This window comes from Actinoplanes sp. NPDC049681, from assembly GCF_044465265.1.
Classification (GTDB): Bacteria; Actinomycetota; Actinomycetes; order Mycobacteriales; family Micromonosporaceae; genus Actinoplanes.
Genome location: NZ_JBITLP010000003.1, coordinates 885,001 through 927,581 on the forward strand (window position 1 = coordinate 885,001; position 42,581 = coordinate 927,581).

Here is a 42,581-nt window from a genome sequence, read left to right on the forward strand (position 1 = left end):
CGATGATTGCCGACGCCGCCGGGATTGTTGCCGGATACGCGCTGGATGCCGTTCTCGGTGATCCGCGCCGCTTCCACCCGGTCGCCGGTTTCGGCCGGGCTGCCGGTGTGCTCGAGCAACGCCTCTACGCGCCGAACCGGGCGGCCGGCACGGCGTTTGCGGCCGCGGCGGCCGGCATACCGGTGGTCGCCGGTGCACTCCTGGCCCGCGCCACGCGTCGTCGGCCGGCTGCCCGGGCAGCCCTCGTGGCCGCCGCGACATGGACGGTGTTGGGCGGCCGGACCCTGCGGCGGGAGGCGGACATCATGGCCGGCCACCTCGAGCGCGAGGATCTCGCCGCCGCGCGGGGACGGCTCAACCACCTCTGCGGCCGTGACCCTTCCACGCTCGACGCGCCGGAGCTGGCCCGGGCCACCGTCGAGTCCGTCGCCGAGAACACCTCCGACGCCGTGGTCGCCCCGCTGTTCTGGGGCGGCGTCGCCGGGCTGCCGGGTCTGCTGGGATACCGGGCCGTCAACACGCTGGACGCGATGGTGGGGCACCGGTCCTCGCGATACGCGCGGTTCGGAACGGCGTCCGCTCGGCTCGACGACGCGCTCAACCTCCTTCCCGCGCGCATGACCGGTCTGTTGACGGTGGCCGCTGCGCCGCTCGTCCAGGGACGTTCCGGGGAGGCGTTGCGGGTGTGGCGGCGGGACAGGCTGGACCATCCGAGTCCCAATGCGGGGCAGTGCGAGTCCGCGATGGCCGGGGCGCTCGGGGTACGGCTGGGGGGACGGAACGTTTACTTCGGGCGTACGGAAACCCGGCCCTTCCTGGGTGACGGACCGCGACCGTCGGCCGCCCACCTGCGCCGCGCCGCACGCCTGTCCGGGGCTGTTGGCCTGGCGGCGGTCACGGTCGCTGCGGGGGCGGCCCTCGCGCGCGGGCTGACCGGGAGCCGTCGATGAGCGGCGGGCTGCTGGTCGCCGGGACCACCTCCGACGCCGGCAAGAGTGTGCTCACCGCGGGCATCTGCCGATGGCTGCATCGCCGGGGCGTGCGGGTGGCGCCGTTCAAGGCGCAGAACATGTCCAACAACTCGGTCGTCGTGGTCGGCGCGGACGGGCGTGGCGGTGAGATCGGGCGCGCGCAGGCCATGCAGGCCGCCGCGTGCGGGGTCGCGCCGGACATCCGGTTCAACCCCGTGCTCCTGAAGCCCGGTAGCGACCTCTCGAGCCAGGTCGTGCTGCTCGGCGAGGCCATCGACACGGTGACCGCCGGCAATTACCGGGCGCTGCGGCCCAAGCTGGCTGAGACCGCGCACGCCACCCTCGCCGCCTTGCGCGCCGAATACGACGCCGTCATCTGCGAGGGTGCCGGCAGCCCGGCCGAGATCAACCTGCGGGACGGTGACTTCGTCAACATGGGGCTGGCCCGGCATGCCGGTCTGCCCGCGGTGGTCGTCGGCGACATCGACCGCGGTGGTGTCTTCGCCGCGCTCTTCGGGACCCTGGCGCTGCTCAGCCCCGAGGATCAGGCGCTGATCAGCGGGTTCGTCATCAACAAGTTCCGCGGCGATCTCGGGCTCCTGCAACCCGGGCTCGACATGATCACCGCTGCCACGGGGCGGCCGGTGCACGGCGTGCTGCCCTTCAACCTCGACGTGTGGCTCGACGCGGAGGATTCCCTCGCGTACGGGCGGACGCTCGGACGGCCCGGACCGCCACGCGGCACCGAGTGGTTGCGGGTCGCCGTGGTGCGGCTGCCGCGCATCTCGAACGCGACCGATGCCGAGGCGCTGGCGACCGAGCCGGGCGTGCGCGTGATGCTCACCATCGAACCGGCTGACATCGCCGACGCCGACCTCGTCGTGCTGCCCGGCTCGAAGGCGACGGTCAGCGACCTGGCTTGGCTGCGCGAGACCGGGCTGGCCGACGCCGTACTCGCGCACGCGGCCGCCGGAAAGCCGTTGGTCGGCATCTGCGGCGGCTTCCAGATGCTCTCCGAGGCCATCCACGACGAGGTGGAGAGCCGCCGGGGCACCGTGCCCGGGCTGGGACTGCTGCCCGTCGAGATCACGTTCGGCGCGCGCAAGACCCTGGCCCGGTCGCGCGGCGCGGCGTGGGATCAGGTCGAGGTCGGCGGCTACGAGATCCATCACGGGTACGTCTCCAGCGGCGCACCGGAGCCACTCCTGCGGTACGCGGACGGCACGCCGGAGGGTGCCGTGGTCGGCACGGTGTGCGGCACGCACTGGCACGGCGCCTTCGAATCCGACGAGTTTCGGCGCCGGTTCCTGACCGGGGCGGCCCGTCAGGCGGGGCGGCACGGTTTCGTGGTCGCGCCGGACACCCGCTTCGCCGACGTGCGCGAGAAGGCGCTGGACACCCTGGGCGACCTCGTCGAGGAGCACCTGGATACCGACGCGCTGTGGCGGCTGATCGAGTCGGGGCCACCCGCGGGTCTGCCCTTCATCCCGCCGGGAGCGCCGGTTGCCTGAGTTCAGCGACCTCGCGGCACGGATCCTGGCCACGGAGCCCCGGCTGGGGCCCGTACGCCTCGTCGCCGTCGACGGGCCGAGCGGCGCGGGGAAGAGCTGGTTCGCCGGCAAGCTGGCCAAGGCCGCCGACGTACCGGTCGTGCACACCGACGACCTGCTCGACGGGTGGGACGACCAGTTCACCTTCTGGGCGCGCCTCGAGGAGCAGGTGCTGGAGCCGCTGCGGCACGGTCGTACCGCCACGTATCGGCGCTACCTGTGGCATCGGCGGGCGTTCGGCGGGCCTCCTGTGTCGGTCGAGCCTGCTGCGGCCGTACTTTTGGAAGGGGTGACGTCGGCGCGCCGGGCGATTGGACCGGAGCTGTCCTTCTCGGTTTTCGTGACGGCGCCGCCCGATCTGCGGTGGCGGAGGGCTCTTGCACGCGACGGGGGCAACGATGTTGCGTTTCGGGCGTACCTTGAGCGCTGGCGCGCCGCCGAGGATGAGCACTTCGCCGCGGAGGCCACCGCCGCGCATGCCGACCTGCTGGTCGACGGCGCGGCCGAAGGATCCGGCGACCGCTACGAGGCGTTGCGGCAGCCGCCTCATTGGCCACGATCTGCTGTGTGAGCAGCGGGGACGGGGACGAGATGACGACCGACGACGACAACCGGCCGACGCGGCGACGGGTCACCCTGACCGGCATCAGTTCCCGGGCGTGGGAGCACCCCGCCGACCGCGGCGCGCTCACCGCCCTGCGCGAGCTCCGCGGCTTCGACGATGTGGTCAAGGCGTTCTTCGGCATGTGGAACGAGCGCGGCTTCCGCCTCCAGTTCCTGGCCAGCGCCATCCGCGTCGATCACCGGCAGTACCCGCGCGTGTACCAGCGCTTCACCGAGGCCGCCACGGCCCTCGACGTGGCCGAGCTGCCCGAGCTGTACGTGAGCCAGGCGCCCGTCATCAACGGCCAGGCGATCGGCATGGACAAGCCGTTCATCGTCATCACCACGGCCGCCGTGGAGAAGCTCGACGACGACGAGCTGCGGGCGCTGCTCGGCCACGAGATCGGCCACGTCCGCAGCGGCCACGCCGTCTACAAGACGATCATGATGATCCTCACCCGCTGGGCCGCCAACCTCAGCTGGCTGCCGGTCGGCGCGATCGCGCTCCGGGCGATCCTCGCCGCCATGTTCGAGTGGTGGCGCAAGGCGGAACTCTCCGCCGACCGCGCGGGCCTCCTCGCGGGTCAGGACCCGGCCGCCTCCACGCGGCTGCTCATGAAGCTGGCCGGCGGCGGCGACCTCTCGCAGATCGACACCGCCGCCTTCCTCGAGCAGGCCGCCGAGTACGAGAGCGGCGGCGACCTGCGCGACAGCATCCACAAACTGGGCATGACGGCGTGGAGCACCCACCCGGTGCCGGTGGCCCGCGCTTCCGAGCTGCGCAAGTGGATCGACGCGGGCGAGTACGGCCGCATTCTCGGCGGCGACTACCCGCGCCGTGACTCCGACGGCAACGCCTCGGTCACCGAGGACATCAAGGCCGCGGCCGACTCCTACCGGCAGAGCTTCAACTCCTCGCAGGACCCGCTGGTCGGGCTGCTGCGCAAGCTCGGTGACGGCGCCGCCGACCTGGCCGGGTCAGCCGCGCGTGGGGCACGGGACTGGGCTTCGGGCGCGGGCCGCCGCCGTGGCGACGACGCGCCCCCGCCTCCTCCGCCGCCGGCCTGAGCCACACGCCGGGTCGACGCGGGTCGCTTCGGGCGCCGGCCGTGGCCGTCTCGCCTGGATGGTCAGGCGCGGTCGGCACCGGCTCGGGTCTCCGCGCGGTCGGCGCCGGCTCGGCCATCCGCGTGGTCGGCACCGGCTCGGCGCTCCGTGTGCCCGGCCGGGTCGGCTTCCGGCGCCGCGCGGTCGCGCCATGCCCGTTTTCTCGGTCGGCCTGAGCGTTCGGGCCCGTTGTCCACGGCCGCCGAAGCGGGCCCGTACCCGACCCGGCCCGGCCCTGATGGCCGGTTGTCCACAGCCACCGAAGCCGGCCCGCACCGACTCCGCCTGAGCCTTCGGGCCCGTTGTCCACAGCCACCGAAGCGGACCCGCACCCGGCCCGCCCGCGGGCCTAGGATCGGGGCATGAGCCTCACTGAAGACGACCTGCGCGCCGCGATCGCGCGGGAGCTGCCCGGTGTCCGCGCCGACCTCGAACGGCTGGTCCGCATCCCGGGGATCGCGTTCGACGGCTTCGACCACTCGCAGGTCGAGCGGTCCGCCGAGGCCGTCGCCGAGCTGCTCCGCGGCTGCGGGCTCGACGTGCAGATCGTCCGGGCCGGCGGCCAGCCCGCGGTGATCGGCCACAAGCCCGCGCCCCCCGGTGCGCCGACGGTTCTCCTCTACGCGCACCACGACGTCCAGCCGGCCGGTGACCCCGCGCTGTGGACGAGCGACCCGTTCGAGCCGGTCGAGCGCGACGGGCGGCTCTACGGCCGCGGCGCCGCCGACGACAAGGCCGGCGTGATGGCGCACGTGGCCGCGCTGCGCGCGTTCGGTGACCAGCTGCCGGTCGGCGTAGTCCTGTTCATCGAGGGCGAGGAGGAATACGGCTCCGACTCCCTCGACGAGCTCATCGAGACCCACAAGGAGCTGCTGCGCTCCGACGTGATCGTGATCGCCGACTCCGGCAACTGGGACATCGGCGTTCCCGCGCTGACCACCTCCCTGCGGGGACTGGTCAACTGCTTCGTCGAGGTCAGCACGCTGCAGAACGCCGTGCACAGCGGCATGTTCGGCGGTCCCGTGCCGGACGCGCTGACGGTGCTGGCCCGCCTGATCAGCACCCTGCACGACGAGCACGGCGAGGTGGCCGTCGACGGTCTCGTCGGCCGCGAGGGCGCATCGGTCGACTACCCGGAGGAGCGCCTGCGGCACGAGGCCGGCGTCCTCGACGGGGTCAGGATGGTCGGCAACGGCAGGCTCACCGACCGCATCTGGACGAAGCCGGCCATCTCGGTGCTCGGCATCGACGCCCCGAAGACCCAGGAGGCGGCCAACGCCCTGGTTCCGCGAGCCAAGGCCAAGCTCAGCGTACGGCTGGCGCCCGGCGACGACCCGGCCTCGGCGTATGCGGCGGTCCGCGCCCACCTCGAGAAGTTCGTGCCCTGGGGCGCGCACGTCGAGGTGACCCTCGAGAGCGGCGGCGCCCCGTGCGTCATCGATGCCACCGGTCCGGCGTACGACGCGGCGCGCGCCGCCTTCACGACGGCGTGGGACGGGGTGGCGCCCGTCGACATGGGCGTCGGCGGCTCGATCCCGTTCATCGCCACGTTCCAGGAGCTCTTCCCGCAGGCGGCGATCTTGGTCACCGGCGTGGAGGATCCGTTCTCCGGCGCACATGGGCCGGACGAGAGCTTGCACCTCGGGGAGTTCGCGCGGGTCTGCCTCGCCGAGGCGCTCCTGCTGCGCAACGTGGCCGGGCTGGGGGAGTGACATGACGGCCCCGGCCCCGGGTGCATCCCAGGCGAGCTGCGACGTACTGGTGGTCGGCGCCGGCCCCACCGGACTGATGCTGGCGAACTGGCTGGCAAAACTCGGGGTCAGGGCCGTCGTCGCCGACGGCAAGGCGGGGCCGACCCGCGAGTCGCGCGCGCTGGTCGTGCAGGCCCGCAGCCTCGAGGTGTACGACCAGCTCGGCATCGGCGACAAGGTCATCGCGGCGGCACAGACGGCCCGCGCCCTGGCCCCGGGCTTCGGCGATCGCGTGTTCGGGCGGATCCCGCTCGGACCGCTCGGGGAGGGGCGCACGCAGTACCCGTGGATCGAGATTCTCGAGCAGAGCCGCAACGAGAAAATCCTCTACGAGAATCTGCGGTCCCTCGGCGGCGCGGTTCGCTGGGGTGCCACGGTCACCTCGCTGCAGCCCGTGCCCGGCGGCGTCGAGGCGGTGATCGACGGCGAGAAGGTCACCGCCCGCTTCTGCGTCGGCGCGGACGGCGCCAACTCGGTCGTCCGCAAGGCACGCGGCATCGGCTTCGACGGCGTCACCAACCCGCACCTCTTCTATGTCATCGACGCCACGGCCGTCGGCGGGCTGGTCGAGGGGTCGATCAACGTACGCCCCGGCCGTGACGATTTCCTTCTGGGCTTCCCGATGTACGGCCGTGGCAACTGGCGCCTGATCGGCCTGGTCCGCGACGACGACGGCGACGGGAAGGTCGGCGAGGACGACGCCCGTGCCCGGATCCGCCGGGACTTCGCCGTCACATATGCCGATTCCCGCTGGTTCGCGACGTACAGGGTGCATCACCGGGTGGCCGCCGCCTTCCGTGACGGTCCGTTCTTCCTCGCCGGCGACGCGGCCCACGTGCACTCCCCGGTCGGCGGCCAAGGCATGAACACCGGCCTGCAGGACGCGCACAACCTGGCGTTCAAACTGGCCGACGTCATCCACGGCCGTGCCGCTGAGCCGTGGCTCGACCGGTACGAGGCGGAGCGCCGTCCCGTCGCGCACACCCTCGTGGCCACCACCGACCGGATCTTCGGCTTCATCACCTCCCAGCGCACGTCGCTACGCCTGCTGCGGCGAGCGATCGTCCCGCTGCTGGCCCCCGTCGGCGTCCGGGCGCTCCCTGGCACATCGGGCGGATCGCGCCTGTTCGAGTACGTGTCCCAGATCCGCATCCGCTACCCGATGTTGCCGGACGAGCCACGCGACCCGGTGGTGGGCCGCCGCCTGCCCTGGACCGGCGACAACTACGCGCCGCTGCGGTCTCTCGAGTGGCAGGTGCACGCGTACGGCGAACTGACCTCCGCCCCTGATCTCGGGCTGCCGGTGCACGTGTTCGACGCGGCTCCGGAGACGGCGTTGCGGCCGGGGACGCTCTACCTCGTACGGCCGGACGGCTTCGTGGCGGCCGCCGCGTCCCCTGCCGAGGCGGCCGAGGTCTTCCGCCGGGCGATGCCGCCGCCGGTGCCCGCCGCGTAGCGGTTGTCCGGCCTGGAAATGCTGCTCGAGTGGTGGATCGGCCCCGGAGACACGGCTCGCTGGATCGGGTGATTGCGGTGCGCACGAGAGATCACTCCTGATAGGATTCGAACATGAGTTCGAATGACGCCATCGAGGCGCTCCGCGCCGCCGGCCGTGCTCTGGGGGACGTCGACGTCTCCGGATGGGACGACACCATCCTCACCGACCAGCTCGCGGAGCTCTCCGCGGTCCTGTGTCATCTCGATGCTCAGCTGAGCCGCGTCGCGGACGCCGTGCGAGCCCGCGGTTACCGCATCGCGGAGCCCGTCGCGGCCTGACCTCGTGCAAACGTGCCGCCTGCTGCCCCGAGGTTGCGGCCGATCGTGGGCGAAACCGCGCCGGCTTCGCCACCGGTGCGTCGGCAGGCGGCGAAACCGCCGCCGCGTTCGCCGGCCCTGTCGCCACGGGGTCGGCGGAACGGCGGGTGGGCCGCCGGATCCGCCCCGATCCGGTCGGTGGTCCGGGCCGGCCCGCATGTCCCAGTAGGCCGGCCCGGCAAGCTTCCGCACGGCTGTACAGCGCTCCGGCCCGCAGCATTCCATCCTTCTGCTGCGGGCCGGAGCACCGCCGGCCGGCGGTCGCCGCCGTCTTGACTGCTTCACGGGGGAGCGCGTCACGACGGCCGGAAATTGTCGTAGGTGGCTGCCAGGATGGGTCCGTGCAGTTCCTGGACCTGGCAGCCACCTCGGCAGCCGTCACCGCCGTCCCCGGCCGGAAGGCGAAGATCGACCTGCTGGCCGACGCCCTCCGGCGCCTCGATCCGGACGAGGTCGCTCCCGGGTCCGCCTATCTCGCCGGGGAGCTCCGGCAGCGGCAGACCGGCGTCGGCTATGCCGCCCTGCGCGACCTGCCCCCGCCCGCAGTCGAGCCGAGCCTGACCGTCGCCGAGGTCGACGAGCGGATCGCGGCCATCTCCGTCGTCGCCGGCGCCGGTTCCCAGGCCCGCCGCCGCGAGTTGCTCGCCGAGCTCTTCGGCCGGGCGACCGCCGACGAGCAGCGGCTGCTCGTCGGGCTGTTCGGCGGCGAGCTGCGCCAGGGCGCCCAGGCCGGGCTGCTGGCCGATGCGATCGGCCGAGCCGCCGACGTTCCCGTCACCGCCGTCCGGCGGGCGCTGTTGCTCTCCGGCGACCTCAAGCAGGTGGCGGTCGCTGCGCTGGGCGGCGGCGCCTCCGCGCTGGCCGGGATCAGCCTGCGGGTCGGCACCCCGCTCACCCCGATGCTCGCCAGCAGCGCCCCCGACGTCGACGCCGCCCTGCTGGCCACCGGGTCACCCGCCACCGTGGACGTCAAGCTCGACGGCATCCGCATCCAGGTGCACCGCTCCGGCGACGAGGTCGCCGTCTTCACCCGCAGCCTGGACGACATCACGCCCCGCCTGCCCGAGGTCGTCGCCGCCGCGCGTGCGCTGCCCGTGACCGACATCGTGCTCGACGGCGAAGCCATGGCCCTCGACACCGACGGCCGTCCGCGGCCCTTCCAGGAGACCTCCAGCCGCGCCGCCACCCGAGGCGCCCGCCGCGGTGCCGCGACCGGTCCCGTCGAACGCCCCGCGCTCGTCCCGTTCTTCTTCGACCTGCTGCACCTCGACGGCAACGACCTGCTCGACGAGCCCGGGCGCGTCCGCTGGGCCGCGCTGGCCGACACCCTCCCGCCGGCACTCGTCGTCGGCCGCCGTACGGTCGAGAGCGCCGAACAGGCCAAGGAAGCCTTCGCCGCCGCCCTCGCCGCCGGTCAGGAGGGCGTCGTCATCAAAGCGCAGGAAGCGCCGTACGACGTGGGTCGCCGCGGCGCCGCCTGGGTGAAGGTCAAGCCCCGCCACACCCTCGACCTCGTGGTCCTGGCGGTGGAATGGGGCCACGGCCGGCGCAAGGGCTGGCTGTCCAACCTGCACCTGGGCGCGCGTGACCCGCGTAGCGGTGGCTTCGTGATGCTGGGCAAGACCTTCAAGGGCCTGACGGACGAGTTGCTGCGCTGGCAGACCGAGCGCTTCAAGGAACTGGCCGTCGACGATTCCGGCTGGGTCGTCACGGTACGCCCCGAGCAGGTGGTCGAGATCGCCTTCGACGGCGTCCAGTCCTCACCGCGCTACCCGGGCGGCGTGGCGTTGAGGTTCGCTCGGGTGCTGCGCTACCGCGACGACAAGCGTGCGGAGGAGGCGGACACGATCGACATGGTGAGAGCCATCGGCGGCCACCCGTCCCCCGAAGGCTGACCAGCCGAAAGCGTGTCGTCCGCGACGGTTCCGGGCCGCGCTGCGCGGATGCTGGCCTGCGCTGCGACGGCGCCGGGTCGTGCTGCGAGGGCGCCGGGCCGCGTCTCAGGGGGTCAGAGGGCGGCGAGCGACCGCACATAGTTGACCTGCTGGTGGACGTACGTGACCTGCGTCTGATCCGTCACCGGGATCCGAGCGACATATTGCCTCGTCCCGTTCGTCACCGTGACCTGCACCGTTCCCTGCGAGACCGTCACCTTGACCAGCAGGAACAACAGGCTGAACACCGTCAGCACGCAGAACCCCGCGATCGCCGCGACGATCGCCCACTTCGGGATCTTCGTCTCGTTGTGCCAATAGTCGTGGACAGTCCACGTGGAACCCGCCAGCGGAATGTCTCCGGCGGGCGTGTGCACGACGGTCGACGTAACCCCCATATCCCCGATCTGCACGATCACCGGACCGGGCACGGCCGGCAGGTCCGCGACGGGCGGGGGAGGGGCCGGCACGCTCCACGGGTCGCTCGCGGCCGGATCCTGGGGAAACGTCACCCCAAGAACCCTAGCGGGGCTCACTGGCACACGAAACGCCCACGCGAGCGGAGAAGCCGTGCCGGCGGAAAACGACGCCTCAGTCCGGCGCCTGGCTCGTCGGCACAGGCTTCCCCCGCCGATCCGCTTCCTCCACCCGATCCACCCGCTTCTTCGGCCCGTCCCCGCGAGCCTCTCGCCGCGCCTGCCACCCGTACGCCAGAAGCGCCATCACCGAGAACATCCACCACTGCACCGCGTACCCGCCGTTCTGCCACGAGTCCTCGTGATCGATCGGGATGCGCGAGAACCCCTGCGCCGGGTCGCTCTGCAGCACGTAGGCCCCGTACACGGGATAGGGCATTTCCTTGGCCAGATGCGGCAGTGAGATCCTCCGGGTGTCCAGCCGCCCGTCCCGGCGCGTGATGGACGAGGGCCGGCTCTCCGAGAGGTGGACCTGCCCGACCACCGTCACCTCGCCGGCCGGGGGCGGGGACGCGACCGGCGGCGAGATGGCGTCGCCGTTCTGGGACGGGACCCAGCCGCGGTCGATCAGGACCGCTGTCCCATCCGGCAGGACCAGGGGGGTGACGATCTCGAATCCGACTTTGCTCTCGACCGTACGCCCGCGGGCCTGGATCTCGTGCGTGGCGTCGTACCGTCCGGTGACAGTGACCTTCGTCCATGCCCGGTCCTCGCCGGGCCGGGGTCCCAGCGTGCCCGCCGCAGTGGGCTTGACCAGCACGGACGTCAGCGGGACCGCCGGTGCTGAGTCGGCCGCGTCGATGCGATCGTTGATCGCGCTGCGCTCGTGGTACCGGTGCAGCTGCCAGTTGCCGAGGAACACCATGACCACCGAGGCGGCCACGGTCAGCACCGCCGCGGCGAGCCAGCGGGGGGTCAGCAGGAACCGGTACACGACCCGAGGCTACCCGGGCGGCGACGGCGGCTCGCGGCTGGCAGGTAGGGTGCGACTTCCGGCGGGCATATCACGTCGGCGGCGTTTTCCACATCCCCGAGGGAGCCATGATGACCACCCCTTCACGTCTGGTGGTGAGCGCCCCCTCGTCCGGGCACGGCAAGACAGCGGTTGCCGTCGGGTTGCTGGCGGCCTGTGCGGCGCGGGGTGTTCCCGCGGCCGGGTTCAAGGTCGGGCCGGACCACACCGATGCGGCGTACCTGGGGCTTGCGGCCGGCCGTCCCGGTCGCAACCTCGACCCACGCCTGGTCGGCGCCCAGCGCATCGCGCCACTGTTCGCCCACGGTGCGGCCGGCGCGGACATCTCGATCATCGAGGGCGCGATGGGGCTCTTCGACAGCCTCACCGGCCAGCCCGAGATCGACGGCACCGCTGCGGTCGCGGCGGCACTGCGCGCGCCCGTACTCCTGATCGTCGATGTCGCCGCCATGGGCCATTCGCTCGCAGCGCTCGTGCACGGCTTCCGGATGTTCGACGAGATGGTGCACCTCGGCGGCGTCGTGCTCAACCGGGTCGCGTCGCCGCGGCACGAGGAGATGCTGCGCACCGCGTTGGACGACATCGGTATGCCCGTACTCGGCGCGCTGCGTCGCGGTGACCTTCCCGCGGTTCTGCCGGCGCGCGCTCAGGGTCCGGTGCCGGTCGCCCACCGTACGGTCGAAGCGGTCCGCGCGGTCCGCCGCCTGGGCGAAGCCGTCGCCAACGCGCTCGACCTGGACCGCATCATGGCCCTGGCGGACACCGCGCCGGCGCTGCCCGGCACGCCCTGGTCGCCGGTCGACGCCCTGGCGGAGGCGACCGGCGAGCCCCCGGTCCCGCTCGAGACCCGCCCGGTGATCGCGCTGGCCGGCGGACCGGGCGCGCCGTACACGTACGTCGAGACGGCCGAGCTGCTGGCAGCCGCCGGAGCGGACGTCGCGGTGGTCGACCCGCTGCGCGACGAAACCCTCCCACCCGGCACGAGGGCCATGATGATCGGCGCCGGCCTCCCCGAGGGCTACGCGGAGGAACTCTCGGCGAACCGCCGCCTCTGCGCCGCCGTCGCCAAGCTCGCCCACGAGGGCGGCCCGATCGTGGCGGAAGGCATCGGCCTGCCCTGGCTCGGCCGAGACTTCGACGGCCGGCCGATGTGCGGCGTCCTGGACGCGTCCGCGACGACGGGCGCCCAAACGGTGGCGGGATATCGCGAGGCGACAGCGCCGGCGACCTCCCCGCTCGCCCCGGCCGGAGCGCGCATCACCGGCTACAAGCAACACCGTGCGATCGTCGCCCCGCGCGCGGGTCAGGTCCCGGCCTGGACGTGGTCGGGCGGCAACCCGGAAGGCTTCGTCTGGCGCCAGGTGCACGCGTCGCAGCTCGGCCTGCACTGGGCCGGAGCGCCGGAGATCGCGCGGCGCCTGGTGGTGGCGACCGCGCTGCCGGTCCCCGCGACGCCCATCCCGGCGCAGGTGGGGATGCCGGGAAGCCCGTCGGCTCCGGCTCCGCCGTCACCACGGGAAGACGATCCGGGCGAGGCCACGTTGTCGCTCACGGCCGTGACACCCCCAAAATCTTGATGGGTACGCGCACACGAGCCCAGTGACACCAAAGCTCGCGACCGCCCTTGCGTGCACAGGGTCACTGTCCGGCCCGCGTCGTCGGCGCTCGGTGTCATCGCCCTCACCGGCCGACGGCCGCGTGGTGTCCTCGCGGCCCGCACCCGTGCCTCGGCGTTCTGCACTCGTGGTCCGCACCCGTGCCTCGGCGGCCCGCTCCAGCCGGCCAGTTACCGCCCCTGCCGCCCGCAGGCGGCCCCGCTATCGCCCTCACGTGCCCGCGGCCAAAGGTCCTGCGCCGCGCTCAGCGGATGGCGTTTCGCGCCCGGCGGATCACGTTCGGCGTCGTGTCGCGCCCTGCGTGTCGGCGCGCGACACGCCGGGCGGCAATAGTCGCACCCTGGCCTTACGGTGAGAGGGTCCGCGAGAAGGGAGAACGACCGTGGCAGATCGTGTGCCGCTCGATTTCGACCCGCCGGTGCGTCAGATCCGGTCCCTGCTGTTCGGCATCACCGACGACCACCTCACCGCGCCGACGCCGTGTCCCGACTGGACCGTCGGCGACCTGCTCGATCACCTGATGGGCCTCTCCTGGGCCTTCACCCAGGCAGCCCAGAAGAGGACCGACGCCCCCGGCACCGATTCCGCCCCGCCCCAGCCCTCTGCGGCCAACCTCAACCGCCACTGGCGCAGCCGCCTCCCGGTCGTCCTCGAAGACCTCGCGACAGCCTGGAGACAACCCACGGCCTGGGAAGGCACAGCCCGAGCGGGCGGCGTCACCATGCCGGCCGCCGCCATGGGCACCGTGGCGATCAACGAGCTCATCATGCACGGCTGGGACCTGGCCCGAGCCACCGGCCAGGAATACGCGGCCGACCCCCGCACCCTCGAGCACCTCATCGAGTTCCTGTCCCAAGGCCCGGCGCAGGGCACCCCCGGCCTGTTCGGCCCGGTCGTCCCGGTGGACGACGAAGCGACCCTGCTGGAGCAGGCAGTCGGCCTGGCCGGCCGCGACCCGCACTGGCGTCCCGTCACAGCACCCCACTGATCGGAGAAAGGCCCCCCACAAGCCCTCATCGCGCGGTCGAGCCTCCGGCCGTCCCCCACCCGGCCGGCGGCGAACCCACGCGCCGCAGCTCAGCCCCCGTGCACCATCTCATCCGGCGGCGGAGTGAACTTCTCCTTCGGAAGCCCCTTCAGCGCGTCCTTCAACGTCTCCGCCACGGTGAACTTCGAGATCGTCCCCCGGCTCGTCCCCACTGTGTTGTCCGGGTTATCCGGATCGGCCACGAATGCCGCCGCCGCCAGCTGAGGTGTGAACCCGCAGAACCAGGCGCTGCGGTTGCTGTCCGTCGTACCGCTCTTGCCTGCCACGGGCCGGTGCAGCGTCGCGTACACCATCGGCGAGGTCTCCCACCCGCCGCACGAGCCCTTCGCCGCGCCGTAGCCCGTCACGCAGCGGGCCGCGTCCGTTGCCGCTTGGGCCACTTCCGGGCGGAGGGCCTGGTGGCAGCGGGGGCCGGCGACCTTCTTCCCCTTGTACTCCAGGCTCGCGCCGTCGCGGGTGTTGATCAGGCGGACCGGGATCGGCTCGCAGTACTTGCCCTCGGCGGCGAGGGTGGCGAAGACGTTGGCCATCTCGATCGGGGTCGCGTCGCTCACGCCCAGGGTGAAGGCGCCCCAGCCGTCCGCGTGCTCCGGCGTGGCGAGCATCTTGTCGATTTCGGTACGCCATTTCAGGCCGAGCCGCTCCGCCATCCGGACCGCCTTCTCGGCACCGACCTTCTGCTCGAGCTGGACGAAGTACGTGTTGACCGACTTGCCGAAGCCGCTCCACATGGTCTGGCGGCCGCTCATCGAGGCGCTCGAGTTCTTCGGGCACCAGTGGATGCCGCAGGTGGCCGGGCCCGGGGCGGTGATGTATTTGCTGACGTACCGCTGGGGGGCGTTGAAGGCGGTGTCCAGGGGCATGCCCTCGTCGAGGGCGGCCAGCATGGTGAAGATCTTGAAGGTCGAGCCGGCCTGGTAGCCCGCCATGTCCCCGCCGCCGAGGAGCGGGTTGACCGTGTTGGGGTAGTTGCCGCGGACCTTGCCGCGCAGGTGGCGGTCGCTGTGTTCGCCGTTGTTCCGCTGGTCGAGGGAGTAGCGACGGTTGACGGCCATGGCCTTGATGCGGCCCGTGCCCGGTTCGATGACCACCTCGCCGTGGGCGTAGACGCTCTTCCTCTTCTCCTTGTCGAGGATGTGCTTCATCGCCGATGCCTGGATCTCCGGGTCGATGGTGGTCACGACCTTGTAGCCGCCGCGGCGGAGGTTCTCGAGGCGTTCCTGGGCGTTGGCGCCGAAGGCCGGCTGTTCCATCCACCAGTTGCGCAGGTAGTCGCAGAAGAAGCCCCAGTCGCTGTGCTTCTTCGGTACCGAGACGCAGTCGTTCGGCGGGCTGGTGAGCTTGAGCCTGATCTTGGTCTTCTTGGCGGCCCGCCCTTTGTCCTCGCTGATCGTGCCCATCTTGACCATCTGGTCGATGACGTAGTTGCGCCGCTCGGTCGCCGCCGTCTGGTCGTTCACGGCCGGGTCGTACGCCGACGGCGCCTTGACCAGCCCGGCGAGGGTGGCCGCCTCGGTCAGGGACAGGGTCTTGGGCGTCTTGGAGAAGAAGACCTCCGAGGCCGCGAAGATCCCGTACGCCCGGTGCCCGAAGTAGGCCGAGTTCAGGTACCGCTGCAGGATCTCCTGCTTCGACACGCGCTGCTCGAGCTCGATGGCGAGGCGCATCTCCCGGAGCTTGCGCGCGGTGGTCTGCTCGGTGGCCTCGAGGGCCTCCTTGGGCGTCTTGGCCCCGTCGCGCAGCGCCATGCGGACGTACTGCATGGTCAGCGTCGACGCGCCCTGCGAGACGCCGCCGGCCTGCTGGTTGGCGACGAAGGCGCGGGCCACGCCCTTGGGGTCGACGCCGTTGTGCTCGTAGAACCGGGTGTCCTCCGAGGCCACGATCGCCTTGAGGATGTACGGCGACATGTCCTCGATCTTCGTGGGCTTGCGGTGCTCCTCGTAGAACATCGTGAGCAGCGTCTTGCCGTCGTTCGCGTACACGTAGGTGGTCTGCGCGGACGGGACGACCGAGAGCTGCTCGGGCATGCTTTGCAGCGCGTCGGCCCCGTTCTTCGCCTGGACGCCGGCGAGGGCGACCAGGGGGAAGAGGAGGCCGGCGATGGCGAGCCCGGCGATGAGTCCGGCCCGGATGAGCGGGGCGAGCCGTCCAGCTTTGGCGAGTCCGGTCTTCGTCACCCTTCGAAGGTATGACAAAACCGCTCATGTCCCGACGGAACGGCCGAAGTGGCCGCCGGTTTCCGATCCGGCATGCTGGCGGGGTGGAGACGGAGATCCGGCATTCTGGCGGGGTGGAGATGGATCTGCACCACCACGGTGATGCCGAGGTGGCGCCGGGGCTCGTGGACCTGGCGGTCAACGTACGGCGGCAGCCGATGCCGGCCTGGCTCGCCGGCCCGATCGCCGCCACGCTCACGGATCTCGCCGCGTACCCCGACGCGACGCGCGCCACCGAGGCCGTCGCCCGCCGCCACGGCCGGGAGCCGGGGGAGGTGCTGCTGACGGCCGGCGCCGCCCAGGCCTTCGTGTTGATCGCCCGGGCGATCGCCGCGAAGCGCCCGGTGGTGGTGCACCCGCAGTTCACCGAGCCCGAGGCGGCGCTGCGCAACGCGGGCCACGAGGTCGGCCGGGTCCTCCTGCGCGAGCAGGACGGGTTCCGCCTGGACCCGGCGGTGGTGCCCGACGACGCCGACCTGGTCTTCGTGGGCAATCCGACGAATCCCACCTCCGTGCTGCACCCCGCCGGCGACATCGCCGAGCTCGCGCGGCCCGGCCGGGTCCTGGTCGTCGACGAGGCCTTCGCCGACACCACCTGGCGCGCCGGCGTCGACGGCGAGCCCGAGTCGCTGGCCGGCCGCTCGGACCTGCCCGGCGTGATCGTGATCCGCAGCCTCACCAAGACCTGGGGGCTGGCCGGCCTGCGGATCGGTTATGCCCTGGCGGGGCCGGATCTGATCACCCGGCTCGCCGCCGCCCAGCCGCTCTGGGCGGTCTCGACCCCGGCCCTGGCCGCGGCCGAGGCCTGCGCGTCGCCGGTGGCCGTCGCGGCCGAGCGGGAGATCGCCGCCGCCCTCGCGGCGGAGCGGGACCATCTGGTTGCCGGGTTGCGGGGCGTGCCGGATGTCACTGTCGCGGGCGATCCGGCCGCCGCTTTTGTCGCGCTGCGCCTTGCCGGCGCCGACCAGGTGCGCCTTGAGCTGCGCAAACGCGGGTACGCGGTCAGGCGCGGCGACACCTTTCCGGGGCTGGGTGCCGACTGGCTCCGAGTAGCCGTGCGCGACACTGCCACCAGCGACGCGTTCCTCGCGACGCTGACCGACGTGCTGAAGGAGCGCCAGTGACCCTGGAGACGACCCTCGCCGCCATCGGACCCGCCGATGAGCCGGCCATGGCCGCCGCCCGTGACCTGCAGTCCCGGCTCACCAAGCCGGCCGGCTCGCTGGGCGCCCTCGAGGAGCTGTCCGTACGCCTGTCCGGCCTGGCCGGGACCTGCCCGCCGCCGATGCCGGAGCCGGCCGCCATCGCGGTCTTCGCCGGGGACCACGGGGTGCACGCCCAGGGCGTCACGCCGTGGCCGCAGGAGGTCACCGCACAAATGGTGGCCAACTTCCTGGCCGGCGGGGCCGTGATCAACGCGTTCGCCCGGCAGGTCGGCGCCTCGCTCATGGTGGTCGACGTCGGCGTTGCCGTACCGCTGCACGGCGGCGACAACCTGCTGGATGCCAACGTGCGCCGGGGGACCCGGGACCTGGCCGTCACGGCCGCCATGACGCAGGAGGAGGCGCGCGCCGCCCTCGAGACCGGCATCTCGGTGGCCGGCGCGCTCGTGGACGGCGGGGCCAAGTGCCTGCTCACCGGCGACATGGGCATCGCCAACACCACCCCGGCCGCGGCGCTGATCGCGGCCTTCACCGGCGCGGCCCCGGCCGACGTCACCGGTCGTGGCACGGGCGTCGACGACGAGACGTACGCGCGGAAGGTCGACGTGGTCACCCGCGCGCTCGCGCTGCACCGCCCGGACCCGGCCGAGCCGCTCGCGACCCTGGCCGCTGTCGGCGGCCTGGAGCACGCGGCGCTGGCCGGCTTCATCCTGGGCGCCGCGGCCCGCCGCGTACCCGTGATCGTCGACGGCGTGATCGCCGCCTCCGCCGCGGTGACCGCCGCGGCGTTCGCGCCCGACGCCGTCGCCGCGATGGTCGCGGGGCACCGCTCGGTCGAGCCGGGCGCCTCCGCGGCTCTCGCCCACCTGGGCCTGACCCCGCTGCTCGACCTCGGCATGCGGCTCGGTGAGGGTACGGGCGCCGCCCTGTCCCTCCCGGTCGTCGCCGGCGCGGTCCGCGTCCTGCGCGAGGTGGCCACGTTCGACTCGGCGGGGGTCTCGGAAAAGTGAACCTCTACCCGTTGGCACTGCGGCTCGAGGGCCGCCGGGTGCTCGTCGTGGGCGGCGGGGCGGTGGCGACCCGCCGCATGCCGGCCCTGCTCGCCGCCGGGGCGCGCGTCCAGGTGGTCTCGCCGGTGCTCACCCCGGCGCTGCGGGCGCACGCGGACGCGGGCCGGTTGTCGTGGCGCGAGGGCCGGTTCGAGCCGTCCGATCTGGACGGTGCCTGGCTGGTGCAGGTCGCCGTGGACGACCCGGGGGCGGCGGCCGAGGTGAGTGCGGCGGCCGAGGAGCGCCGCGTCTTCTGCGTACGCGCGGACGACCGCGACGCCGCGACGGCCTGGACCCCGGCGGTGACCCGGCAGGGGCAGATCACCGTCGCGGTGACCGACGGCGGTGACCGCCGCAACGCGATGGCGTTGCGGGATCTGATCGGCGCCGCGCTGGAGAACAACGAGCTGCTCACCCACCGCGCGGAGCAGGGGCAGGTGTTCCTGGTCGGCAGCGGCCCGGGCGACCCCGAGCTGATCACGGTCAAGGGCCGCCGGCTGCTGAACCGGGCCGAGGTCGTCGTGACGGACCGGCTGGTGCCCGGCATGCTGCTGGACGAGCTGCGCCCGGACGTCGAGCTCGTCGACGCCGCCAAGATCCCGTACGGGCCGTCCGCGGCCCAGGAGGAGATCAACCGGATCCTGGTCGAACGGGCGCAGGCCGGCAAGTTCGTGGTGCGGCTCAAGGGCGGTGACCCGTTCGTCTTCGGTCGCGGCGGCGAGGAGGTGCTGGCCTGCGCCAAGGCCGGCGTACCCGTGACGGTCGTGCCCGGGGTGACCAGCTCGATCGCCGCGGCCGCGCTGGCCGGCATCCCGGTCACCCACCGCGGGGTCGCGCACGAGTTCGCGGTGGTCTCCGGGCACGTGCCGCCGGAGAGCGATCAGTCCCTCGTGGACTGGGCGGCCCTGGCCCGGCTGCGCGGCACCCTGGTGATCATGATGGGCCTCAAGAACCTGCCGAAGATCGCCGAACGGCTGCTGGCCGAGGGGCGCGCCGCCGACACTCCGGCCGCGGTGGTTCAGGAGGGGTCGACGAGTTCGCAGCGGGTCCTTCGGAGCACGCTCGGCGAGGTCGCGGCGGCTACGGCCGCTGCGGGGCTGCGTCCGCCCGCCGTCGTGGTGATCGGGGATGTCGTTCCCGTGCTGGGATAGTCACCGTACGGGTGGGTAACTCGCATCTATGAGTGAGCGACCGCAGATGACATTGGCGGGGGTCACGCTGGACGCCCCGGACGCGCAGGACCTCGCGGCGTTCTACCAGCGGCTGCTGGGCTGGAACGTCGTGCAGGACGAACCGGGCTGGGTGACGCTGGGCGCGCCCGCGGGCCCGACCGCCCTGTCGTTCCAGACCGAGAAGGACTACGTCCGCCCGGTCTGGCCGGCCGGCCCGGACGACCCCCAGATGAGCGTGCACCTCGATATCCGCGTCGACGATCTCGACGCGGCCTGCGCGCACGCGGAGAAGGCGGGGGCCACCCGGGCCGACTTCCAGCCGCAGGAGGACGTCCGGGTCTATCTCGACCCGGCCGGCCATCCGTTCTGCCTATTCCTCTGAGGCCGGCTCGCCGCCGGCACCGAGCTCCTCGAGGAACGAGCGGGCCCACTCGGCGACGTCGTGGGTCCGCAGGTGCCGCTGCATGACCCGCATCCGCCGCTTGAGCTCGGCCGGCTCGGCGCCGACGGCCCGCAGCAGCGCGTCCTTGACCCCGTCCGGGTCGTGCGGGTTGCACAGGAAGGCCTGCCGCAGCTCGGTCGCGGCGCCGGCGAACTCGCTCAGCACCAGTGCACCGCCGCGATCGGACCGGCAGGCCACGTACTCCTTGGCGACGAGGTTCATGCCGTCGCGCAGCGGGGTGACCATCATGACGTCGGCCGCGACGTACATCGCCGCCAGCTCCTGCTTGCTGTAGGACTGGTGCAGGTAGTGCACGGCGGGCATGCCGACCTTGCCGAACTCGCCGTTGATCCGGCCCACCTCGCGCTCGACCTTCACGCGCAGCGTCTGGTAGTGCTCGACGCGTTCCCGGCTCGGGGTCGCGACCTGCACCATCACCGCGTCGGGCACGTTGAGCTTGCCGTCGGCCAGCAGCTCCCGGAACGCCTTGAGGCGCAGCTCGATGCCCTTGGTGTAGTCCAGCCGGTCGACGCCCAGGATGATCGTCTCGGGGTCGCCCAGCTCCGCGCGGATCTCCTTGGCCCGGGCCTGCACCTTCGGGTCCGCGGCCATCCGTTCCATGTCCGCGGTGTCGATGCTGATCGGGAAGGCACCCGCCTTCACCTTGCGGCCGTCGACCTGGATCGACTGGCCCTCGTAGCGCAGCCCGAGCAGGTGCCGGGCGAGCCGGACGAAGTTCTGCGCCGCCAGGCGCTGCTGGAAGCCCACGAGGTCGGCGCCGAGCAGGCCGCGCAGGATCTCGGCGCGGAACGGCATCTGCATGAACAGCTCGATCGGCGGGAACGGGATGTGCAGGAAGAAGCCGATCCGCAGGTCGGGCCGCATCTCCCGGAGCATCGCCGGCACCAGCTGCAGCTGGTAGTCCTGCACCCAGACGGTCGCGCCCTCGTCGGCGACGTCCGCCGCGGCCTGCGCGAAGCGCTGGTTGACCACCCTGTACGCCTCGCGCCAGCGCCGCTTGTACACCGGCGTCTCGACGGCATCGTGATAAAGCGGCCAGATCGTCGCGTTCGACTGGCCTTCGTAGTAGCGCTCGAGCTCCTCCGCGCTGAGCGGCACGGGATGGATGTGGATCCCTTCCAGCTCGAACGGCTCCGGTGCTTCGCCGTCCCCGCCGGCCCACCCGATCCACGTGCCCCGCTGCTGGGTCAGCACGGGGTGCAGGGCGGTCACGAGACCCCCTGGACTCGGGCGCCACTGCCGCTCGCCGTCGACGATGACCTCGTCCACGGGCAGGCGGTTGGCGACTACGACGAAGGAACTTCGTTCGGCCACGCTGAGAGCACCTCCGGGTCGTTCTGGTTCCCCGCCGTTGAGCCTACTGTGCGTAGCCAGCCGGGGCCTGTCGAGGCACGTTCCGGCTGCGCCGCACCACTTCTGGCGAACAGGTGCCATCCTTGGCCGGTGAGCCTGCCCGTTGATCTTCCCCCGCCGCGGCGACCACTGTTCTTCCCTGTGGTCATCGCCACCGTCTTCCTGAGCATCATCGGGATGTCGGCCGGGTTCGCCCTGGGCACCCGCCACGAGGATGCCCGTGCCACGTCCTCCCCGAACGCGACGGACACGCCGGTGCAGGACACGTCGATCGAGTGCCCGCCGGAGATGCACCAGACAGCCCTCCGGCTGGGCATCACGGGCCGGCTGATCCAGGTCCTGCGGGTGCGCGCGGACGCCACCGGCACCACCGTATGGATCTGCCAGGATCCCGACGGCAAGCTCTACTATCAGGCCAATCGGGGCGGTGAGGAGGCCAAATGGGTCGAGGGCGAGACCGCGCTCTTCCTCTCCGACGTGACCGAGGACGGCAACACCTACACCGCCAAGGCCGCGGACGGGAACACGTTCGTCGTCAACCGTAGCGAGCTGCGGGTCACCAGGAACGGCAAGGAGACGACGTACGAGGTGCGGCCGGAGGAGTGACCGCGCGGGGAATCCTTGTGCGACGGGCGGGGTTGTTGTAAGCGGCCGGGGAGCGACCTGGAAAGATTGTGCTCCCATTCCGGCACCGGAATTCAACTCACGGAGGTAGGCCGCACCGTGGCCCAGTTCATCTACACCTTGGAGAAGGCGCGCAAGGCGCACGGCGACAAGGTCGTGCTCGACAACGTGACGCTGAACTTCCTGCCCGGGGTCAAGATCGGTGTCGTCGGTCCGAACGGCGCCGGCAAGTCCAGCCTGCTCAAGATCATGGCTGGCGCGGACCAGGTCAGCAACGGTGAGGCCCGGCTGATGCCCGGCTACACCGTCGGCATGCTGGCCCAGGAACCCCCACTCAACGACGCCAAGACGGTCCTCGGCAACATCGAGGAGGCCGTCGCGGAGACCAAGGCCAAGCTCGAGCGGTTCAACAAGATCGCCGAGCAGATGGCCACCGACTACACCGACGAGCTGATGGAGGAGATGGGCAAGCTCCAGGAGGAGCTCGACCACTCCAACGCATGGGACGTCGACTCGCAGCTCGAGCTGGCGATGGACGCCCTGCGCTGCCCGCCGCCGGACGCGGACGTCACCCAGCTCTCCGGTGGTGAGCGCCGCCGCGTCGCGCTGTGCAAGCTGCTGCTCGAGGCGCCCGACCTGCTGCTGCTCGACGAGCCCACCAACCACCTGGACGCCGAGAGCGTGCAGTGGCTGGAGCAGCACCTCGCCAAGTACGCAGGCACGGTGATCGCCATCACCCACGACCGGTACTTCCTGGACAACGTGGCCACCTGGATCCTCGAGCTGGACCGCGGCCGGGCGTACCCGTACGAGGGCAACTACTCCACCTACCTGGACAAGAAGGCGGCCCGCCTCGCGGTGCAGGGCCGCAAGGACCAGAAGCTGCAGAAGCGCCTCACCGAGGAACTCGAGTGGGTCCGCTCGAACGCCAAGGCCCGCCAGACCAAGTCCAAGGCCCGCCTCGAGCGCTACGAGGAGATGGCCACCGAGGCCGAGAAGACCCGCAAGCTCGACTTCGAGGAGATCCAGATCCCGCCGGGCCCGCGCCTGGGCAACACGGTGATCGAGGTCAACGACCTGGTCAAGGGCTTCGACGACCGGGTGCTCATCGACCACCTGTCGTTCTCGCTGCCGCGCAACGGCATCGTCGGCATCATCGGGCCGAACGGCGTCGGTAAGACCACCCTGTTCAAGACCATCGTCGGGCTGGAGAAGCCGGACGAGGGCTCGGTGCGCATCGGCGAGACGGTGAAGCTGTCGTACGTCGACCAGAACCGGGCCGGGCTCGACGGCAGCAAGACCGTCTGGGAGGTCGTCTCCGACGGCCTCGACCACATGATGGTCGGCAAGGTGGAGATGCCGAGCCGCGCCTACGTGGCCGCGTTCGGCTTCAAGGGCCCGGACCAGCAGAAGCCGGTCAAGGTGCTCTCCGGCGGTGAGCGCAACCGGCTCAACCTCGCGATGACGCTCAAGATCGGCGGCAACGTGATCCTGCTGGACGAGCCGACCAACGACCTCGACGTGGAGACGCTGTCCAGCCTGGAGAACGCGCTCCTGGAGTTCCCGGGCTGCGCCGTGGTCATCTCCCATGACCGGATGTTCCTCGACCGGGTGGCCACGCACATGCTCGCCTGGGAGGGCACCGAGGAGGACCCGGACAACTGGTTCTGGTTCGAGGGCAACTACGAGGCGTACGAGAAGAACAAGATCGACCGTCTCGGCGCCGACGCGGCCCGCCCGCACCGGGTGACCTACCGCAAGTTGACGCGTGACTGAGTCTTCCCGCGGCGGAAAACCCAAGGGAAGACCTTGATGGAGAGATTCACCTACGAGGTGGCCGTGCGCTGGTCCGACATGGACGCGTACGGCCACGTCAACAACGCGCGCTTCCTCACCCTGTACGAGGAGGCGCGCGTCGCCATGTTCTTCGTCGGCGCCCGGGCCCAGGGGCTCACGTCGTTCGAGGAGGGCATCGTGATCTCGCGCCACGAGATCGACTATCTGCGCCCGGTGGACTACGGCGACCCGGTACGGATCGAGCTGTGGATCTCCGAGCTGCGGGCCGCGTCGTTCACGGTGGCGTACGAGCTGTTCGACGGCGACGTGCTCGCGAGCCGGGCCCGGTCCGTGTGCGTGCCGTACAACCTCGCCCAGGAGTATCCGCGCCGGCTGACCGAGGCCGAACGGGCCTTCCTGAAGCCGTACCTGGACGCGTGAACCATGGTTGACCACGGCATCCGCGGGGTCGCCGACGCCGGGGCCTTCCTCGCCCGGCTCGTCCGCCTCGACCGTTCGCTCCCGGTCCGGCTGCGGTCCGCCCGGTCCGGACGCACCGCCCTGTGGGCCCGGCTGCCCTGGGGCGTGCTGGTCACCCGCGAGGTCGAGGGCCCTGGACCGGGCGACGCCACCGTCTCCGCCGGCGATCTGCTGACCGTGCTCGCGGCCGGCGGCATCGAGCTGCCCGGCCGGCGGGACGCCGATTGGCGCTGGCCGCTGCCCCCCGCGGGCGGTGAGGCCGTCGAGTCGGTGGCCGCCGCGGAGCTGAGCCGTCTGGCCGCCGCCGCGGCGAGCACCCTGCGCGAGGTGAACGCGGGCGCTCTCGGTGAGCGCTCGGTGGGGCAGCGGGCGGTCCGTGACGCCCTCCTGGATCACGTCGCGCTGACCGTGACACCGGCGCAGGGCGACCCTGTGGCGGTCCCGCAGCGGCTCGTTCAGGCCGTCTCCCGGATGGGTTTTCTCGGTACGGCCGATGTGGACGGTCCGGCAGCACGCGTGTGCGTAGCGGGACGATGGGTGGGACTTTCGGCACCATATGGAGTCGCGTGGCTACAGCCGGTCCCGGAATTGACCGTTATGCCTATAGGGGGTCACCCGAAAGGGTGATGCTGCATCGGTAGTCCGGTCGCGCCCTCCCTTTGAGGGGATGACCTCCGCGACCTGTACGGGTACCGTCGCCCCCGGGTCACCGCTACGTCCGGCGGCTGACCTGCTGGGGAGTGAGGTGCACAACGATGCCGTGGTGGTCATGGCGTCCCGGGTCGTCCGGAGACAACGAACCCGAGAGCGGTGGCGAGGTCGCGCTGCAGCGCGGCGTCCGCGTCGGCGTGCCGGCGCAGCGGGAGCCCGAACGCTCGGCGATGTCCTCCGCCGATCTGTCCACGATCGATGAGCCCGAACAGGTCGCCCCGGTCGACCTGACTCGGATCGGCAAGGCCCTCGATCTGCTAGACATCCGGTTCCTCGCCGACGGCGGCGGCAGCCTGCTGGCGATGTGGGAACGGCACGCGGTGCTGTTCACGCTCGAGGGCCCGGACGACGAGATCCTGGTGATGCGGGCCCGGCCGCACGCGACCGTCCCGCCCGACTGGGCCGACCGCGCCTACCGCGTGGTCAACGAGTGGAATCACACCCGCCGCTTCTGCAAGGCGTACGTCGGCGATCCCACCGAACGGGGACAGCTGCCGATCTACGCGGAGCTGCAGGTGCCGCTGGCCTCGGGAGCCCACGAGGCACTGCTCGTGGAGATGCTCGACTGCGGGGCCGCGGTGGCGACCTCGTTCGTCGACTGGCTCCACGACGAGGGAGCCTTGTTGTAAGGCAGGCACATGGAAAAGGCCGGGCCCGACGGGCCCGGCCTTCCGTTTTTGCAGGTCAGGCCGGCGGGAACATGCCTACCCGGCCGTGGTACTCCTTGCCGAGCTGGTCGGTGTCCCAGCCGACGATCAGGCCCTGCGGCACGGCCCGGAAGGCCCGCACGCCCACGTTGCGCTTGAGGGTCGGGTTCCACGACAGCGCCCGGCCCGTCGTCGGGTTCAGCGCACCGATGCCCACCCGGGACACCGCACCCGGGCCCGGTCCCTTCGCGTCGCTGCCGAACGGATTGTCCAGGTAGCGCTGGTGGCCGCCGACGTACACGGCGCTGCCGGTCACCGCGACGGCGTAGAGGGAATCGCCGCCCGTGCGCTGCACCCAGGTCGGGTTGTGCTTGCCGCCGCCGGCCGTCTCGAACCGTGCCGCCGAGTCGCAGAGCTTCGTCGGGGAGGAGGCGCGTCCGGTCGACACCACCACGAAGTAGCGGCCGTCCGGGGAGAACTTCACCTGCCGCAGATACGTGTCGAAGCCCTTCATGCACTCAGCCTGGTACGCGTCCGTGTACCAGCTCAGGACCGTCGCCGCGGTGCCCGAGGTGTCGAAGAGGGCTATCTGCGTACGGCTGACCGAACCGACCTTCAGCACCGCCCCGATGATCACCAGCCGCTTGCCGTCGGGGGAGAGGTCGAAGTGCTCCACCCGGGTACGGCTCAGCCCCGGCGCGGAGAGCTTGGCGTCGAAGCCGGTGTCGACGGCGCCCGAGCTGGTGTGCACCCGGGCCAGCCCGACCCGGGCGACGCCGTTGACCGCGCTGAAGGTGCCGCCGAGGTAGAGGCGGCTGCCCTGGGCGACGAGGGCGCGTACGTCACCCCAGTTGATCTTCGCGGTGAAGCCGGGCACGCGGGCGCCGTCACCGACCGACACGCGGGCCACGCCGCGCTGGGCGGCCTGGTTGACCGTCTTGAAGGCGCCGCCCAGGTAGACGGTGTTGTCCGCGCCGGCCGCGAGCGCGTAGACCGCCGCGTCGACCTGGGGGGCGAACGGGCGCACGATGCCGTCGTTCAGCCCGTACGCGAAGACGTTCTTCCGGTCGTAGGTCAGCTTGCGGGTGCTGTCCTGGACCTTGGTGAAGCTGCCGCCGACCACCACCGTGTCGCCGACGACGGTGATGGCCCACACCGTGCCGTCCAGGACGTGGGGCGTGTTGTCGACCGGGTTGGCCGACACCACGGCGGGTTGGGCGAGGTCGGCCGCCGCGGGCATCGCGCCCAGCAGGGTGGCGCAGGACAGCGCGGCAGCGGCGAACAAGCGGCGTCGCATCGGTGGCAGCTCCTGGAAGATCGGGGCGCGAGTCAACCGATCAACGAGCGGCGCGGCCTCAGGGATTCGCGTCCATGGTGTTGACCATGAAGTACGCCGCCCGCTCCATGTACTCCCAGAGGGCGGTGTGGTGCGGCTCCGGCAGGTCGAGCGAGTCCACGGCCTCGCGCATGTGCAGCAACCAGGCGTCGCGTTCCTCGGGGCCGACCCGGAACGGCGCGTGCCGCATGCGCAGGCGGGGATGCCCCCGGCTGGCCGAATACGTGTTCGGCCCGCCCCAGTACTGCATCAGGAAGAGCGTCAGCCGCTCGGCGGCCGGTCCGAGGTCCTCCTCCGGATACATCGGGCGCAGCAGCGGATCCTTGGCGACACCCTCGTAGAACCGGTCGACGAGCCGGCGGAAGGTGGGTTCGCCACCGACTGCCTCGAAGAAGCTGACCTCGCTCACCCGTCCAGTCTGCCAGCAGCGGTCGGGCGCACCGGGCCGGGTGTGACGCGCATGGCGGACCCTTCGGCCCTGCCGTCCTTGGGTGGGCCGGGCTCCCGCCCCGCGGTGGCGGTGCCGGCGGCCGCGGCCCGGCCGGGCCAGCGGGCGACCAGCGCGGCCATCAGGACCAGACCGCCGAAGCTCCAGAGCCCCATCACGAGCGGGATCGACGTGTGCTGGGCGATGCCGCCGCTGACGATGGCGGCGAGACCCTGGGTCAGCTGCATCCCGCCCTGCATGACGCCGTACGCGCGGGCCCGGTAGCCGTGCGGCAGGGTGAGCACGAAGACGCCGTTGAGCGTCGGCATGAGCACGCCCTGGGCGACCCCTGAGATCGTCACGAGGACGGCGACCACGGTGGCGTTCGGTGCCCAGGCGGTCAGCGCGAGGGCGAGGGGCATCAGCACGGCGAACGGCCTGACCAGATGCGTCTTGCGGGACGGCGGCACCAGCCGGCCCACCACGAGACCGCCGACCACGAATCCGACCGGCCCGGCGGCCATGATCAGACCCTGGTCGAAGCCGCGCGCCGCCGGGTCGTCGTGGAACAGCGCCGCCCAGCCCGCCGCGAGGCCCTCCGGCAGGATCGTGAACGTCGTGAGGGCGAAGACCATCAGGGCGATGGACCGCAGCAGCGGCGTACCGAAGACGAGCCGGTATCCCTCGCTCGTCTCGCGCAGCAGATGGCGCCGCCCGGCCGGGCTGGCCGCGGGCGGCCGGGGCCGCACCCCGCCCGCGATGATGGCGGCCGAGACGAGGAAGGAGATCGCGTCGAGGGCGATGCCGAGCCGGGCGTTGATGCCGACGGCCAGGGTGGCGCCGGCCAGGTATCCGAAGACCTGTGCCGCCTGCGCCGTAGAGGAGTTCACGGCCAGCGCGGTGACGACGTGCTCGCGCCGGACGATGAGCGGGATGAGCGCGGACCGCGCGGCCTGCGTCGGCGGGGCCCCGAGCATCGCCAGGAAGAGCAGCACGAAGATGGCCGGCAGCGGCATGCCCGGCAGGGCGAGGAGCGCGATCGGGACGGCGCGCGCGAGGTCCGAGACGATCAGGACGCGACGGTACGGATAGCGCTCGGCGACCGCCGCCAGCACCGGCCCGCCGATGATCCAGGGCAGGTAGCTCACCGCGAACGAGGCGGCCGACAGGAGCACCGACTCGCTCTGCTGGTAGACGAGCGTGATGATGGCCGCACGGGCCAGGTAGTCGCCGACCCAGTTGACGATCAGGGAGACGTACAGCGCGCGATATTCGCGGTTCGCGAAGACGTCCCGGAAGGCCACCGGGCGGTCCGGCTCCGCCGCGCCGCCGGCTCTGTCGCCGGGCCGCGCAGCGGGTCGGTCGTCGGACACCCGGGCCCTCCATCGATGGCGACGGCCGGCGGGATCGCCGACGGCGGTCGGTCGGACGCCGGTCACCGGGCGGTTCCGGCTGTGCTCTTCCGGCTGGCGTACGTGACGCTGCATGTGCATATGCGTCTTGCACGATTCTGCCCGATCGGCCGAGCCCTGGCTAGGGCGTACGGGCGGATTGTCGGCCATTCGGTCGAGGGCGGACATCCCCCATCATGCCGTATCAGCAGGTCAGGTAGCTCCTCCCGGGGTGCTCGGCGAATCGTGCGAGGAGCTGGGGAAGACCGGGGGCACGGCCGAGCGGGGCAGCATCCGCGAGATCGCGATGCGTTCGGAGATGCCGGAGCTCTCCAGCGCCTCGGTGAGCCGGCGGCGGAGTTCACGTTGGACGACGGGTTGACCGTCCGCCGTGGTCTTCGCGATCGTCCGGATGACCGCCCCGTCCACCGTCATCTGTTCCACGCCGACGACGTCGGGCGGCTCGAGGAACTCGGTCGCGTGCTCCGGCTCGTCCGCCAGCGCCAGCGCCGCCGCGCGCAGTACGGCGGTCGCCTCCTCGGAGTTCACGAAGCCGATCGGGATGTCGATGACGACCATCGCCCACCCCTGGCTCTTGTTGCCGACCCGGACGATCTCACCGTTGCGGATGTACCAGAGCACGCCGCGCATGTCCCGTACGGTCGTCACCCGTAGCCCGACTGTCTCCACCACACCGACGGCGTCGCCGAGGTCCACCGAGTCGCCGACCCCGTACTGGTCCTCCAGCAGCATGAACAGACCGGCGATGAGGTCCTTGACCAGGCTCTGCGCACCGAAGCCGAGCGCCACGCCGACGATGCCCGCGCTCGCCAGCAGCGGGGCCAGGTTGAAGCCGAGCTCGCCCATCACCAGCAGGGCCGCCATCGTGGCGATCACCGCGGTCACGAAGCTGCGCAGCACCGATCCGATCGCCTCGGCCCGCTGGCGGCGGCGTTCCGGGATGAACTGGTTCTCCGCCGCTTCCGGCTGCTTGGCCTTGGCCTCCCGCAACGGCTTCAGCAGCGCCGGCATCTCGGCGCGGGACGTGGACGTGGTCAGGCGGCGGATCGCCCGGTGCAGCAGCCAGCGGACCAGCAGCGCGACGAGGATGATCGCCAGGATCCGCAGCGGCTTCACGATGAACACGTAGCTGCTGTTGGCCAGCCACTCGTTGTGGGTGTTGTCGGAGATCCACTTACACAGGACGTCCGATTTGCAGCGTTCGGACAGCGGTGTCGTGTCGACGATCACGCCGGTGGACGGAGTCGGGTTGGTAGGTCCTTGCCAGATCACGGGTCCTCACCGTACCTGCCGCTCGGACCCGGCCGGGAACCGGACATCTTCGCACGAGACCTCAGACGTTTACGTCGTGGCCACAGATTGTGCTCGCCAATTCGTCATTCATCAGGGACTATTGGCGCACGAGGGATCGGCGGTCACGGGCCTCGGCAGACCTCGCCTGCGACGACAAGCACAACGGGAGCGGTTACAAGCACCTACACCGAAGGGTGATCGCGATGCCTGACATACGACCCACAGTGGGCTCCTCCGCGTTGGTTCTGAACGCCACCTACGAGCCGCTGTGCGTCGTATCGGTGCGTCGAGCGACCATCCTCGTGCTGACCGCCAAGGCGGAATGCATCTCCGACGGGGACGGGATTCTGCACAGCGCACACCACGCTCTTCCGGTGCCCTCCGTCGTCCGGCTGACCCGGTACGTGAAGGTGCCGTACCGCACCCACGTGGGACTCTCGCGCCGGGCCATCTTCGCCCGGGACGGCGGGCGGTGCGCCTACTGCCGCGGCTCCGCCGAGACGATCGACCACGTCTTCCCCCGCAGCCGCGGAGGTTTGCACGCCTGGGAGAACGTTGTCGCGGCGTGCGCGAAGTGCAATCACAGCAAGGGTGACAAGACCCCCGCCGAGCTTGGCTGGCGGCTGCACGCGGCACCTCAGGCGCCGCGCGGCGTGGCCTGGCGGGTGCTCGGCCACCGCACCCCCGACCCGCGGTGGGCGGACTGGCTCGATCTGCCGACGCCGGTCGAGGCCGAGGCGGCCTGAGCCCTACCGCTTCCTCGTGCCGATCAGCGAGGCGAAGACGATGACGTTGTCGGCGTAGCCGCGGTCGCCGCCGAGCCACGTGCCTCCGCAGGTCACCAGGCGCAACGACGGTCTGCTGTAGTCGCCGTAGACGCGCTGGACGGGCAGCTTCTCCTTGCGGTAGCGCTCCACCGAGTTCACCTGGAAGACGGCGGTCTCGTCGTCCTCCCGGAGGACCTCGATCCGCTGCCCCGGCTTCAGCTCCCGGAGCCGATAGAAGACCGAGGGACCGGTACGGGTGTCCGCATGCCCCACGATCAGCGCCGGCCCGTACTGCCCGGGCGTCGGTCCCGCGCCGAACCAGCCCGCCTCGTTGTGCCGGTTCAGCGGCGGTACGGCCACCGAGCCGTCGTCCGCCAGCCCGACCGTGAGAATCGGCGCGGCGACCTCGATGGCGGGGATCCTCAGGCGCTTGGGGCGGCTGGGCTCCAGCACCGGGAAGTCGCGCGGCGGCGGCTTGTCCGGCCCGCGGAAGATCTCGCGCAGGTCGAAGCCGGTGGCCGCCCCCACGCCGACGCCCACGGTGAACAGTCCGACGAAGACCAGCAGCACGGCGATGAGCCCCAGCGGTACGGCACGACGGCCGCGTACGGGCGGCGGAGGCGGAAGTCGTTTCGGGCGCGGCGTCGGCGGTGTGGGCGGTGGGGCCTGCATCGCGACCCTTCCTCCCACGATCTGCGCGGGGCGGCGGCGGAGCACCGACTCGGGCATGCGGGGACCGGCGACGGCCGGGCTCGGCCGTACCGGGCGGGACACGGCCGGGCCTCAGCTCGGACGACGGCGACGCAGCGCCGCCACGCCCAGGACGATGCCGGCCGCTACCGCCGCGGAGCCACCGCCGATCAGCATCGGCGCGGAGCCGCCCGGTGCGGTGCCGCCGCCCCCGGTGGCCGGGCCGCGTTGCGGCTCCACCCGGACGACGACGTGCAGGGTGCTGGTGGCCACCTTGCCGTCCGGGCAGCGCAGGCCGACCGGATAGTCGCCCGCGTCGGTCTTGGCGGGGACGCGGGCGGTGGCGGTCAGGAAGCCGTACCGGGGGGAGACCGTCACCGTGCCCAGCGGCTCGGCCGTCACCTTGGCGGCGGTCAGGTTGTCGTCGCAGCTAGCACGGATTCCGACCTCGTCCCCGGCCCGTACGGTGCTGGGGTTGGTCTCGACGAAGACGGCGGCCGCCCGCGCGGGCGAGTCGGGCAGCAGGACGACGGGCAGGGCCAGGGCGAGGGCCGCGCAGGCGGCCGGGACGGATGGGCGCATGACCTCCCCCTCCTGCCGTCCGGGGCGGAAACGTCGCGGACGGCGCGTGAAGGTGATTTTCGCACCTCCGGGCCAATTTCGCGTGGTCAGGGACATCCCACGTAGTGGGTCTTGACACCCCGCGCTCCGTGACCGCGCCCACTCCGCTACCGTGATTGACGTTCGGATCACTGGGAACACAGTGACTTGGCCCGGTTCCTTTTGACGCCTGGGGGCGTTGAGGTTGTCGATATTCAGAACGGTTCTTTTCTTCGCGGTGATCCCGCTGACGGTGATCGTCGTGGTGGCGTCCCTGGTCTTCGCCGGTGCGCGTGACAGCCGGCCTGACCGCCGCTACCGGCCCGGCCGGCCGTACGACTTCCGCCCGATGTGGTTCCTCGCATCACCCGCGCAGGTGAGCCCGGCCTTCGGCGGCAAGACGTCCGACGGCCCCACTCAGGCGCCGGCGCTGGAGTCCGGGATCGTCGAGGGTCCCGCGGGCCGGCAGGTGCGGCCCGGACCGGTAGGAGGCGCAAGTGACCGTTGGTGAGCACCAGGCGATCGTGAGCGGTGGCGAACAGCCCCTCACCGCACTCCACCACGCCGGCGGCCCGACGCTGACCGAGCGGCCGGACCTGACCATGTCCGAGGCGGGCGCCGCGGCGCTCGACGGGCCGTTCACCACCCGGCAGCTGCTGCGCCTCGACGAGGCCCTGCGCGTCGCCGACCAGCAGACGGGCCTGACCTTCAGCGTCTACATCGGCCCGCTCGACGAGCCCACCCGGGAGAGCGCCGAGGCGCTGCACCGGCAGCTCCAGGGAGCGGCCACGGCGGTGCTGCTCGCGGTCTCACCCGGCCAGCGGCTCCTGGAGATCGTCACCGGCGCGGACGCCCGCAAGCGCATCTCGGACCGGGACGCCAAGCTTGCCGCGCTGTCCATGGCGGCGGCGTTCGCCGGCGGAGACCTGGCAGGCGGCGTCCTCGCGGGCCTCGACCAGCTGGCCTCCCACGCCGGGCGGCACTGAGCAGCGCGAACTGCAGTCCACCGCGATCAGAGCCAGGCGTCCGGGGAGACCCGGAAGGGGAACGGGGCGTCGACCTTCACCGGTCCGGCGCCCCGAATCGTCTGTGCCGGCCGATAGCCGTCCGGGCCCAGCTCGTAGACGTGCAGCACCGGCTCCGGCAGCGGTTCGACGCGCCAGTAGCCGTCGATGCCGGCGTCGGCGTACAGGTCGGGCTTGAGCAGGCGGTCGTAACGCCGGCTGGTGTCGGTCTCGACCTCGATCACCAGCGCCACGTCCGCCGGGTCGGCCCAGCTGCCACCGGAGGAACGCGGGCGCAGCACGGTCACGTCGGGGATCAGGTTGCTCGTGCCCAGCTCGATGCCGAGCCGGTCGCACACCCACCAGCCCTCCGGTGCCGCCGCACGCAGCGTGGCGATGAGCGCCCGGACGACGGTCTCGTGCTCCTCCGTCAGCGGCGGGGTGACGTGCAGACTGCCGTCGACGATCTCGTAGCGGTGGCCGTCCTGCGGGAACAGGTGCAGGTCGGGCTCGGTCCACGGCCCCTCAGGGGCGGCCCATCGCGCCGGGGAACTGTGCCCGATCACCACCGCCGCACCACCTCCATCACCGCGGAGTGCCAGCGTACTCACGCAGTGTGGTTTTCGGCGCGTTTCCCGGTCCGGAGTTTTCGCGGGTCGCGAGGAAGGGGACGTCCTCACGACCCGCGGGAAACGTCAGGCGGAGGCGTCCTTGCGGCGCGCCTTCAACGCCCGCAGCACGCCGTCGCGGCCCTCGGCCACCAGCCGGCGAAGCGAGGGCGAGTGGTCCTCGGCGGCCAGCCACGCGTCGGTCAGCGCGACGGTCTCCTCGCTTACCTGATAGGCCGGGTACGCCAGCATCACGAACTCCTGGGCCGGCTCGCTGTCCGACCGGGCCCACACCTGGTCGACGACCTCGAAGAACTTCGGCGCGTACGGGGCGGTCAGCTCGATCTGGGTGGACGACTGGAAGCCCTGCAGCAGCGACCGGTTGAGCCAGTTCGGCAGCTTCTCGCCGCCGGTCAGCTTCGCCCAGACCGCGGCCTTGTTCTCCGCCGTCGGCAGGAACGCCCGCGCCAGGGCCGCCTCCCGCTCACCGCTGGCGGTGCGGTCCGACTCGAGCTCGGCGCCGATCTCCTCGTCGGTCGCCGCGCCCCGGGCGGCCAGCGCCTCCAGCAGCGACCAGCGCAGCTCGGTGTCCACGGTGAGACCCGCCGGGACGTCCCGGCCCTCCAGCCAGCCGCGCAGCACCGCGAGCTCCTCGGGGCTGCGGGCGGCACCGAGGAACGCCCGCGCCCAGGCGAGCTGGAAACCGCTGCCCGGCTCGGCCGCCGCCAGCGCGGCGCGGGCCGTCGAAGCGAGCTGCGCCCAGCCGGTGGGGGCCCACTTCGGGTCGGCGTACATGGTCAGCGTGGTCGCCGCCTGCCGCAGCGTGGCGGTGGTGAGGTTGATGTCGCGCTCCTTGGGCAGGCCCGTGCTGACCAGCGCGATGTAGTCCCGGGCGGCCAGCTCGGCGTCGCGGACCATGTCCCAGGCGGCGGCCCAGCACAGCGCGCGCGGCAGCGACGACTCGAAGCCGTCGATGTGGCGCACCACCGTGGCCATCGAGCGCTCGTCGAGGCGCAGCTTCGCGTACGTGAGGTCGTCGTCGTTGACCAGGAGCACGTCCGCCGCCCGCTGCCCGGCCAGCGCCGGGATCGGCGTCTCCTCGCCGCTCACGTCGATCTCGAGGCGGTCGCGGCGCACCAGCCGGTCGCCGTCCACGTCGTAGAGGCCCACACCGATGCGGTGGGTACGCAGCGTCGGGTAGGTGGTGGGCGCCTCCTGCTTGACCACCACGCTCTCGTACGTACCGTCGGCGCCGATGGTCACCACCGGCCGCAGCATGTTGACCTGCGCGGTCTCGAGCCACTGCGCGGCGAACTTGCGCAGCTCCCGGCCGGACGCCGTCTCCAACTCGGTGAGCAGATCGTCGAAGGTGGCGTTGCCCCACGCGTGGCGCTGGAAGTACGCCCGCAGCCCGGCCAGGAACGAGTCCAGCCCGACGTACGCGACGAGCTGCTTGATGACGCTGGCGCCCTTCGCGTACGTGATGCCGTCGAAGTTGACCTCGACCGCCTCGAGGTCCGGCATCTCGCAGTAGACCGGGTGGGTCGACGAGAGCTGGTCCTGGCGGTAGCCCCAGGCCTTGCGCACGGACAGGAACGTCGACCACGCGTCGGTGAAGCGGGTGGCGCTGGTGTTGCACCAGTGGCTCGCCCACTCGGCGAACGACTCGTTCAGCCAGAGGTCGTTCCACCAGCGCATCGTCACCAGGTCGCCGAACCACATGTGGGCCAGCTCGTGCAGGATCGTGTTGGCGCGCTGCTCGTACTCGTAGTCGGTGACCTGCGAGCGGAAGATGTAGTGCGCCTCGGCGTGGGTGACGCAGCCGAAGTTCTCCATCGCGCCGGCGTTGAAGTCGGGCACCCACAGCTGGTCGTACTTCGGCAGCGGGTAGCGGATCCCGAACTGCTCGTGGAAGAAGTCGAAGCCCTGCTTGGTAACGAGGAACAGGTCGTCGGCGTCGAGGTAGCGGGCCATCGACGCGCGGCAGAAGACGCCCAGCTCGATGCCGTCGTGGCTGTCGCGCACCTCGTGGTACGGCCCCGCGCAGATCGCGGTGATGTACGTGCTCATCCGCGGCGACTGCCCGAAGTGCACCGTCTTCGCGCCGGCCTCGGCCGGGACGGTGCTCTCCACCGGCATGTTCGAGACGACCTTCCAGTGCCCCGGCACGGTGGCGTGCCACGTGAAAACGCTCTTCAGGTCGGGCTGGTCGAAGGCCGCGTAGACCCGCTGGGCGTCCGCCGTCTCGAACTGGCTGTAGAGGTAGACCTCCTTGTCGACCGGGTCCTCGCTGCGCTGCAGGCCCTGGCCGCTCGCGGAGAAGAAGTAGTCGGCGTCCACCACGAGGGTGTTCTCGGCGGCCAGCCCGGTCAGCGTCAGGCCCGCCTCCGCGGACCAGCCGGAGGTGTCGACCGGCTTGCCGTTGAGCACGGCCGAGCGCACGGATGCGGCCGCGACCTCGATGAAGGTCTGCGCGCCCGGCTCGGTGCAGCGGAACGTGACCTCGGTGACCGTCCGGAAGGTGCCCTCGCCCGGGTTTCCGGCCCCGTCGGTCAGATCCAGGGCGATGTCGTACCCCGTCACCTCGAGCAGGCGGGCCCGCTCGGCGGCCTCCACCTGGGTCAGGTTACGAACTCCGGCCACGATCACTCTCCTCCACGCTGGCGGGGGGCTGCGTCGCCCCCCGCCTCGAGCTTTGCACGCCCACCCTATGCGGTGCCTGCGGGCTCTCGCGGGGCGGGAAGATCCGGGGTATTTGCGGGAAGTCATCACGTACGGACGTCTTCTGTCGTTGTAAAGGTGAGAACCGTCACTTCTACCGGAGGCTCCGATGGCCGAGTCCGACACCGTCGCCACGAGCACCATCGCCGTGCACCGGAGCGCCTGGGAGAGCATCTGCCCCAAGCTGCCCGCCGACGTCGCCGCGATGGTGGCGCCGCCCGTCACCGTCTCGAGCTTCCCGGTGACCGGGCTCGCCGGCACCGCGCTGGACCGCCGCCGGGCCCGCGAGGCGCGCTTCCGGGGGAACATGCCGTCGGTTCCCGCGTACGGGCGGCACCGGCGCAGCAGCTGAAGCGTGAGACGGGCCCGGGGTCCTCACCGGCGTCCCGGAGCCGCTCGGTAGGTTCGCGGGCATGACGGTCGTGCACCCGATCAGCCGGGCCTGGATCACCACTGGCGGCACCGGCGCGCAGAACTACGACGAGTTCGCGGACGACGCGGAGATCACCGAGATCATCTCCGCCAATCCGCACAGCGCGCTGGCCATCGAGATGCCCCACCGGGCGCCGGGGTCGGTGGGCCGGGCGTTCCTCGACTGCCTGCCCGACGCGGCGGAACGCCTCGCCGAGGAGAAGGCGGACGGCAGCTACACGCCCGCCGAACAGGTGGTCGTGCTCTACCGGATCAGCGCACCGGGCGAGCCGGCCGCGTACGGCCTCTGGGCCATGGTCGACACCGACCAGATCTCCACCAGCGCCGACGAGCCGGGCCTGGTCATCCGCAACGAGGACGTGTTCATCGCCAAGGTGCGCGAGCGGGTCGCGCTGGCGGAGGCGCTGCAGACCCTGCTCTCGCCCGTGTTGCTGCTGCAGACCGGCAAGGGCGAGGAGCTGCACGCCGCGCTCGCCGCCGCCACCGAGGCCGCCGGGGTTCCCGCCGCCACCGACGTCGACCAGAGCGGGCGTACGCACGCGATCTGGATCGTGCCCGCCGGGCCGCGGCAGGACGAACTGACCGCCCTGGCCGGCGGGGGCGAACTGGTGGTGGCCGACGGTAACCACCGCAGCCTGGCCGCGCAGACCGGCGGTCTCTCGCGCTTCCTGGCCGTCGTGACCACGCCCGCGTCGGTCGCCATCCAGCCGTACAACCGGCTCGTCGCCGAACTGCCGGTCGAGGACCTGGTCGGGCAGCTCACCGCGGCCGGCGCGCGGGTCGAGGAGCTGCCGCGCGCCGCGGCGATCCCGGCCAAGGGCACCGTCGAGCTGTACGCGCACGGCAAGTCGTACGCGGTGGTCCTCCCGCCCGCCGAGGACGGCTCGGTGGTGGACAACCTCGATCACGCGCTCGTGGAGCGGGTGCTCCTGCGCGACGCCCTCGGCCTCGACCCGGGCGACAAGCGGATCTCGTACGTGGGCGGCGACTACCCGGCCGAGTGGCTGCGCGGCGAGGTCGATGCCGGACGCGCCGAGCTGGCGGTGCTCATCGCCCCGGTCACCGTGGACGACTTCGTCGCGGTGAACCTGGCCCGACAGAAGCTGCCCCGCAAGAGCACCTGGTTCACGCCCAAGGCCCGGGGCGGCCTCGTCCTGGCGCAACTCGACTGATCCATCCGACCGCCCCACCCCACCACCCAAAGAAGGACGATGGCCCTACATCCGCAGGTCGAGGCGTCGCTGGCCATCCGCCGGCGCCCACCGGCCGAGGTGCTCGCGGCGGATCCGTACGAGCGGCTCCAATTCGCCCGCCAGGCGATGGAGGACTCGAACGAGGCCGAATGCGGCCCGGCCATTCCGCTGCCGGTGGTGGTCGACGTGGACGCCGATGGTGTGCCCTGCCGCCTGTACGCGGCCCGTACCGGCGCACCGGTCTTCGTCTACGTGCACGGCGGCGGCTGGTGCTACGGCAGCGTGGAGACCGTCGACCGGCTCTGCCGCCGGATCGCCGACCGCTCGGGCTGCGCGGTGCTCTCCGTCGACTACCGGCTCGCGCCCGAGCACGTCCACCCGGCCGCGCTCGAGGACGTGGAGACGGTGCTGCGCTGGGTCCGCAAGGAGGGCGCCGGCCTCGGGGTCGACCCGTCGAGGCTGGCGATCGGCGGGGACAGCGCGGGCGGTCAGCTCGCCACCGTCGCGGCGCGCCGCCAGCGCGACGCGGCCACCCCGCTCGACTACCAGGTTCTCGTCTACCCGGCGATCGACCCGATGACGGCCTCCGAGTCGTACGACGAGGTCGCCGGGTACGGCCTCGACCGGGCCTCGATGAAGCTGGCGTGGGAGACCTTCGTCCCGTCGCCGGCCGACCGTTTCAGCCCCGACGTCGCCCCGCTGGCCGCCCAGGACCTCGCCGGCATGCCACCGACCCTGCTGATCACGGCCGAGTACGACGTCCTGCGCGACGAGGGCGCCGACTACGCGGACGCGCTGGTCACGGCCGGGGTGCCGGTGGTGCACGTACGCTACGCCGGCGTCAACCACGGCTTCGCCCGCAAGCTCGCCCTCTTCGACGCCGCCCGGTCCGCCGCGGACCACATCGCGGTGAGCCTGCGGGCCGCGCTGACGTTCTGATCGGCGTTTGACAGACTGCGGGCATGCGCGTCTACCTCGGTTCCGACCACGCCGGCTACGAGCTGAAGAGCCACCTCGTCAACTACCTCGCCAAGCAGGGGTACGAAGTCGTCGACGTCGGCCCGCACGTCTACGACCCCGAGGACGACTACCCGGCCTTCTGCCTGCACACGGGCGCCAAGGTGGTGGCCGACCAGGGCAGCCTCGGCATCGTCATCGGCGGCTCGGGCAACGGCGAGCAGATCGCCGCCAACAAGATCGCGGGGGTCCGCTCGGCGCTGGCGTGGAAGGTCGAGATCGCCCAGCTCGCCCGCCAGCACAACGACTCCAACGTGCTGGCGATTGGGGCCCGCCAGCACACCCTGGACGAGGCCACGGCGATGGCCGAGGCGTTCCTGACCACGTCCTTCTCCGGCAACGAGCGGCACGCCCGCCGCATCGGCCAGCTCGCCGCGTACGAGCGCACCCGCGAGCTCCCCGAGCTGCCGGCGTCCTGACCGGCGCGCTCAGCGACCCCGGGGCAGATCCTCGCGGGGCACCCAGTTGCGGCGCACGATCGTCAGATTCCGGTCGGCGTCGGCGAGGTGCTCGTCCGACGGGCGGGCGGCGTCCCGGGCTCGCATCGCGGCCCCGACGCTGACCTGCGAGGACCCCGATCCGACGAGCCCACGCAGGCCGCGTTCCGCCGGCTCCTCGCCCGCCGCGCGCGGGCCGGCGGGCCTGAGCCCCTGCCCCGAAGCGCCGGCACCGGGGGCTCCGCCACTCGGGGCTCCGGCATCGGAAGGTCGTGCCCCGGGGGCGCCCGTCCCCGAGCCCGGGGCGGCCGGTCGTGCCCCGGGAGCCGGGCCGGTGGGCCGGGGAGCCCGGCCGCCGATCGGTCCCGGACGCATCGTCGAGGGCTTCGGGCCGTCGTCGGGATCCAGCACGGGCGAGGTCTCGGCCACGGCCCCGGAAGCTTCCGGGACGGCCTCGGCGCTCGGCCGCATCGGCTCCGCGGCGGCCGCGCCGAGAGCCGGGGCCGCGGTCAGGGGCGGCCCGGCCGGGTCGGTGGCCGCGTCGGCCGGCGGGGCGGACGCGGACGGGGCCGGGTGGGAGGGACGCACGCGGCGGCGCCGGCGTCCGGGTTCTTCGCCCATGACGCCGAACCTACCGCCGCCGCGCCCACCTAGAACACTTCGGTGGGGTTGGGCATCCGGTGCCAGCCGAACGCCGTCGAGGCCTTCCGGAGCGCGTCCGGCGTCAGTTCGCGTACCGTCCCGGCCGCACCGAGCGCCGCGAGCGGCACCGCACCGAGATAGGCCGCTCCCAGCTCCAGCACCGTGCATGCCAGGTCCGGCGGGTCTTCGGTACGCGTACACGTCGCCGAGCCGGAGGCGTCGACGGTCAGCCGCCAGCGCCCCGAGTTCTCCGTCAGCAGCGAATCGGTCACGTCGAGCACCACGTCCGCGGGCGCCGCGTAGCTTCGGGCCGCGAGGGCTCGGGGCAGGTCGACGATGCGGATCCACAGGCCGTCGCCCACGGTGGCGCCGAGCCGCCGGGGCTCGTCGACCAGGAACTGGAGCGGCTCGTCCAGCGAGGCGAACTCCACGCTAGCCGTCCGCGCGAGGTCGATGGTGAGCAGGAATCGCCACAGCGCCCGGTACGTCGCCGGGTCGGCGGCCACGACCTCGCGGACTCTGACCTCCGCGTCGGGGCCCTGATCGTTCCAGGCGCCCTTCACGCGCCAGATCGCATAGCCGGTCGGACCGTCGGCGGTCTCGTGCACGACGCCGTACTGCGCTGTCGCGCCCTGGCGCTGGGACTCGATGTCGGAGAGCACGAAGCGCCACCACCGCTCGTCGCGGCTGGACCATCCGGTGCGGGTCGCGCGCAGCTGCTCGTACACCTTGCTCAGCTCGGGAATCGCTTCGAGCGGGCGGACCATCCGCAGCCGGCTGCCGGCCGCCGGCGGTGACTCCGGGAGGCGCACCTCGCGCGTCGTCACGGTCATCCGCAGCACCGGCGCGGCATGACCGTACCCGAATCGCTGATAGATCTTGGTCTCGCTCGCCCAGAGGACCGCGACCGGCTCGCGGCCGGCGGCCGCGATCTCCCGCAGCTGCCGCTGCATCATCCGGGTCAGCAGCCCGCGCCGGCGGTGGGTCGGCCGGACGCCGACCTGCGTGACGTGCGCGGCCGGGAGCACGGCGCCGGGCACGGTCAATTCTCTCGTGTACGCGGCAGCGTGGCCGACCACGGTGCCGGCGTCCTCGGCTACCAGCGACCGTTCGGGCTCGAACACCGAGCCTTCGACGTCGCGTTCGTCGGGGGACATCGTGTGGTGGAAGACGCTGCCCAGGAGATCCGAGATCGCGTCCCATTCCTCCGCCGTGCCGACCCTGATCGGTGTTCCGGTGCCGTCCATCCTGTTTGTGTAACGGACGGCGCGCGCCAGGGCGAGCTATTTGCGGGCTCGCTACTCTCGATGCGGGGCGGCGACCGCCGTTCCGGGGGAGGGTAAAGATGCCTGAGCAACCGCAGTGGTCCGAGCGGACGCTCGACATGCCGCCGCAGGATCCCTGGGCCGATCCGCCGACGACGGACATGCCGCCGCGCCGGGGTGCCGCCCCACCGCCCGATCCGACCCGCCAGTACGGCGCCGGCGCCACCGCCGACCCGACCCGCCAGTACGGCGGCGGACCCGCCCCGAGCTACGACCCGACCCGGCAGCAGGGCGCCGCGGATGCGACCCGCGCCGCCCACCCCGCTGACGCCCAGGCCCGTCCGGCACCGCCGCCGTCGCCGTTCTCCAGCGGCCGCGCCGCGGTGAACCCGCGGCCCCAGCCTCAGCAGTTCACCGCCGAGCACGAGCCCACCGGCACGGGCTGGCCGGACGCGACTGTGCCGGCCCAGCGGCATTCGCTGAGCTGGCACCTGCGGCAGCTGCGCCGCGGCGGCGAATGGAGTTTCGCCGGTCTGCTGTTCGCCTTCGTCTGCTGGGGCATCTGGGCGATCTCGTCCGAGGGCCGCAGCCTCACGACCCCGGTCGTGGTCTTCATCGTGTCGGTGCTGGTGGCGGTCGGTGTCTTCGCCCTGTCGCGGCTGGTGGGCCGGCTGGTCCTCGAACGTCAGCTCGGCCGCGAACGCCGTACCGCGAAGGGCTCGCACATCGTCGCCGGCCTGTTCCTGGTCGGCGTCGGTATCGCGCACCTGCGCCAGACGGAATGGGTGATGACCGCGGTCAGCTGGGTCGTCGACCTCTTCCGCTGACCGCGGTCATCCTGCCCGGTTGTCTTACTTGGCGGCCTTCTCGGCAGCCTTGTCGGCGGCGTCGTCGGCCTTGTCCTGCGCCTTGTCGGCCTTCTCCTGCGCCTTCTCGGCCTTGGCAGCGGCGGCGTCGGCCTTGTCCTGCGCCTTCTCGGCCTTGTCCTGCGCCTTGGCGGCCTTGTCGGCGGCAGCCTGCTCAGCAGCAGCCTTGTCCGCGGCGGCCTTCTCGGCGGCGGCCTTCTCGGCGGCAGCCTGCTCCGCAGCGGCCTTGTCGGCGGCGGCCTTCTCAGCGGCAGCCTGCTCCGCAGCGGCCTTGTCGGCGGCGGCCTTGTCCGCGGCGGCCTTCTCAGCGGCAGCCTGCTCCGCAGCGGCCTTCTCGGCGGCGGCCTTGTCCGCGGCGGCCTTCTCAGCA

General features: G+C 72.0%; 42 protein-coding genes. 27 read left to right on the forward strand and 15 right to left on the reverse strand.

Going from position 1 to position 42,581, the window contains the following annotated elements; all coding sequences use genetic code 11:
• Window positions 1–2 precede the first annotated feature (2 nt).
• From ACIBO8_RS14115 to ACIBO8_RS14150, 8 genes are all read left to right on the forward strand, one after another.
• The gene (locus tag ACIBO8_RS14115) at window positions 3–950 is read left to right on the forward strand and encodes a cobalamin biosynthesis protein (protein WP_396115546.1); all 948 of its coding nucleotides are present in this window, start codon (window positions 3–5) and stop codon (window positions 948–950) included.
• On the forward strand, window positions 947–2,482 hold the full coding sequence (locus ACIBO8_RS14120; RefSeq protein ID WP_396115547.1) for a cobyric acid synthase: 1,536 nt from the start codon (window positions 947–949) through the stop codon (window positions 2,480–2,482). The genes ACIBO8_RS14115 and ACIBO8_RS14120 overlap by 4 nt, the downstream gene beginning before the upstream one ends.
• A complete protein-coding gene (locus tag ACIBO8_RS14125; protein WP_396115548.1) occupies window positions 2,475–3,092 on the forward strand; it encodes a uridine kinase in 618 nt (205 codons plus the stop codon). The genes ACIBO8_RS14120 and ACIBO8_RS14125 overlap by 8 nt, the downstream gene beginning before the upstream one ends.
• A gap of 20 nt (window positions 3,093–3,112) precedes the next feature.
• Window positions 3,113–4,192: a M48 family metallopeptidase gene (locus tag ACIBO8_RS14130; RefSeq protein WP_396115646.1), complete on the forward strand. Its 1,080-nt coding sequence runs from the start codon at window positions 3,113–3,115 to the stop codon at window positions 4,190–4,192.
• A gap of 401 nt (window positions 4,193–4,593) precedes the next feature.
• Entirely contained in the window at window positions 4,594–5,943 is a 1,350-nt protein-coding gene (locus ACIBO8_RS14135; RefSeq protein ID WP_396115549.1) for a dipeptidase, read from the forward strand.
• A gap of 1 nt (window position 5,944) precedes the next feature.
• Entirely contained in the window at window positions 5,945–7,438 is a 1,494-nt protein-coding gene (locus ACIBO8_RS14140) for an FAD-dependent monooxygenase (protein WP_396115550.1), read from the forward strand.
• Between the two features lie 113 nt (window positions 7,439–7,551).
• Window positions 7,552–7,758 (forward strand): hypothetical protein, encoded by a 207-nt coding sequence (locus tag ACIBO8_RS14145; protein WP_396115551.1) that lies wholly within the window; start codon window positions 7,552–7,554, stop codon window positions 7,756–7,758.
• A gap of 380 nt (window positions 7,759–8,138) precedes the next feature.
• Entirely contained in the window at window positions 8,139–9,692 is a 1,554-nt protein-coding gene (locus ACIBO8_RS14150; protein ID WP_396115552.1) for an ATP-dependent DNA ligase, read from the forward strand.
• Window positions 9,693–9,805: 113 nt separating this feature from the next.
• Here ACIBO8_RS14150 and ACIBO8_RS14155 read toward each other — a convergent pair whose 3' ends face one another.
• Both ACIBO8_RS14155 and ACIBO8_RS14160 read right to left on the reverse strand, forming a co-directional pair.
• Window positions 9,806–10,243, reverse strand: a complete 438-nt coding sequence (locus tag ACIBO8_RS14155) for a hypothetical protein (RefSeq protein WP_396115553.1) — start codon at window positions 10,241–10,243, stop codon at window positions 9,806–9,808.
• A gap of 79 nt (window positions 10,244–10,322) precedes the next feature.
• Window positions 10,323–11,141, reverse strand: a complete 819-nt coding sequence (locus tag ACIBO8_RS14160; RefSeq protein ID WP_396115554.1) for an SURF1 family protein — start codon at window positions 11,139–11,141, stop codon at window positions 10,323–10,325.
• Window positions 11,142–11,251: 110 nt separating this feature from the next.
• On the opposite strand from ACIBO8_RS14160, the gene ACIBO8_RS14165 reads away from it, so the two are divergent.
• On the forward strand, window positions 11,252–12,757 hold the full coding sequence (locus tag ACIBO8_RS14165; protein ID WP_396115555.1) for a cobyrinate a,c-diamide synthase: 1,506 nt from the start codon (window positions 11,252–11,254) through the stop codon (window positions 12,755–12,757).
• Window positions 12,758–13,178: 421 nt separating this feature from the next.
• Window positions 13,179–13,784: a TIGR03086 family metal-binding protein gene (locus ACIBO8_RS14170; protein WP_396115556.1), complete on the forward strand. Its 606-nt coding sequence runs from the start codon at window positions 13,179–13,181 to the stop codon at window positions 13,782–13,784.
• Window positions 13,785–13,873: 89 nt separating this feature from the next.
• On the opposite strand, the gene ACIBO8_RS14175 is transcribed toward ACIBO8_RS14170, so the two are convergent.
• A complete protein-coding gene (locus ACIBO8_RS14175; RefSeq protein WP_396115557.1) occupies window positions 13,874–16,024 on the reverse strand; it encodes a transglycosylase domain-containing protein in 2,151 nt (716 codons plus the stop codon).
• An 83-nt stretch (window positions 16,025–16,107) separates the two neighbouring features.
• Here ACIBO8_RS14175 and cobC point away from each other — a divergent pair, with 83 nt between their 5' ends.
• The 4 genes from cobC to ACIBO8_RS14195 are packed head-to-tail and all read left to right on the forward strand — an operon-like array spanning window position 16,108 to window position 19,829.
• Window positions 16,108–17,187 (forward strand): Rv2231c family pyridoxal phosphate-dependent protein CobC, encoded by a 1,080-nt coding sequence (cobC, locus tag ACIBO8_RS14180; RefSeq protein WP_396115558.1) that lies wholly within the window; start codon window positions 16,108–16,110, stop codon window positions 17,185–17,187.
• Entirely contained in the window at window positions 17,184–18,236 is a 1,053-nt protein-coding gene (gene cobT, locus ACIBO8_RS14185) for a nicotinate-nucleotide--dimethylbenzimidazole phosphoribosyltransferase (protein ID WP_396115559.1), read from the forward strand. The genes cobC and cobT overlap by 4 nt, the downstream gene beginning before the upstream one ends.
• A complete protein-coding gene (gene cobA / locus ACIBO8_RS14190) occupies window positions 18,233–19,426 on the forward strand; it encodes a uroporphyrinogen-III C-methyltransferase (RefSeq protein WP_396115560.1) in 1,194 nt (397 codons plus the stop codon). The genes cobT and cobA overlap by 4 nt, the downstream gene beginning before the upstream one ends.
• A 28-nt stretch (window positions 19,427–19,454) precedes the next feature.
• Complete coding sequence (locus ACIBO8_RS14195) at window positions 19,455–19,829, forward strand: VOC family protein (protein WP_396115561.1); 375 nt, start codon at window positions 19,455–19,457, stop codon at window positions 19,827–19,829.
• Here the strand turns inward: ACIBO8_RS14195 and ACIBO8_RS14200 are convergent.
• Window positions 19,818–21,224 carry a trehalose-6-phosphate synthase gene (locus tag ACIBO8_RS14200; RefSeq protein ID WP_396115562.1) on the reverse strand — a complete coding sequence of 469 codons (1,407 nt, stop codon included), beginning with the start codon at window positions 21,222–21,224 and terminating at the stop codon, window positions 19,818–19,820. The genes ACIBO8_RS14195 and ACIBO8_RS14200 overlap by 12 nt on opposite strands.
• A gap of 129 nt (window positions 21,225–21,353) precedes the next feature.
• On the opposite strand from ACIBO8_RS14200, the gene ACIBO8_RS14205 reads away from it, so the two are divergent.
• The 5 genes from ACIBO8_RS14205 (at window position 21,354) to ACIBO8_RS14225 (ending at window position 25,483) form a co-directional block, all read left to right on the forward strand.
• Complete coding sequence (locus ACIBO8_RS14205; protein WP_396115563.1) at window positions 21,354–21,869, forward strand: hypothetical protein; 516 nt, start codon at window positions 21,354–21,356, stop codon at window positions 21,867–21,869.
• Window positions 21,870–21,986: 117 nt separating this feature from the next.
• On the forward strand, window positions 21,987–23,663 hold the full coding sequence (gene ettA, locus ACIBO8_RS14210) for an energy-dependent translational throttle protein EttA (protein WP_396115564.1): 1,677 nt from the start codon (window positions 21,987–21,989) through the stop codon (window positions 23,661–23,663).
• A 33-nt stretch (window positions 23,664–23,696) separates the two neighbouring features.
• Window positions 23,697–24,104 (forward strand): acyl-CoA thioesterase, encoded by a 408-nt coding sequence (locus ACIBO8_RS14215; RefSeq protein WP_396115565.1) that lies wholly within the window; start codon window positions 23,697–23,699, stop codon window positions 24,102–24,104.
• Window positions 24,105–24,107: 3 nt separating this feature from the next.
• Window positions 24,108–24,770, forward strand: a complete 663-nt coding sequence (locus tag ACIBO8_RS14220; RefSeq protein ID WP_396115566.1) for a hypothetical protein — start codon at window positions 24,108–24,110, stop codon at window positions 24,768–24,770.
• A gap of 128 nt (window positions 24,771–24,898) precedes the next feature.
• The gene (locus ACIBO8_RS14225) at window positions 24,899–25,483 is read left to right on the forward strand and encodes a YbjN domain-containing protein (protein WP_396115567.1); all 585 of its coding nucleotides are present in this window, start codon (window positions 24,899–24,901) and stop codon (window positions 25,481–25,483) included.
• Window positions 25,484–25,538: 55 nt separating this feature from the next.
• Here ACIBO8_RS14225 and ACIBO8_RS14230 read toward each other — a convergent pair whose 3' ends face one another.
• The 4 genes from ACIBO8_RS14230 to ACIBO8_RS14245 form a co-directional block, all read right to left on the reverse strand.
• Window positions 25,539–26,798 carry a PKD domain containing protein gene (locus ACIBO8_RS14230; RefSeq protein ID WP_396115568.1) on the reverse strand — a complete coding sequence of 420 codons (1,260 nt, stop codon included), beginning with the start codon at window positions 26,796–26,798 and terminating at the stop codon, window positions 25,539–25,541.
• Between the two features lie 58 nt (window positions 26,799–26,856).
• The gene (locus tag ACIBO8_RS14235; RefSeq protein ID WP_396115569.1) at window positions 26,857–27,246 is read right to left on the reverse strand and encodes a globin; all 390 of its coding nucleotides are present in this window, start codon (window positions 27,244–27,246) and stop codon (window positions 26,857–26,859) included.
• On the reverse strand, window positions 27,243–28,637 hold the full coding sequence (locus ACIBO8_RS14240) for an MFS transporter (protein ID WP_396115570.1): 1,395 nt from the start codon (window positions 28,635–28,637) through the stop codon (window positions 27,243–27,245). Before ACIBO8_RS14240 ends, ACIBO8_RS14235 begins: the two co-directional genes overlap by 4 nt.
• 231 nt (window positions 28,638–28,868) lie before the next feature.
• Entirely contained in the window at window positions 28,869–29,885 is a 1,017-nt protein-coding gene (locus tag ACIBO8_RS14245) for a mechanosensitive ion channel family protein (RefSeq protein WP_396115647.1), read from the reverse strand.
• A gap of 287 nt (window positions 29,886–30,172) precedes the next feature.
• On the opposite strand from ACIBO8_RS14245, the gene ACIBO8_RS14250 reads away from it, so the two are divergent.
• Window positions 30,173–30,715: an HNH endonuclease gene (locus ACIBO8_RS14250; protein ID WP_396115571.1), complete on the forward strand. Its 543-nt coding sequence runs from the start codon at window positions 30,173–30,175 to the stop codon at window positions 30,713–30,715.
• Window positions 30,716–30,718: 3 nt separating this feature from the next.
• On the opposite strand, the gene ACIBO8_RS14255 is transcribed toward ACIBO8_RS14250, so the two are convergent.
• The gene (locus ACIBO8_RS14255) at window positions 30,719–31,408 is read right to left on the reverse strand and encodes a class F sortase (protein ID WP_396115572.1); all 690 of its coding nucleotides are present in this window, start codon (window positions 31,406–31,408) and stop codon (window positions 30,719–30,721) included.
• A gap of 111 nt (window positions 31,409–31,519) precedes the next feature.
• Window positions 31,520–32,008, reverse strand: coding sequence for a hypothetical protein (locus tag ACIBO8_RS14260; protein WP_396115573.1), 489 nt, complete (start codon window positions 32,006–32,008; stop codon window positions 31,520–31,522).
• A 223-nt stretch (window positions 32,009–32,231) separates the two neighbouring features.
• Between ACIBO8_RS14260 and ACIBO8_RS14265 the strand changes: the two genes are divergently transcribed.
• Together ACIBO8_RS14265 and ACIBO8_RS14270 are read left to right on the forward strand one after the other, a co-directional pair.
• Window positions 32,232–32,537: a hypothetical protein gene (locus tag ACIBO8_RS14265; RefSeq protein ID WP_396115574.1), complete on the forward strand. Its 306-nt coding sequence runs from the start codon at window positions 32,232–32,234 to the stop codon at window positions 32,535–32,537.
• Between the two features lie 91 nt (window positions 32,538–32,628).
• The gene (locus ACIBO8_RS14270) at window positions 32,629–33,012 is read left to right on the forward strand and encodes a DUF5130 family protein (protein WP_396115648.1); all 384 of its coding nucleotides are present in this window, start codon (window positions 32,629–32,631) and stop codon (window positions 33,010–33,012) included.
• 26 nt (window positions 33,013–33,038) lie between these two features.
• On the opposite strand, the gene ACIBO8_RS14275 is transcribed toward ACIBO8_RS14270, so the two are convergent.
• A complete protein-coding gene (locus tag ACIBO8_RS14275; protein ID WP_396115575.1) occupies window positions 33,039–33,599 on the reverse strand; it encodes a Uma2 family endonuclease in 561 nt (186 codons plus the stop codon).
• Between the two features lie 126 nt (window positions 33,600–33,725).
• Entirely contained in the window at window positions 33,726–36,281 is a 2,556-nt protein-coding gene (gene pepN, locus ACIBO8_RS14280) for an aminopeptidase N (protein ID WP_396115577.1), read from the reverse strand.
• Between the two features lie 187 nt (window positions 36,282–36,468).
• On the opposite strand from pepN, the gene ACIBO8_RS14285 reads away from it, so the two are divergent.
• The 4 genes from ACIBO8_RS14285 to ACIBO8_RS14300 all read left to right on the forward strand — a co-directional run bounded on the left by ACIBO8_RS14285 (window position 36,469) and on the right by ACIBO8_RS14300 (window position 39,420).
• Window positions 36,469–36,711 carry a hypothetical protein gene (locus tag ACIBO8_RS14285; protein ID WP_396115578.1) on the forward strand — a complete coding sequence of 81 codons (243 nt, stop codon included), beginning with the start codon at window positions 36,469–36,471 and terminating at the stop codon, window positions 36,709–36,711.
• 61 nt (window positions 36,712–36,772) lie between these two features.
• Window positions 36,773–37,963: a DUF1015 family protein gene (locus ACIBO8_RS14290; protein WP_396115579.1), complete on the forward strand. Its 1,191-nt coding sequence runs from the start codon at window positions 36,773–36,775 to the stop codon at window positions 37,961–37,963.
• A 39-nt stretch (window positions 37,964–38,002) separates the two neighbouring features.
• Window positions 38,003–38,923 (forward strand): alpha/beta hydrolase, encoded by a 921-nt coding sequence (locus tag ACIBO8_RS14295; protein WP_396115580.1) that lies wholly within the window; start codon window positions 38,003–38,005, stop codon window positions 38,921–38,923.
• A gap of 23 nt (window positions 38,924–38,946) precedes the next feature.
• Complete coding sequence (locus tag ACIBO8_RS14300) at window positions 38,947–39,420, forward strand: ribose-5-phosphate isomerase (RefSeq protein WP_396115581.1); 474 nt, start codon at window positions 38,947–38,949, stop codon at window positions 39,418–39,420.
• A 9-nt stretch (window positions 39,421–39,429) separates the two neighbouring features.
• Here ACIBO8_RS14300 and ACIBO8_RS14305 read toward each other — a convergent pair whose 3' ends face one another.
• Window positions 39,430–39,813, reverse strand: a complete 384-nt coding sequence (locus ACIBO8_RS14305) for a hypothetical protein (RefSeq protein WP_396115649.1) — start codon at window positions 39,811–39,813, stop codon at window positions 39,430–39,432.
• 275 nt (window positions 39,814–40,088) lie between these two features.
• Window positions 40,089–41,327, reverse strand: coding sequence for a GNAT family N-acetyltransferase (locus tag ACIBO8_RS14310; RefSeq protein WP_396115582.1), 1,239 nt, complete (start codon window positions 41,325–41,327; stop codon window positions 40,089–40,091).
• Between the two features lie 98 nt (window positions 41,328–41,425).
• Between ACIBO8_RS14310 and ACIBO8_RS14315 the strand changes: the two genes are divergently transcribed.
• Window positions 41,426–42,172, forward strand: a complete 747-nt coding sequence (locus ACIBO8_RS14315; RefSeq protein WP_396115583.1) for a DNA-directed RNA polymerase II — start codon at window positions 41,426–41,428, stop codon at window positions 42,170–42,172.
• A 24-nt stretch (window positions 42,173–42,196) separates the two neighbouring features.
• Here ACIBO8_RS14315 and ACIBO8_RS14320 read toward each other — a convergent pair.
• Window positions 42,197–42,581 (reverse strand): hypothetical protein (locus ACIBO8_RS14320; RefSeq protein WP_396115584.1); only part of this gene is annotated, 385 nt, incomplete at its 5' end.

Bases quoted from the DNA above. Each gene is read 5' to 3' on its own strand.
- ACIBO8_RS14255 (WP_396115572.1), bottom strand. From the start codon at position 31,408: ATGCAGGCCCCACCGCCCACACCGCCGACGCCGCGCCCGAAACGACTT.
- ACIBO8_RS14115 (WP_396115546.1), top strand. From the start codon at position 3: ATGATTGCCGACGCCGCCGGGATTGTTGCCGGATACGCGCTGGATGCC.
- ACIBO8_RS14300 (WP_396115581.1), top strand. From the start codon at position 38,947: ATGCGCGTCTACCTCGGTTCCGACCACGCCGGCTACGAGCTGAAGAGC.
- ACIBO8_RS14165 (WP_396115555.1), top strand. From the start codon at position 11,252: ATGACCACCCCTTCACGTCTGGTGGTGAGCGCCCCCTCGTCCGGGCAC.
- ACIBO8_RS14250 (WP_396115571.1), top strand. From the start codon at position 30,173: ATGCCTGACATACGACCCACAGTGGGCTCCTCCGCGTTGGTTCTGAAC.
- ACIBO8_RS14195 (WP_396115561.1), top strand. From the start codon at position 19,455: ATGAGTGAGCGACCGCAGATGACATTGGCGGGGGTCACGCTGGACGCC.
- ACIBO8_RS14310 (WP_396115582.1), bottom strand. From the start codon at position 41,327: ATGGACGGCACCGGAACACCGATCAGGGTCGGCACGGCGGAGGAATGG.
- ACIBO8_RS14225 (WP_396115567.1), top strand. From the start codon at position 24,899: ATGCCGTGGTGGTCATGGCGTCCCGGGTCGTCCGGAGACAACGAACCC.
- ACIBO8_RS14305 (WP_396115649.1), bottom strand. From the start codon at position 39,813: ATGCGTCCGGGACCGATCGGCGGCCGGGCTCCCCGGCCCACCGGCCCG.
- ACIBO8_RS14295 (WP_396115580.1), top strand. From the start codon at position 38,003: ATGGCCCTACATCCGCAGGTCGAGGCGTCGCTGGCCATCCGCCGGCGC.
- ACIBO8_RS14260 (WP_396115573.1), bottom strand. From the start codon at position 32,008: ATGCGCCCATCCGTCCCGGCCGCCTGCGCGGCCCTCGCCCTGGCCCTG.
- ACIBO8_RS14290 (WP_396115579.1), top strand. From the start codon at position 36,773: ATGACGGTCGTGCACCCGATCAGCCGGGCCTGGATCACCACTGGCGGC.
- ACIBO8_RS14130 (WP_396115646.1), top strand. From the start codon at position 3,113: ATGACGACCGACGACGACAACCGGCCGACGCGGCGACGGGTCACCCTG.
- ACIBO8_RS14270 (WP_396115648.1), top strand. From the start codon at position 32,629: ATGTCCGAGGCGGGCGCCGCGGCGCTCGACGGGCCGTTCACCACCCGG.
- ACIBO8_RS14285 (WP_396115578.1), top strand. From the start codon at position 36,469: ATGGCCGAGTCCGACACCGTCGCCACGAGCACCATCGCCGTGCACCGG.
- ACIBO8_RS14135 (WP_396115549.1), top strand. From the start codon at position 4,594: ATGAGCCTCACTGAAGACGACCTGCGCGCCGCGATCGCGCGGGAGCTG.
- ACIBO8_RS14230 (WP_396115568.1), bottom strand. From the start codon at position 26,798: ATGCGACGCCGCTTGTTCGCCGCTGCCGCGCTGTCCTGCGCCACCCTG.
- ACIBO8_RS14145 (WP_396115551.1), top strand. From the start codon at position 7,552: ATGAGTTCGAATGACGCCATCGAGGCGCTCCGCGCCGCCGGCCGTGCT.
- ACIBO8_RS14220 (WP_396115566.1), top strand. From the start codon at position 24,108: ATGGTTGACCACGGCATCCGCGGGGTCGCCGACGCCGGGGCCTTCCTC.
- ACIBO8_RS14140 (WP_396115550.1), top strand. From the start codon at position 5,945: ATGACGGCCCCGGCCCCGGGTGCATCCCAGGCGAGCTGCGACGTACTG.
- ACIBO8_RS14120 (WP_396115547.1), top strand. From the start codon at position 947: ATGAGCGGCGGGCTGCTGGTCGCCGGGACCACCTCCGACGCCGGCAAG.
- ACIBO8_RS14315 (WP_396115583.1), top strand. From the start codon at position 41,426: ATGCCTGAGCAACCGCAGTGGTCCGAGCGGACGCTCGACATGCCGCCG.